45 protein-coding genes (1 of these 45 running past the window's edge) are annotated in these 57,671 nt (G+C 54.5%); 25 read left to right on the forward strand and 20 right to left on the reverse strand.

Annotation, left to right across the window (positions count from 1 at the left end; all coding sequences use genetic code 11):
• Window positions 1–142: 142 nt before the first annotated feature.
• The 3 genes from B2952_RS04940 to B2952_RS04950 all read right to left on the reverse strand — a co-directional run bounded on the left by B2952_RS04940 (window position 143) and on the right by B2952_RS04950 (window position 3,766).
• On the reverse strand, window positions 143–883 hold the full coding sequence (locus tag B2952_RS04940) for a hypothetical protein (protein ID WP_290722806.1): 741 nt from the start codon (window positions 881–883) through the stop codon (window positions 143–145).
• The gene (locus tag B2952_RS04945) at window positions 880–1,947 is read right to left on the reverse strand and encodes a hypothetical protein (RefSeq protein ID WP_290733947.1); all 1,068 of its coding nucleotides are present in this window, start codon (window positions 1,945–1,947) and stop codon (window positions 880–882) included. Before B2952_RS04945 ends, B2952_RS04940 begins: the two co-directional genes overlap by 4 nt.
• A gap of 139 nt (window positions 1,948–2,086) precedes the next feature.
• Window positions 2,087–3,766 carry an ABC-ATPase domain-containing protein gene (locus B2952_RS04950; RefSeq protein ID WP_290731171.1) on the reverse strand — a complete coding sequence of 560 codons (1,680 nt, stop codon included), beginning with the start codon at window positions 3,764–3,766 and terminating at the stop codon, window positions 2,087–2,089.
• A 117-nt stretch (window positions 3,767–3,883) separates the two neighbouring features.
• Between B2952_RS04950 and B2952_RS04955 the strand changes: the two genes are divergently transcribed.
• Window positions 3,884–4,420, forward strand: a complete 537-nt coding sequence (locus tag B2952_RS04955; RefSeq protein WP_173366008.1) for a PEGA domain-containing protein — start codon at window positions 3,884–3,886, stop codon at window positions 4,418–4,420.
• A gap of 160 nt (window positions 4,421–4,580) precedes the next feature.
• Here the strand turns inward: B2952_RS04955 and B2952_RS04960 are convergent, their stop codons facing one another.
• Window positions 4,581–5,795: a hypothetical protein gene (locus tag B2952_RS04960; protein WP_290731175.1), complete on the reverse strand. Its 1,215-nt coding sequence runs from the start codon at window positions 5,793–5,795 to the stop codon at window positions 4,581–4,583.
• A gap of 1 nt (window position 5,796) precedes the next feature.
• Complete coding sequence (locus B2952_RS04965) at window positions 5,797–6,789, reverse strand: DUF6175 family protein (RefSeq protein ID WP_173382092.1); 993 nt, start codon at window positions 6,787–6,789, stop codon at window positions 5,797–5,799.
• Window positions 6,790–7,065: 276 nt separating this feature from the next.
• Here B2952_RS04965 and B2952_RS04970 point away from each other — a divergent pair, with 276 nt between their 5' ends.
• The 7 genes from B2952_RS04970 (at window position 7,066) to B2952_RS05000 (ending at window position 14,334) form a co-directional block, all read left to right on the forward strand.
• Entirely contained in the window at window positions 7,066–8,010 is a 945-nt protein-coding gene (locus B2952_RS04970; RefSeq protein WP_290731178.1) for a hypothetical protein, read from the forward strand.
• A gap of 30 nt (window positions 8,011–8,040) precedes the next feature.
• Window positions 8,041–8,769, forward strand: coding sequence for a response regulator transcription factor (locus tag B2952_RS04975; RefSeq protein ID WP_290733949.1), 729 nt, complete (start codon window positions 8,041–8,043; stop codon window positions 8,767–8,769).
• Window positions 8,751–10,598: a sensor histidine kinase gene (locus B2952_RS04980; RefSeq protein WP_173366003.1), complete on the forward strand. Its 1,848-nt coding sequence runs from the start codon at window positions 8,751–8,753 to the stop codon at window positions 10,596–10,598. The genes B2952_RS04975 and B2952_RS04980 overlap by 19 nt, the downstream gene beginning before the upstream one ends.
• Window positions 10,599–10,664: 66 nt before the next feature.
• Window positions 10,665–12,002: an ATP-dependent 6-phosphofructokinase gene (locus B2952_RS04985; RefSeq protein WP_173366002.1), complete on the forward strand. Its 1,338-nt coding sequence runs from the start codon at window positions 10,665–10,667 to the stop codon at window positions 12,000–12,002.
• Window positions 12,003–12,026: 24 nt separating this feature from the next.
• Window positions 12,027–12,170, forward strand: a complete 144-nt coding sequence (locus tag B2952_RS04990) for a hypothetical protein (RefSeq protein ID WP_173366001.1) — start codon at window positions 12,027–12,029, stop codon at window positions 12,168–12,170.
• A 6-nt stretch (window positions 12,171–12,176) separates the two neighbouring features.
• A complete protein-coding gene (locus B2952_RS04995; protein ID WP_173366000.1) occupies window positions 12,177–12,938 on the forward strand; it encodes a hypothetical protein in 762 nt (253 codons plus the stop codon).
• Window positions 12,939–13,221: 283 nt separating this feature from the next.
• A complete protein-coding gene (locus B2952_RS05000; RefSeq protein WP_290733952.1) occupies window positions 13,222–14,334 on the forward strand; it encodes a hypothetical protein in 1,113 nt (370 codons plus the stop codon).
• Window positions 14,335–14,472: 138 nt separating this feature from the next.
• On the opposite strand, the gene pta is transcribed toward B2952_RS05000, so the two are convergent.
• Window positions 14,473–15,861: a phosphate acetyltransferase gene (pta, locus tag B2952_RS05005; RefSeq protein WP_290731185.1), complete on the reverse strand. Its 1,389-nt coding sequence runs from the start codon at window positions 15,859–15,861 to the stop codon at window positions 14,473–14,475.
• Between the two features lie 259 nt (window positions 15,862–16,120).
• On the opposite strand from pta, the gene B2952_RS05010 reads away from it, so the two are divergent.
• A complete protein-coding gene (locus B2952_RS05010) occupies window positions 16,121–19,816 on the forward strand; it encodes a fibro-slime domain-containing protein (protein ID WP_290731188.1) in 3,696 nt (1,231 codons plus the stop codon).
• 234 nt (window positions 19,817–20,050) lie between these two features.
• On the forward strand, window positions 20,051–23,728 hold the full coding sequence (locus B2952_RS05015; protein ID WP_290731191.1) for a fibro-slime domain-containing protein: 3,678 nt from the start codon (window positions 20,051–20,053) through the stop codon (window positions 23,726–23,728).
• Between the two features lie 72 nt (window positions 23,729–23,800).
• Here B2952_RS05015 and B2952_RS05020 read toward each other — a convergent pair whose 3' ends face one another.
• The 4 genes from B2952_RS05020 to B2952_RS05035 all read right to left on the reverse strand — a co-directional run bounded on the left by B2952_RS05020 (window position 23,801) and on the right by B2952_RS05035 (window position 27,671).
• Complete coding sequence (locus B2952_RS05020; protein ID WP_173366049.1) at window positions 23,801–25,336, reverse strand: Rne/Rng family ribonuclease; 1,536 nt, start codon at window positions 25,334–25,336, stop codon at window positions 23,801–23,803.
• A 215-nt stretch (window positions 25,337–25,551) separates the two neighbouring features.
• The gene (locus B2952_RS05025) at window positions 25,552–26,547 is read right to left on the reverse strand and encodes a haloacid dehalogenase-like hydrolase (RefSeq protein WP_173382087.1); all 996 of its coding nucleotides are present in this window, start codon (window positions 26,545–26,547) and stop codon (window positions 25,552–25,554) included.
• Between the two features lie 20 nt (window positions 26,548–26,567).
• Entirely contained in the window at window positions 26,568–27,401 is an 834-nt protein-coding gene (locus tag B2952_RS05030) for a M23 family metallopeptidase (protein ID WP_173366047.1), read from the reverse strand.
• A gap of 3 nt (window positions 27,402–27,404) precedes the next feature.
• The gene (locus B2952_RS05035; protein ID WP_173382086.1) at window positions 27,405–27,671 is read right to left on the reverse strand and encodes a hypothetical protein; all 267 of its coding nucleotides are present in this window, start codon (window positions 27,669–27,671) and stop codon (window positions 27,405–27,407) included.
• Between the two features lie 66 nt (window positions 27,672–27,737).
• On the opposite strand from B2952_RS05035, the gene B2952_RS05040 reads away from it, so the two are divergent.
• From B2952_RS05040 to B2952_RS05060, 5 genes are all read left to right on the forward strand, one after another.
• Entirely contained in the window at window positions 27,738–27,890 is a 153-nt protein-coding gene (locus tag B2952_RS05040) for a hypothetical protein (protein ID WP_173366045.1), read from the forward strand.
• Window positions 27,891–27,893: 3 nt separating this feature from the next.
• Complete coding sequence (gene dnaN, locus B2952_RS05045; RefSeq protein ID WP_290722839.1) at window positions 27,894–29,015, forward strand: DNA polymerase III subunit beta; 1,122 nt, start codon at window positions 27,894–27,896, stop codon at window positions 29,013–29,015.
• Window positions 29,016–29,196: 181 nt separating this feature from the next.
• The gene (locus B2952_RS05050) at window positions 29,197–30,000 is read left to right on the forward strand and encodes a hypothetical protein (protein ID WP_290733954.1); all 804 of its coding nucleotides are present in this window, start codon (window positions 29,197–29,199) and stop codon (window positions 29,998–30,000) included.
• A gap of 62 nt (window positions 30,001–30,062) precedes the next feature.
• A complete protein-coding gene (locus tag B2952_RS05055) occupies window positions 30,063–31,433 on the forward strand; it encodes an anaerobic C4-dicarboxylate transporter (protein WP_290733956.1) in 1,371 nt (456 codons plus the stop codon).
• A gap of 39 nt (window positions 31,434–31,472) precedes the next feature.
• Window positions 31,473–32,195: a tRNA 2-thiocytidine biosynthesis TtcA family protein gene (locus B2952_RS05060; RefSeq protein ID WP_173382083.1), complete on the forward strand. Its 723-nt coding sequence runs from the start codon at window positions 31,473–31,475 to the stop codon at window positions 32,193–32,195.
• A gap of 32 nt (window positions 32,196–32,227) precedes the next feature.
• On the opposite strand, the gene B2952_RS05065 is transcribed toward B2952_RS05060, so the two are convergent.
• Window positions 32,228–32,830 carry a fibrobacter succinogenes major paralogous domain-containing protein gene (locus B2952_RS05065; RefSeq protein ID WP_290733958.1) on the reverse strand — a complete coding sequence of 201 codons (603 nt, stop codon included), beginning with the start codon at window positions 32,828–32,830 and terminating at the stop codon, window positions 32,228–32,230.
• A gap of 122 nt (window positions 32,831–32,952) precedes the next feature.
• Here B2952_RS05065 and B2952_RS05070 point away from each other — a divergent pair, with 122 nt between their 5' ends.
• From B2952_RS05070 to B2952_RS05100, 7 genes are all read left to right on the forward strand, one after another.
• Window positions 32,953–34,701: a 1-deoxy-D-xylulose-5-phosphate synthase gene (locus B2952_RS05070; RefSeq protein ID WP_290733960.1), complete on the forward strand. Its 1,749-nt coding sequence runs from the start codon at window positions 32,953–32,955 to the stop codon at window positions 34,699–34,701.
• Window positions 34,702–35,063: 362 nt separating this feature from the next.
• Window positions 35,064–36,740, forward strand: coding sequence for an AAA family ATPase (locus B2952_RS05075; protein ID WP_290733962.1), 1,677 nt, complete (start codon window positions 35,064–35,066; stop codon window positions 36,738–36,740).
• Between the two features lie 6 nt (window positions 36,741–36,746).
• Window positions 36,747–38,564, forward strand: coding sequence for a DnaJ domain-containing protein (locus B2952_RS05080; RefSeq protein WP_290733964.1), 1,818 nt, complete (start codon window positions 36,747–36,749; stop codon window positions 38,562–38,564).
• A 219-nt stretch (window positions 38,565–38,783) separates the two neighbouring features.
• Window positions 38,784–40,208 carry an ATP-binding protein gene (locus tag B2952_RS05085; protein ID WP_290733966.1) on the forward strand — a complete coding sequence of 475 codons (1,425 nt, stop codon included), beginning with the start codon at window positions 38,784–38,786 and terminating at the stop codon, window positions 40,206–40,208.
• Between the two features lie 106 nt (window positions 40,209–40,314).
• The gene (locus tag B2952_RS05090; protein WP_290733968.1) at window positions 40,315–40,659 is read left to right on the forward strand and encodes a hypothetical protein; all 345 of its coding nucleotides are present in this window, start codon (window positions 40,315–40,317) and stop codon (window positions 40,657–40,659) included.
• 9 nt (window positions 40,660–40,668) lie between these two features.
• Complete coding sequence (locus tag B2952_RS05095; protein ID WP_290733970.1) at window positions 40,669–41,838, forward strand: DUF4434 domain-containing protein; 1,170 nt, start codon at window positions 40,669–40,671, stop codon at window positions 41,836–41,838.
• Between the two features lie 35 nt (window positions 41,839–41,873).
• Window positions 41,874–42,770, forward strand: a complete 897-nt coding sequence (locus B2952_RS05100; RefSeq protein WP_290733972.1) for a glycoside hydrolase family 11 protein — start codon at window positions 41,874–41,876, stop codon at window positions 42,768–42,770.
• A gap of 100 nt (window positions 42,771–42,870) precedes the next feature.
• On the opposite strand, the gene B2952_RS05105 is transcribed toward B2952_RS05100, so the two are convergent.
• Window positions 42,871–44,193, reverse strand: a complete 1,323-nt coding sequence (locus B2952_RS05105; protein ID WP_290733974.1) for an aspartate kinase — start codon at window positions 44,191–44,193, stop codon at window positions 42,871–42,873.
• A 263-nt stretch (window positions 44,194–44,456) separates the two neighbouring features.
• Between B2952_RS05105 and B2952_RS05110 the strand changes: the two genes are divergently transcribed.
• Window positions 44,457–45,374, forward strand: a complete 918-nt coding sequence (locus B2952_RS05110) for a sigma 54-interacting transcriptional regulator (protein WP_173366937.1) — start codon at window positions 44,457–44,459, stop codon at window positions 45,372–45,374.
• An 8-nt stretch (window positions 45,375–45,382) separates the two neighbouring features.
• Here the strand turns inward: B2952_RS05110 and B2952_RS05115 are convergent, their stop codons facing one another.
• Genes B2952_RS05115 through B2952_RS05145 form a run of 7 tightly spaced genes read right to left on the reverse strand, consistent with a single transcriptional unit; the run spans window position 45,383 to window position 55,237 of the window.
• Window positions 45,383–46,330 (reverse strand): PorV/PorQ family protein, encoded by a 948-nt coding sequence (locus tag B2952_RS05115; protein WP_290733977.1) that lies wholly within the window; start codon window positions 46,328–46,330, stop codon window positions 45,383–45,385.
• Between the two features lie 19 nt (window positions 46,331–46,349).
• The gene (locus tag B2952_RS05120; RefSeq protein WP_290733979.1) at window positions 46,350–47,882 is read right to left on the reverse strand and encodes a phosphomannomutase; all 1,533 of its coding nucleotides are present in this window, start codon (window positions 47,880–47,882) and stop codon (window positions 46,350–46,352) included.
• Window positions 47,883–47,921: 39 nt separating this feature from the next.
• Window positions 47,922–48,413, reverse strand: coding sequence for a DNA-deoxyinosine glycosylase (locus B2952_RS05125; protein WP_290727865.1), 492 nt, complete (start codon window positions 48,411–48,413; stop codon window positions 47,922–47,924).
• Between the two features lie 2 nt (window positions 48,414–48,415).
• Entirely contained in the window at window positions 48,416–49,027 is a 612-nt protein-coding gene (locus tag B2952_RS05130; RefSeq protein WP_290733981.1) for a hypothetical protein, read from the reverse strand.
• Entirely contained in the window at window positions 49,024–51,648 is a 2,625-nt protein-coding gene (locus B2952_RS05135; protein WP_290733983.1) for a hypothetical protein, read from the reverse strand. Before B2952_RS05135 ends, B2952_RS05130 begins: the two co-directional genes overlap by 4 nt.
• Entirely contained in the window at window positions 51,645–53,942 is a 2,298-nt protein-coding gene (locus tag B2952_RS05140; RefSeq protein WP_290733985.1) for a hypothetical protein, read from the reverse strand. Before B2952_RS05140 ends, B2952_RS05135 begins: the two co-directional genes overlap by 4 nt.
• On the reverse strand, window positions 53,939–55,237 hold the full coding sequence (locus tag B2952_RS05145) for a hypothetical protein (protein WP_290733987.1): 1,299 nt from the start codon (window positions 55,235–55,237) through the stop codon (window positions 53,939–53,941). Before B2952_RS05145 ends, B2952_RS05140 begins: the two co-directional genes overlap by 4 nt.
• Window positions 55,238–55,405: 168 nt before the next feature.
• On the opposite strand from B2952_RS05145, the gene B2952_RS05150 reads away from it, so the two are divergent.
• Both B2952_RS05150 and B2952_RS05155 read left to right on the forward strand, forming a co-directional pair.
• Window positions 55,406–56,488: a histidine phosphatase family protein gene (locus tag B2952_RS05150; RefSeq protein WP_290733989.1), complete on the forward strand. Its 1,083-nt coding sequence runs from the start codon at window positions 55,406–55,408 to the stop codon at window positions 56,486–56,488.
• Between the two features lie 94 nt (window positions 56,489–56,582).
• Entirely contained in the window at window positions 56,583–56,966 is a 384-nt protein-coding gene (locus tag B2952_RS05155) for a hypothetical protein (protein WP_290727854.1), read from the forward strand.
• On the opposite strand, the gene B2952_RS05160 is transcribed toward B2952_RS05155, so the two are convergent.
• Window positions 56,925–57,671, reverse strand: partial view of a hypothetical protein gene (locus B2952_RS05160; protein WP_290733991.1) — the 3' portion only. Its footprint extends 303 nt past the window's final position; only the last 747 of its 1,050 coding nucleotides appear in the window; its start codon lies beyond the right edge, outside the window — the gene reads right to left on this strand; its stop codon occupies window positions 56,925–56,927. The two genes, B2952_RS05155 and B2952_RS05160, sit on opposite strands and share 42 nt — an antisense overlap.

Here is a 57,671-nt window from a genome sequence, read left to right on the forward strand (position 1 = left end):
TTTTCACTTTTTTTGAAAAAACGGGTAAAAACCAGTTTAAAAACCCTCTATCAACAAATAATTCACAAAAATCTAGTGTACAAGACCGTTTCAAGGGAGTCGAAAGCGCAAAAAAACAACCGCACACCACGAAAAAAAGCCCCTACTCCTTCCAGACGCTCCTTTTTTGCGGCCTTTCGCCGTTGTTTTCCATGGGAGACAAACGAACTTGCTCCAACGGAGAACCTTTCACAACCAGATGCAGGAGTTTTTCAGACAAACTAACGTTCGCCGTACGTCCCATTTCACCCCGGACGTCCACCTTGCCGTACGCAAGAACCTTGCCGCGCTTGACATCGGTAATGGAATACTGGGCCTTCACCGTTTTTACACCCGTTGTATCAGCACGTTCGCTTGCAACAATGACGACTGGCGATATCACCACCGCGACTTCTTCCACGTCATCCCTGTATTTTTCGCGAAGCACCGGCACCTCGACCGAATCCGCATCTGCGCCATAGCGATGCCACTGGGCGCGCCGTTCCAGCGCAAACGCAGAATCATCGACGCTCATTACTTCCGCACGGACGCTAAGCGTCGCCGCGGCATAATCCATCTGCTGCTTGAACCAGCCGCTGAAATTGCCGCCGTATTCAGGCCACTCTTTTTTGAACGACGAATACCCGTCGAACATAGGCTCGGAATACAATACCGTAACACTGCGCGGGACTCCGTCCCATTCGGGATCCACCCAGCCGCCAGCCGGCACATGGTCCCTATAGTAGGAATCTTGCGTGTAGTTCATCCAGTCAACGGCGAGTTTCATTACCGTGGTACAGCCACTCAGCACACACGTCATTAAGAACAACATAATCACAAACAAAGGAGCAGTAAACTTTTTCATCGTCCACTCCTTTTGGGCGCACCGAAATGGACCCCGGCAGAAAGATTCAACACCTCGACCAGGCCGCCCTTGTTGCGACCGTCGATCTCGAAGGAGGAATAGCGCAAGGAGAACTGCGCCCGGATATCGATATCAAGGACATTCGTCACGGGAATGAAGCCATCGACCTGCACGCCAACGAGCATAGTTTTTGACGACGGGATATCGTCTACATCTTTCATTTTCAAATCTTCACCGACCATCCCGAATATCACATCCGCCGAGAAATATTTCCATTCCATGAAGGCAAAACCGCCAGACAGCGCCATGGAAAAATGACTGAAGTCGTCACCGGAAATAGAACCAACCTGGAGCAGGAACAGGATGCGCGACATCTGCCATTCGGCCATGATGTTGAACCCGGTCGAAGGCTCCAGTATTTTTTCCAATCCTCCTGAATACATCGCATAGGAATACCCGCCAAGCAGCGTCCAGTGCATCCACTTGGGAGCCACGGACAGATGCTGATCCTCGGCAGCCTTCGCCGTCTCGGGGCTTGCTGGAGGCACCCAACCAAGGTAAGGGCTACCGGGATAGCGTTTGCGAAATTCATTCCACTCCGCAATAGAATTGCTATAGTCCATCGGTTCGCCACCGCCATAGTTCAGCGCGAGGCGTTCCAGGTATATGCCGTAAAATTCGCGCGTCTCGCGCGGGACATCCCTCACCGCCATGGCAAACCGTAAATCGCGATGGTTCACGTTGATGGCCAGATGACGCTTTTCGAGCAGACATTCCCCACCAACAACCTGCAGTTTTTCGCGGACCGCCACAATGGAATCGTGTTTCGCGAGCAGAAAATCTATATGCTCCCAATACTTCGGCTTGTCTATGGCATCGGCATCCTGGATCGCCCTGCTGTACAGGAGGAATTCCTCTTCATAAGAAAGGAGAACAAAACCGGCAGGCGGCGCGAGGCGTTCCAGTTCCTCGACAGCCCTTTCCGAGGAATACCCGTAAATGGCATCGCGCTTGGCCTTTTCCAAACTTGAATCGGCAGCATAAGCCACCTGTGCAAGCAGCACAAGGCTAAATAGAACTAAACAAAGCTTTTCTCCTCTGGACATGATCACACCTTACCGAAAAACTAATAGGAGGCCCCGAAAACAACTCGAAGACTCTATTAGAATATATATCAACGTTGCAGATTATGAATGTAATTCGTCAGCGTTTTGCAGCGGTCAGTCGGAACGCCACGCAGGCGATATCGACGGCACGGGACAGGCTCATCTCGCGGCTCATGCCTTGCGGCAAGTTGCGAAACCCGACATTGCAAATCGTGTCGCAAAGTTTCTGCGCCGCACCTGCGACAGAATCGACAGGCGAGTCTCCCTCGGCATTGCTCGCGGCATTCTGGAGCATGTTCAAAAGCATGAAACCGGCACCGAAACGTTGCTGTTTATCTACCAGCGTCACAAGTCTCGATGTGTCGGCCACAAGGAAGCCTATCTGCAAAAGCGTATCGCCCACAAGCTTCACCTTCACCTGGCGTTCCACGGCAGAGGCCGGACGTACAAATTTCTGAAGGGGCTGCATGTAGGCAACAAAGGGGCGCTTCACCGGCATCCCGGCGGGCACCAGAGCAGCCGCGGCTTCATTGAACCTGGCGCACTCCGCCCTGTAATTTGCCATTACAATTATGTTGTCTGCAAGGTCAAGATAGTCACCGCAGGCGCCCGCGACAAGAATAAAGTTCATGCCCGCAGAAGCGAGCTCGCGAATGCGGTCGGTCAGCGGGATAAGCGGCTCGCGCTCGTCGCCCAGCAGTTTGCGTACGCGCATGTCGCGAATCAAGAAGTTCACCGCAGAGGAATCCTCGTCGATGAAGAATGTTCTTGCACCCGCCTCCATGGCTTCGAGAAGGTTCGCCGCCTCGCTCGTGGAACCCGAGGCCGACAGCGTATTGAAATCCTTCGTGCTGATGCCACCCGGCAAGTCGCGGACAAACATCGAGAGGTCCGTACCGCGAACGCTGCGCCCGTCTTCCACACCCACACGGAGCGCAGTCTCGTCAACCACGATTCCCTCGCGACCGTCACCCGGCACATGCGGGTACACCGCCCGCGTCAAGGCCTGCAACAACGTGGATTTCCCGTGGAACGCGCCGCCGGTAATAACCGAAATTCCCTTGGGGATTCCCATGCCGCGAATTTTGCGTCCGCAAACATCCAGAGTCACAGCCATCTCCGCAGGCGAGGCAAACGGCACGGCTCCCTCTAGAGGCATTTCGCTCAGGCCCGAAGCCCTCGGAAGAACCGCCCCGTCGGGCACGAACGCGCAAAGCCCGCGAGTATCGAGCTGCTCCAGAATTTCCTTGCGTTCGGCAAGCACACGGTAGTGTTCCAGCATCTGGGGTTCGTCCGCCTTGCTGAAATACAGCCCCGCCGACACAAGGTCAGGCAGGACCATCGTCAAGATTTCCGCCGCAGGTTCCGCCTGAATCTTGCGGCCCTCGCCCGGGAGCCTCACCTGCAAGCACACACGAATTTCGCCATTGTCTATCCAAAGGCTATTCCGCACCAACATCTCGGGTCCGGCAGAATCGAACAGGACCGCGGCATCTTTCCCGGGGAACCTTTCCTGCACCAGGCGTCCCAGTTTACGGTATAGAAAATCGCTCAGCGCGAGCCTGCGTTCAAAGCTACCGCCCCATTCCGACGCATACCCGAGCGTCGAAAGAGCCGCTTTGAGAATAACCCTCGAAGGCGGCGCATACGGATCTCCCTGCACATGGATAAATTCCAGCACAAAGTCGCCAAAATCCCATGGTTTTTCAGCGAGGCTCTTGTACAGGCCGTAGTTCTTGCCGCTCAGAATGCGGATTTTCTGGTATAGGGCTTTCATAAAAATTGGCTTTTGGGTGTCTCTTAAAAGAATTTTACCTACAAAATATTATAAAACTCTTCCCACTTCAAGGAAAACTTTATATTTTAGGGGTAAACGTAAATAGGAGTAACACTAATGAAGAAACTTTACATCCTCGCCCTTTTGGTGGCATTCCTTGTCTCGGCCGCTGTCGCAGACGACGACCCGCCTCCCCGCGGAAAGCCCGCAACCGTTACCATCATCACGAACCCGCCCAACAGCGAAGTGTACCTGGGTAACGAACTCCTCGGCAAGAGCCCCATCGAGAACATGCAGGTGCAGTCCGGTCGCCAGACCCTCATCGTCATCGACCAGGGCTACGAACTGGTGAACCAGCGCGTGAACGTGTGGCCGGGCAAGGACAAGCGCAACACCTTCGACTACGGCACCAAGATCCCGAAGGGCCACATCGAAGTGACGACCATTCCGGGCAAGTGCCTTATCTATGTCGACGGCGAAAACTCCGACAAGACCGACGGCGCAGCTCTCACCATCCACAACCTCGACGCAGGCGACCACCTCGTGCGCGCAGAATGCTCCAACCGCAAGTCCGCCGAAATGCTCGTGACCGTGAAGGGTGAAGAAACCGTCAAGATTACGCTCGACGCTAGCGGCAAGAAGAAAAAGAAGTAATCGTCAAAGCACCGCGGGTGCACACGAAGAAACTGCAAAGGACGCCGGATGGCGTCCTTTATTGTATATACGAGGCAAGCTCTTGCATGCCAAAATTTTTTTTCATCGCTTACGCATGTGTATGCGCGAGGCAAGCTCACGCTTGCCGAAGTTTCTCGTTTTACTTTCCGCAGGTAGCCTTGACCTGCTGTTCCAGTTCCTTGAACTTGAGTTTGCCGATAGCCTTGGAAACGGCTTCGCTTTCCGTCTTCCCGACACCCTTGGAACTCTTCGAGAAGCTGACCCTGTCACCGGAAACGGAGATGGCGACATCAAATGACAGGAGCTGGTTCAGGGAACTCTTGGGAGTCGACTTTACCTCCGCGGCGAGGAGCGGGTAGCGGGAATCGTTTCCGACGAAGATGGATTGCTTGGCCATCTGGTCGGTAAGCGCCTTGCATCCGTCTGCATTGCCCTTGCAGTCAAGGCGCACATTGCATGCCGGCAGCTTAACCTCGTACTGGACCACAAAGCCCTGGGCCATCCCGGCCGCCTTCAAGATATCTTTCGGGAAGTTGGGAACCAGGGTCAAGGTATGTTGGCCAGCACCGAATTCCACATTCTGGATCGTGAACACGGCAACGCCCTGATCCTGGGTGCGACGTTCGGCGAGCGTCTTGCCATTTTGCACGGCCTTCAGCGGGAAATCCGTCACGATTCCATTCGCATCCGTAACCGTCACGTTCAAGTCGGTGATGATATCCTTGTCGATAACCAGGCGCGCCGGTACGGATTGCACGCTGATGTTCGCGAGGCGCGATGCGATAGCGGCCTTGAGACCGGGAAGATTGTGCTTCAGGTTGAACGATTCATTCAGGGTAAAGACCTTGGCAAGTTCAGCCTTCAACTGCGCATACGGCTGCAGGAGAGCCTCTGCCGCGGCGAGGTTGCGCGCAGCCTCGTCATAGCGGGAAGCGTCCAGGGCGGCGCGGCCGGCAGCTTCAAACTTCTCGAGCTTTTCTTTTGCCGTCGCCATCTGCAGGCGGATGTTGTTCGTCATCTCGTCGATATCGAGCGTGGCCGTCGCGCGGAAGCGCTTGCCTTCCTTCGGGAGCGGAGTCACCTTGATCCACTTGAGGTCGACATCGGTCTTCACGTTCTTGTTGGACGTATAGGTCTGCGAAATCTTCTCCTTGCCTCCAGCGGACACATCCTCCGTATAGAGCTTGTCATCGGTCTTGACCGTCGATGAAACCTGCTTTGCGACACCGGCCATCGCAGTATTATTCGCTTCTTCCTGCGATACGGCAGAAGATGCCGTATAGGTAATGACCTTGCCAGCAAAAGCAGCAACAGAGAACGACAACAGCAAAATCGCAATTTTCTTGATGTTCATCTTACTTCAACTCGATAAGAATAAGTTTCTTGGTGATGTTGATTTTCTTGACTGTCACCGAACCCTTCATGCCGCGACGGACGTAGCTGTAGACTTCCTGCGAATCGGCGAACTTGTTCATGTCCGCGAATACGGTCAGGTCGATAGTCTTCGATGTCATCACGTTCACGCTAACACGCTTGAAAGCCTTCTTCAGGAGCTGATCTACGTCATCCTGGATATCCTCGACACGCTGTTCATCGAACTCTCCCTGGAGTTTCATGATGACCTTGTACTGCACGCCGTTCTTACGGTCCACTTCCCAGTAACCCTTGATTTTCTTCTCGAGGCCAGGCATGGCGCGTGTAGCGGCGGCAAAGACTGCGTCAGCAATTTCGCCACGGGAATTTCCCGAAACCATGGCCTGGCTCGTCTGGCTTCCCAGAAGGCGCGCGGTCGCGGCCTCGTAGGCGCTCAGCTCAATCAGCACGACTCCCTTTTCGATGGATGCCGCAAACTTGACGTAGATATCGGCACCGAGAGCAAGACTTGCAAGATAGGAGAGGTCCTCGTCCGTCTCGGCGATATCCTGCTGCATCTGGATGACCTCGTTCAATGTCTCCTGGCCCTGCAGGGACTTGACTTCGTACTGGCGCTGTGTCAAATAGCTGTTGATGGCTTCGGTCGCCATGCGGTTGTTGGGGTTGCTCTGGAAAGCCTGCAAATCACTCATGCCCTTTGCCTTCTGGGCCGGGACGACGAGAATTGTAGGCATGTGGAAGTCCCCCGCATAGGAGGAATTCGACTGCGAAACCGGCCTCTGGGCCGATGCCGGAGCCACCGCCTGCTGCTGGGTCCTCTGTGCGGGAGCCGTCTTCGGGGCGGGCCTTTCCACCCCATCCAATTCGTCATACGCACGGGAAGCGTCGCGCTTGGTCTCCGTTCGCGATGGAGCCCCGAACGAGAGGCCGACCAGGCAACCGAGGAGAATTATGTATTTTGCGATATTTCGCATATCACACCTTCTTTCAAACATCTTGCGATACACCGGCTACCCCTGCCAAACCGCATCAGGGGTCACCCTAGCATCTTAATAGATAGTAATATATACTTTTTTTCACATTGTCAGAGAAAAATGATACGAAAAGTGTGATAAATATCCTATTTATCCGATAAAAGGACTCGGAAAGAAGGCTTCTGGCCCATTTTCTTGTTTTTTCGGACATTCGAGTGTCCGTTTTTTGATTTTTTTTTCTAGTTTCAAGTTTGAAAGTCAATCCAAGGAGTCTATATGAACTTCAAAGCAGTCCTTGCGGCAGGCGCCCTGCTTGCAACACAGTCTTTTGCCATCATCGGCATCGGTGCTCACTACACCCCCAATTTCGGGACGAAGATGACCGGTTTCTCGGCCACCCCAGACAGGTTCGGCAACAGCGTCGACGTTTCCGATGCGGGCGAAGTCAAGCTGTGGCACGGTGGTTTCAACGAGATGATGCACGGTTTCGGCTTCAAGGTGTGGGTGGACATCCTCCCCATCATCGACGTGGAAGCGACATTCAACATCCAGTTCGGCTCCTACGACGCATCGCTGTTCATGCTCGACCCGAGCCTCGCCCTCAAGAGCGCCATGGGCATGGGCTCCGGCGAAGAATACAAGCTGGAAGACTACAAGCAGATTGACCTCGAAATCGAACTTGGCGGGACCCCGTTCGGCAAGGCGAACCCGAAGTTCGTGCAGATGAACGGCGACATCTCCATTACCTACCCCATCACGTTCATCCCCATCATCCGCCCCTACATCGGCGGCGGTCTCACCTACTACATGAACACGTTCATCCTGAACCAGAAGTTCACGAAGCGCGTCGTCGGTGACACCTACAAGACCCTCATCGACACCTTCAAGGACGAAGCGGAAAAGAAGGTTAACGACATCATGAGCGACCCGACCAAGCTGCTCGACCCATCCGCAGACCCGACTTCCATGGCGATGCCCGACCAGGCCGACATCATGAAGACTGTCTCTGACGCCATGGTCGAGAACCTGCAGGATGCCGCCCTCGAAGAAGGTCTCAAGACTAGCATCGGCGGACATATCCTCGTTGGCGTGCGTGCCAAGCTCCCCATCATCCCGATCGCCGCATATGCAAACTTCAAGTACTACTTTGGCGGAGACTTCCCCGAAGAAGTCGAACCGGGCAGGATGGCCGCTGAAGTCGGCGTCGGCTTTGCACTTTAATTTTAAGGAAGGAATACAAAGGAATCAAAGATGGCTCTCAATCCAAGCAGCACAAGCATCCTCATTGTTGAAGACGAAATTGCAATTGCCGAAGGTCTCGTGGATCTCTGCGAACTCAACGGCTACAACGTAAAGCACGTGACCGATGGCGAAAGCGGCCTTTCCGAAGCCCTCTCCGGGCAATACGGGCTAGTCCTCCTCGACGTGATGCTCCCTGGAATGAACGGTTTCGAAGTCTGTGACAAGATTCGCGAAAAAGACAGAAGCCTCCCCATTATCATCCTCTCGGCAAAGAACACCGACGAGGACATCATCAACGGCCTCAAGTTCGGCGCCGACGACTACATCCCGAAGCCGTTCTCCGTCCCCATGCTGCTCGCCCGCATCGAAGCGGTACTCCGCAGGAGCAGGCAGTCGCTGGAAAACGAAGGCAAGCTCGCCGCCGGCAACCTCCGCGTGAACTTCCGCGAATACGCAGGAACGCGCGGCAAGGAAGAACTCGCATTCACCCGCAAGGAAATCGAAATCCTCGAATACCTCTGGAACAACCGCGACCACGCAGTGCCCCGCTCGGAGCTGCTCCGTGAAGTCTGGGGCTACGAGAATGCCGAATCCGTGGATACGCGCACCGTGGATATCCACATCACCAAGTTGCGCAAAAAGATCGAGGACGACCCCTCGCACCCGAAGCTCCTGGTCACGTTCCGCGGCGAAGGTTACCAGATGCGGTCGACGCCTGAATGCACAAAAACCGCTTAATTGCAATATTCGTTGCCATCTTCGTTGTCATAGCGGTGCCCATCGCGGGGCTCCTCTATGACTCGTACCTGCACATGCAGGACGACACCAAGGCCGAGTGGGCCATGCACGCGAACCAGGTGCTGAAGATGGCGAACAACCGCATCAAGGACGACCTCTCCATCGAAAACAAGCGGTCGTTCATGGAATACCGCTTCATCAAGGTCGCAAAGACCATCTCGGCGGGCGAACAGCCGACCTATTCCGACCTAGCCCTGAACTACCCCGTAGTTTCGTGCGACAACGACTCCACAAAGAACGACTACTGTAGCCAGTACACAGGATTGATCGGGCATTTCCAGATAGACCCGGACGGCGTTTTCAGCACGCCCTATCTGCCGGCAGGTGTGCTCGGCCAAGTGCAGCTCGAAAACCGCGAAGTACGCGAGTCCCTCCAGAACAAGCTCAAGTTCATTGTCCGCGACATGGGTATCAAGAACAAAAAGGCGACCGCGCAGGATTCACTCAAGAACTCGAGCGCGCTCGACCAGCTCGCAAACGAAGTGGACCTCTCCAAGCGCAAGAAGGGACGGAAGACGCGCGTGGAAAGGACGTCCGAGCAGGAGCAGTTCGCATTCAACGTTGAATCGGCCAAGAGGGATACATCCGGTCTCTACCGCATATTCCCCTATGTCGGCACGATGGACATCTCCATCGAATCGTTCCAGGTCGAACTGGACAGCCGCCACATCGTTTTCTACAGGAACGTGCTGCGCGGCGAAGAAAACTTCGTACAAGGTTTCGTCGTCGACATCCGCGAATACCTGAAGAGCATCGTAAGCCTCGAAATCAGCGAGTACGAGAACAGCGACAACCACCTCTCGCTCCGGTTCTTCAAGAAGGGTGAACAGGTCATCTCGTTTGGCGACAGGAACAACAAGACCCTCAAGGTGTTCGAGGAACCGCTTGCCGAACCGCTTGACGGCATCACCCTCGCCATGTATATCGACCAGGACGCCGAGAAATCCAGCGACCACGGCCAGGTCATATCGAACGGGAACTTGCTCATCCTCATCGGCGGCATCATGTTCCTGTTGCTCGGGGGCGGCCTCGTCTCGATTTACCGGCTCACCCAGAGCCAGCTCAACCTCGCCCAGAAGAGGCAGGACTTTATCTCGGCGGTGAGCCACGAGCTCAAGACTCCGCTAACCTCGATAAAGATGTACGCAGAGCTGCTGCAGAATTCGTGGGTGGCGAACGAGGAAAAGCGGCACAAGTACTACAACCTCATCGCAAGCGAAGCGGAACGACTCACGAGGCTCATCCAGAACGTGCTTAACTTGTCCAAACTCGACGGAAACCGCTGGACCGTACAGCTGCGGCAAGACAGGCCCAAGGCCGTCCTCGACGATTTCGTCGCCACCTACACGCGCAACGTGGAGAAGAACGGGTTCTCGCTTACGGTCACCTGCGATACAAGCGCAAGCGAAGTCTCGCTCATGATGGACCGCGATGCCGTAATGCAGATTCTCATGAACCTGGTGGACAACTCGCTCAAGTTCTCGAAGAATGCCGACTACAAGATGATCGTCATCGAACTCAAGAAGGAAGGGAACCACGTGTACCTCGCCGTGCGCGATTACGGCCCCGGCATTCCGCCTTCCGAAATGAAAAAGGTGTTCCAGGAATTCTACCGCGTCGAAAACGAGATGACGCGCGAAACCAAGGGCACGGGCATCGGGCTTTCCATGGTGAAAAAACTCTGCGCACTTTCGGGAATGACCATCGAACTCGAGAACGCGGGGCCCGGATTGAGGACGAAAATACACTTCCCGCCCGCATCCGTCTAGGCCCTTTTTTTGTATTTTAAGGTAGGTTCCGCTAAAGGAACCTCAGAACGCAACAAGGATTAGGCAATGACACAGGAAGACATTCTCCAGAACCCGGACCAGTACGACCTCTCCATCGAGACCGTCGGCAAGGGGACACTTCGGTCGCCCATGAAGGGCATACAGTTCGTTTCGGAAGAAGACCGCATTAGCCTCACCACGGATGTAAAGCGCATCCATGAATTTTACGAGAAAGGCATCGCCATTCCCTCGCTCGAAGCGGCCGGCCCGCGCGAGACCATTTTCCATGACCCCGCCTGGACACGCGCGGGAATCGTCACCTGCGGAGGCCTCTGCCCCGGCCTCAACAATGTCATCAAGGGCCTGGTACAGGTGCTGTGGTTCGACTACGGCGTCCGCAACATCTTCGGCATTCCCTACGGCTACCGCGGACTCAACCCCGCCTACGGATACTCGCCCATCGTCCTGAACCCGGATGTCGTGGACTCCATCCAGGAAGACGGCGGCACCATCCTCGGAAGTTCCCGCGGCACGCAGGAACCCGCCATCATGGTAGACACCCTGATGCGACTCAACATCAACGTTCTGTTCTGCATCGGCGGCGACGGAACACTTCGCGGGGCGCATGCCATTGCCGAAGAAGTAAAGAAGCGCAGGCAGCCCATCTCGGTTATCGGCATCCCGAAAACCATCGACAACGACCTGAATCTCATCGACCGCACGTTCGGTTTCGAAACGGCCGTGCTCTCCGCGACCGACGTGATAACGAGCGCTCACAACGAGGCGAACGGGGCGTTCAACGGGCTCGGTCTCGTGAAGCTCATGGGCCGCGACTCGGGCTTTATCGCCGCCTATGCCGCCCTTGCAACGACCGTCGTGAACTTCTGCCTCATTCCCGAAGTACCCTTCACGCTGGAAGGCCTCTTCAAGGCTCTCGAGAGCCGCTACGCAAGCGGCAAGACGCACGCCGTCATCGCTGTCGCCGAGGGCGCCGGACAGGAACTATTCAAGGACCAGGAAGAACGCCGCGACGCCAGCGGGAACATCCTCAAGAACGACATCGGCGAGTTCCTCACGCGCAAAATCAACGAACACTTCAAGAAGGTCGGCAAGGAAGTGAACATCAAGTATTTCGACCCGAGCTACATGGTGAGAAGCATCCCCGCGAAAGGAACCGACGCCATTTTCTGCTTCCAACTTGCTGAAAGCGCCGTGCACGCAGGCATGGCCGGCAAGACCGACATGGTGGTGGGCAGCATGAACGAACAGTTCAGCCACGTGCCTATCGAATACGCCGTAAACGAAAGGAAGAAAATTGACCCGAACGGAACACTATGGCACGCCGTTCTCGGCGCCACACGCCAGCAGGACTATTTCTCCGGCAAGGGCAAAGGCAACAAGTAAACGTATTTTTATTAACTTTACCGCATGCTGAAAAAAGAAGAAAGACTCCTCATCCGCACCTCGCTCATGGAATACCGCAATATTTTGTTCAAGACATACCACGGTACAGACGAAGAGAAGGGGCGGATAGCGCAGGTCAACAAGCTCCTGCAAACCTGGAAAGTATAGGACCCCATGGGAATCGGCTTCAAGACTTTATTCGTATTCGCATTGGCAGCCAGTGCCGCGTTCGCAAACGAGGATCTCCGTTTTGCGGACTCGTGCTATGCGGCCAGGGCGGAACGAGCCAAGGGCGACAAGGCCGACGCGCATAACGCGAAACTCATGATCGACGCCTATCACAAGGCCACCAGCGACGCCTCGGTCGAAGAAGCCGCCACCGAAGGCTACGTGAAAAGTCTTTTCTTCTCGTTCCGGTTCGTGCCCTTCGACAAGAGCAAGCGCGCGAGAAAGCTCGATTCGCTCAAGACTGCCAGCGAGGATGCCTACGGCAAGTTCCCGAAAAACAAGGAAATCGCACACATCTATGCATCCGCTCTTTCCATGTGGGGTGCCGACAAGAATCCGCTGCAGGCCGTAAAGGACGGCGTCGCCGCCAAGGTCCGCGATGTCGCGACCGCTGCCGAGGACTACCAGGTGCTCGGACGCGCGCATTTCGTACTGCCCTACATTCCGCTAGTCCTTTCATGGCCCGACAAGAACCTCGCCGACAAATACCTGACCATGGCGCTGGAAAAGGACCCAAAAGACTTGTACAACTACTTCTTCCTTGCAGAGCTTCGCTTTGACCAGAAACGCTATGCCGACGCGCTCGACCTTATCGAACGCGGTCTTTCCCGCGGTATCCGGACAAACTATTTCATGGAAGACAAGCGCGGCCGCTGGCAGCTGAAAGAGCTCAAGAAGAAGATTAACGCCAAGCTCGACAAGAAATAGGGCAAAGCGTCAATTAAACTGGCCATCCCAGCCAGGAGTCCGGTCGCTATCCCCCAACAGGTTTGCATGTTGACGAAGTTCAACGACCTTCATCTCCGGAGACCGATAATCTCTTTTTTGAACAATACAAGTGTAACAAGACTGCTTGCAGACCTGTTTCCGAGCCGCAGCCACGGACGCTGAACGCGTCAAATAACTGAAAACATAAGTATTCATTGCGGTAGAATTAAATTATATTTATTATACAGCAGAAATTCCAACTTTTCCCCAGGAGACTCATATTATGGAAGGAAACGCTATCAACCAAAAAGCCATGGAACTACTCCATGAGGCCGCCTTCACCTCTTCCCTTATCAAGGCCAAGGAACGCGAAAGCGGCATTGTAACAGAAGAAAATATGTACCCGGTCAACAAGAAAGAGACCGACCGCATGGCAGAACTTCTGGGACAAGCCGAAGCTGCTGCCGACAACGCCCAAGACCCGGCATTCGTCGAAAAATTCGACCAGCTAAACGATATCGTACAGTGGTCCTACGCCCGTCATCGCACATGGAAGTTTAGCCTTATTTGTGGCGTCATCCTTTTGGCCCTTCTTTTCCTATGGGCACGCAGCAGCAGTCAGGACTCGGTCCAAACAGCAAAAGACACTATCGCAAAAGTCGAAGCCTGGACCGAAAACGACACCACCATCTCTTGGGAAAAGAGCGGAACGCACTTCAAATACACTGAACTCTTCGTCTCTGCAAACAAATGGAAAGCGAACAAGCTGGCCTCGTATAAAAACAACTACCTCGAGTGCGAAAAGAACCTGAAGACCCTCAATAAGTCTCTTGAAACGGCCACCACCGACTCCAGCAAGAATGCAATCCAAAAGCAAATTGAATACAACACAAAAGACATGAACCAGAGCCGTGCCATTTTCGACAGCATTGCCGCGATGAACTTCCAGCAAATCAAAGCCAGTGTCATCGCGGATGAAAATCGATACATCAAGAGTTCAGAATCCAGCGCCACAACCTACCTGGTTTTCATCATCCTCCTTGCCGTTCTCATCGGCCTCTACATCTGGACCGGTTACCCCTATGGTTACGAAATGACGCGCAGCCGCACCCGCAACAAGATCCTCGAATGGGTGCGCAAAGTCGGTTTTTCATTGGCAAGCACGTTCTTCGGCGCTGGACTTGCAGCCAAGCTCTTTGCCGATGACTATATCGTAAAGACCACATTCATGGACGGTCACACCGAAACCCGCAGGGAATCGGACATTGCCGGCACCTTCTTCAACATTATCATAAAATTCGGCCTCATGGCAGTCGGTGCCTTCATCTTCATATTCATCTCCATATTCATCATCTTTATCGAAACCGCAGCCGGCCTGATAAACAAGATCCGCTAGACGATCGCCAAAGCCATTTACCCAACAGAAAAGCCGGTAGCAAACGTGATGAAAACCCCGAAAGTTGTATCCAACTTTCGGGGTTTTCATCAAAGCGGTGCTTTTAAGCTTTGCACTAGGATGAGCGGTCGCTAGCTCTTAACCAGCCTGCACGGCGGTGAGGGCGATGGTGTAGACAATGTCTTCCACGAGGGCGCCACGGCTGAGGTCGTTCACCGGCTTCGCGAGCCCCTGGAGCATGGGGCCGATGGCGATGGTGCCCTGGGCGCTACGCTGCACGGCCTTGTAGCCGATGTTACCCGCAGAGAGGCTCGGGAACACGAACACGGTCGCGTGACCGGCGACGGTGCTGCCCGGGGCCTTGAGAGACCCAACGCTCGGCACAGTCGCCGCATCGTACTGGAGCGGGCCATCCACGAGCATCTCGGGGCGGGCTTCCTTCACAATCTTGGTCGCTTCGCGCACGAGGTCCGCATCCGGGCCCTTGCCGCTGTTCATGGTGCTGTAGCTGAGCATCGCGACACGGCTGGGAAGGCCGAAGGCCTTAGCGGTGTCGTCGCACTGCATGGCGATTCCCGCGAGTTCCTCGGCGGTGGGGTTCAGGTTGATGGCACAGTCGCCGTAGATGTAAGTCTTGCCAGGCATGCACATGAAGAACACGGAGCTCACGGACTTGACGCCCGGGGCGCACTTGATAACCTGCAGGGCAGGGCGCAGTGTATCGGCGGTAGAGTGGATGGCACCGGAAACGAGGCCGTCGACTTCACCCATCTTGAGCATCATGGTGCCGAGCATTACGTTATCTGCAAGAGCCGCGCGGGCCTGGTCTTCGGTCATGCCCTTCGACTTGCGGAGTTCCACGAGCGTCGGAACGTACTTTTCGGCGAGTTCCGCACTCGGTTCAATAATTTCGATGTCAGCCGGGAGCTGCACGCCCTGTTCCTTCGCGACCTTCAGGATTTCTTCCTTCTTGCCCACGAGCACGGGAACCGCGATACCACGGTCGATTACGAGCTTCGCTGCCTGCACGGTACGCGGTTCGCTACCTTCGGGGAGCACAATGCGCTTCTTCGCCTTGGACGCCTTGAGGAGCAGGCCCGCACGGAACATCGCCTGGCTCGTCTTGCGTTCGGCAGGTTCAGCGGCGAGGTCCTTCGCAAGGCACTTGGGGCAATGCAGCAGGCGGCACGGGCAGAACAGGTCGGCATCCTCGCTATCGGAATAGATCTTCGCGTCGAGCGCGGTCGCGAGGGTGTCGTTGAACTTCTGGGCCATCACGTCGCTCATGCCAACAGCGCCTTCCACCACGACTGCATCCACGGAATCGAAATCCTGCTTAAGGAAGTCGGCGGCAATCTTTTCCATGAGCACGGCGGAGTTGTGCTCCTTGAGTTCGGCAACTGCCTCGGCGCCGTTCACGCAGGGCTTGTAGGTGGCGGACTTGAGGCCGGCGGCGGCAACGGCGTCGACGACTTCCTTGACTTTGGCTTCCATATTTGCGGAAGCAACCAGGTAGACTCGATTCATAGAATATCTCCGGAATAAAACTGATTGTTGAACGTGTAAAAAGTAGGTTTTAACCGCGGAAAAAATTGGGGACCTGTCCCAAAAACGGCACCCTTCGCCCCGCAGTAAACTTTTATTTACATGAATAGGCTGTTTATGCACGTTTTTTGCACGCTTATTTTAAATTGGAACCCTGCCTCCTGTTGCATTTTTACCCAAAATAAGCGATATTTATAGTATCGCCCCACTTGATTGGGATGTGTAATAAGGAGCGATTATTGTGTGGTATAAGGTTATCACTCGTGTGATTTTGTCGACGCTTGTCATGGCAATGTGCGCCATGTCACAGCCCGGGAAGAACAAGAGTTCTTCCTCGGCCGACGTTGCGTCGTCATCGTCTGTCGCCGGACCCGGCGCAGGCGGTTCTACTGTCGTTATCCGGTTCATGCCGAACTGGACCAACACCAACGCCATCTTGAACTACAAGGGCACGGAGACCCCCATGACCGCAGTCAACAACTACTGCGGCTGGTTCCAGGCGACCGTCAAGAACGCCCCCGCAAGCGGTTTCGAGGTCTTGTTCAAGCAGACCATCGGAAACACTTACGTGACCGCGGAAGGCCCGGAGAAGGTGGCGCGCGACCTGCAGCCCGTCGGGACTCCCATCAACCTCGACAGCGTCGCCGCGCTGAACGACACGCTATGGATTATCGGGAATCCCTCGGGACCCCCTGACCTGTTCTCGAAATACCCGAACCGCCTGGGCGACTGCCCGGTCAAGACGCTCTCGGTGATGATGTTCGACTGGTACGACGGCTCGAACAGGGGCGGACGAAACGGCTACGAGGCACGCGGCGTCCCCCAATACGGCGAAGGCACAAACGAAGACTTCGGCAACAGCGGATGCGGTCTCACGAAGGGAATGGTGGAGCCTACGCTCGGCAGCAACGGCGTCCCGGTCCGCGCAAGGGACTTCCCCTCCAGCTGCACGAACGCGACCCACCTCGACTACTGGTTTTTGCCCGAAGTCATCAACACCGGTGCAGACGGCAAGAAATACACGAACGCCACATGCCGCGACCTGGAACTCGAACTGACCGACGACGGATTCTGGCTCGGCCAGCGTGACGACGGCAGCAAGGAAGGCGGGTTATTCTTCCTCGACGACTTCCGCTGGCTCGACGAGGCCGGCACGGTCGAGAACGTGCATTACGATTCCATCAACGGTAACAAGGGCTTCCACAACTTCGGCTTCACCATGAAAATCCAGGCGAAGTTCGAATACGTGCCCGGCCAGTACTTCGAATTCAACGGTGACGACGACGTATGGGTGTTCATCAACAACCGTCTGGTGGTCGACATCGGCGGACAGCACACCAAGGCTTCGGGCTCGGTAGACCTCGACACGCTCGGGCTTGTCGAAGGCAAGACCTACCCGTTCCACATCTTCTACGCCGAACGCAAGCAGACGCAGTCGAACTTCATGATGCGCACCTCCATCGACCTGCGCACCGAGGCAAGCATATTCCTCACCGACACGCGCTCCACGCGGGATATCAAGAACTACGACGTATGGCAAATCGTAAAGAAGGACGCCCTCAGTTGCGACTTCTCCGCGAACGAGCTTGCAGACGTCGACACCGTGGAAGGCCCGTCCAACTACCGCCTTACCGGCGGCAACCTCGGTGAAGCGGGCGTGATGCTCGATACCGCGGGAATGTGGTTCGAGGGCATCTACATCGAAAACAACTGGTACCAGTTCAGCATCGATTCCGCACGCATCGTAGAGAACAACGGGCTTGCGCCGGGCCACTACTACCTCGAGGTCTCGCTCAAGAACAACCCCGAACAGAAGACCGGCGTGTGGATTACCATCCCGCCGTACAAGGTACCCACGCTCGTGTTCGCTACCGAGGAATGGAAGAACCTTTCATCGGAGATTTCGGGCGACACGCTACAGATCGGCCAGTGGGCATACGAGATGTACAAGGTGCAGGTGATGTTCGAGGAAGACTGGGCGCAGGTATCCATCTACAACCAGAACATCAACCTTTCTTCTAGCGACCCAAACATGAAGACGGTAGACGAGAACGGCAAGCCCATAAGCAAGGTCGTGCTCGACTCCATGGGCCGTGCCACGTTCTACGTCATCGCGAATGCACCCGTTACGGGAGCGACGCTACAGGCGAAGGGGGCGGCATCTTCTGCGGCAACATGGACCGACCTCGTGTTCAAGGAACCTCCCATACCGCGGATCTCCAGCGCGATATTCATTGACCGCAACGGCGACGGGCGCGGCGACAGCCTGCACATCAAGTTCAACAAGGAGCTCGGCGGCAAGAACAACCTCGACTCGCTCAAGTTCGCATTCGGCGAAGGCTTCCCGGTACAGACAAAAGAAAACTGGAAGGTCTCCAGCAACAATACCGAGCTTTCCATCGTATCGAGCAACAACTGCGAACCCTACAAGCTCTGCGGATTCAGTTCCCTCATCTTTACCGGCGGCAAGGAAGATATCTACACCGGAAGCATCGACACCTGGTTTACCTACACCGAAGGCGGCAAGGGCTACCACTTCCACATCGCGGCAGACCCGCTCGAAGACGGCGTGAACCCCATCGTCACGCAAGCCGTCAAGAACATCACGAAGAACGGCCACGTGCTGAGCCTCACCTTCAGCGAGGCGATCACCGAAGAGACAAGGCAATACTTCAAGGACATGTTCCGATACGTCTGCGTGCGTGGCGGCGAACAGGTCAATCCCGAAAAGCCCATGGGCATAGACAACGGGACTTCCCGCAGCACGATGGACCTGCTCTTTACCGTGACCACCTACGATGCGGTGATTCCCTCCGTAGGAGACTCTGTCGGCTTTGTCCCCGGCGTAGGAGGCTCCACCACGAATGTCGCCGAAGACATGAGCGGGGTAAAACCGCACAAGTACACCCCGATGGTGCGCATCTCGGGACAGCAGGACATGCAGATTACCGGAACCGACGTGCTCCCGCTCTCGCCGGACAACCCCATCGTGCAGGATCCGACAACCACGCAGCCTAAGCTCATCACCAACAAGGATGCCGACGCGAAACAGGTTTCCGATTCTCTCGGCGTGCAGGGGCACCTGGTCGGTTTCGACGTGGCCGAACTCATCTCGACCCAGACCGCCGAAGAAATCGCGAGCCTCGACAACCTCATCTCAACGCTGCTGAACGGAGGCAAGGACGACACCACGTACACTGTGCTCGAGATTACCAAGGAAGAATCCATCGCCCAGCTCATCGAGGCCATCCAGGCAAGCACCATCAGCGGCTTTAGCGACAAGGCCATCACCGGGTTCATGGATTCCACGATCAACGCCAGCAACTACAAGAAGAAACTGACAGGCGATGACCTCCAGCTGTTCGAAGAATACGTGCAGCGCGGAATCGAAGCGAGCCGAGACACCATCGTGAACATCACGACCGCGGCCGACATGGATGTCAGTTCGCTGTTCCAGGACATTATCGACGGGACCATTTCCGCGAAAGAACTGAAGAAGAACGGCGTGAGCGAAGAGGTAATCGAGGCCATCAAGAACGGGACGATTACCGCAAGCAACATCGACCGCTACCGCGACGGGACGCTCTCGCTCGTCACGCCCGACGACGTGAAGCTTGTTTACGAGACCAAGTACTACTCGCACCTCGGCAACTACGTGGGCGGATCCTCGGGATCCATCCTCTGCTCCGACAAGGAAATCTATGGCGACGCGGGATGCCTCGCGAACCCGGGCAACCTGTTCCTCGCATGGAACATGCGCGCCGACGACGGACGGCTCGTCGGAACGGGCGCCTACATTGCGCGCCTGCACCTGAAAGTCGTCGTCGGGAAGAAGACCGCAACGAACATCACGCGCGACCTCCTGTGGGGCGTGCGCCGCGGAGGAAACAACGGCATCAACCTGGGAGATATCCTGAACGAAAAGAAGAAAAAGTAGCATTACGGAACCTTTTTTCCCTACTGTAAATTTCTGTTAACCAAAGATACACGAAAAATGGCCATTTTTCGTGTATCTCCTTGTGTTGTAAACAATTATATGGTTGCATTTTCGTTTACAATAAGGCATATTTAAGGTATAGTCTATTAATGGGATGTTAAAGGAGTAACAACCGTGTGGTACAAGTCTATCACTAGAGTTTTATTGTTGACGCTTTTTGCGGTAGTGTGCGCTATGTCACAGCCAGAGGGTGGCCGCAGCTCAACAACGGTAATCCGGTTCATGCCGAACTGGTCCAATACCAATGCTATCCTAATCTACAACGGAACAGAAACCATCATGACCGCAGTCAAGAACTACTGCGGCTGGTTCGAGACCAAGGTGAAGGACACGCCCGCCTCCGGGTTCGAGGTGACCTTCAAGCAGACCATCGGCAACACCTACGTGACTGCCGACGGACCCGAGATCGTCCCGTCCGGATCGCTCCCCGTCGGGGCCCCGATTTCGCTCGACACGCTCAAGGCCAAAGGCGACACGCTGTGGATTATCGCAAACCCCGTGGACGCACCCGAACTCTACGCGGCATATCCGAACCGCCTGGGCGAGTGCCCCGTGAGGATCCTCTCGGTGATGATGTTCGACTGGCTGCACGGTGAAGGATGCGACGGAATAGAATGCAAGGACAGCAAGCCCTACGCGAACGGCGCGAAGGACGTTTATTTCAACGACCCCATCTACGCCATCAGCAACGACTTCGGTAGCGGCGGCTGCAGCGGATCGTACAACAACTACCAGAACAACGCGAAGGACCAGCACAACACAAGCTACATGTCGGGCATGGTAGAACAGCAGCTGGGCGCAAACGGCGCACCGGTTCGCGCACACGACTTCCCCGAGCACTGTCTCCTCACCGAGCACCTCGACTACTGGTTCCAGCCCCTCGTCATCGGCAAGGACGCCGCCGGCAAGCAGTACACGAACGCCACCTGCCGCGACGTGGAACTCAAGTTGACCGACAAGGGATTCTGGGAAGGCAAGAAGGACGGCAGCAGCAAGGAAGGCGGGTTCTTCCTGCTCGACGACTTTGAATTTCTTGACGATGCGAAGACCGTAAAGAACATCTTCTTCGACACGGGGACCAAGGCCAAGGACGGCAAGAACCACAACTTCGGCTTCACCATGAAGGTGCAGGCGAAGTTCGAATACGTGAAGGGCCAGGAATTCGAGTTCTTCGGCGACGACGACGTGTGGGTGTTCATCAACAGGCGCCTGGTGGTCGACCTCGGCGGACAGCACAGCCAGGTGCGCGGCTCCGTGAACCTCGATACGCTCGGGCTCGTCGAGGGCCAGGAATACCCGTTCCACATCTTCTACGTGGAACGCCACACCGGTTCTTCCAACTTCATGATGCGCACGTCCATGGACCTGCACACCGACGCAAGCATATTCCTCACCGACACGCGCTCGACGCCACTGCTCAAGAACTACGACGTGTGGCAGATCGTGAAGAAGGACGCTCTCTCCTGCAACTTCGACATGAACGAAGGCGCACAGGTCGATACCGTGGAAGGCCCCTCCAACTACCGTCTCACCGGCGGCAACCTCGGCGAAGCGGGCGTGCTGCTCGACAAGACCGGCGAGTGGTGGTTCGAAGGCATCTACATCGAGGACACCTGGGACAAGTTCAGCATCGACTCCGCACGCATCGTGGAGAACAACGCGCTCGCCCCCGGCCACTACTATCTCGAAGTTTCACTCAAGAGCAATCCCGAACAGAAGGCCGGAGTCTGGATTACCATTCCGCCCTACAAGGTTCCCACGCTCGTGTTCGCGACAGAAAACTGGAAAGAGCTCGGCTCCCAGGTTCTCGGCGACACGCTACAGATTGGCGAATGGGCCTACGAGACCTACAAGGTGCAGGTGATGTTCGAGGAAGAGTGGGCGACAGTCACCCTCTACAACCAGAACATCAGCCTCTCCTCCTCCGACCCGCAGATGAGCATCCTCAACGAAGAAGGCAAGCCCATCAGCAAGGTCGTTCTCGATTCTACAGGAAGGGCGACCTTCTACGTCCGCGCAAACACTCCCATTACGGGTGCGACCTTGCAGGCCAAAGGAACGGCGGCATCGGCGGCGACATGGAGCAACCTAATATTCAAGGAACCGCCCATCCCGAGGATTACCTCTGCCAAGATATTCGACCGCAACGGCGACGGACGGGGCGACAGCGTGTGCATCAAGTTCAACAAGGAACTCGGCGGCAAGAGCAGCCTCGACTCGCTCAAGTTCGCGTTCGGCGAAGGATTCCCGGTGCAGAAGAAAGGCGCCTGGAAGACCCACAACAACAATACGGAAATCACCATCGTCTCCAGCGAGACCTGTGAGCCCTACAAGTCATGCGGCTTCAGTTCGCTCGTGTTCACCGGCGGCAAGGACGACGTCTACACGGGTGCCGTCGACACCTGGTTCACCTACACCGAAGGCGGCAAGGAATACAACTTCCACATCAACGCGGACCCGCTCGAAGACGGCGTGAACCCGATTGTCACGCAGGCAGTCAAGAGCATCACGAAGAACGGCCACGTGCTGAGCCTCACCTTCAGCGAGGCCATCACCGACGAGACCAAGGATTACTACAAGGAGATGTTCAACTACGTGTGCGTCCGCGCCGGCGAAGTTGTAGATCCGGACAAGCCTATCGGATACGACAACGGCAGCAACCGGAGCAAGATGGACCTCCTGTTCTCCATGGCCACCTACGACGCTATTGTCCCCTCCGTGGGAGACTCCGTCGGATTTGTGCCCGGCGTGGGTGGCTCCACCGTCAATGTCGCCGAAGACATGAGCCAGAACAAGCCGCACAAGTACACCCCGAAGGTAAGAATCTCGGGCGACCAGGAAATGGAAATCACGGGTCCCGATGTCCGCGGAATCAATCCCGACAACCCGATTATCAAGGATACGACCACGACGCAAACATTCCTCGTCACGAACAAGGATGTCGACGCCAAGTATGTTTCCGACTCTCTCGGCGTCCATGGGCACCTCATCGGTTTCGATGTCGCGGAACTCATCTCCTCGCAGACGGCCGAAGAGATTGCGGCACTCGACGCCCTCATCACGGAACTCCTGAACGGGGGCAAGGACGACACCACCATCACGGTCACGGAGATATCGCGCGAGGAAGCCACCACGCAGCTGATTGAGCTTATCAAGGAAAGCCAGGTGACCGGATTCAGCGACGAAGTGTTCAACGGGATTCTCGAAGGGACCATCACCGCCGACAACTACAAGACCAAGCTCAAAGGCGATGACCTCGCGCTCTTCAACGAATACGTGGAAAGCGGCATCGAGGCGAGCCGCGACACGGTCTACGACATCAAGTCCGCCGCCGACAAGAACATCGGGAGCCTCTTCCAGGATATCATCGACGGGACCATCACCGAAAAGGAACTCAAGAAAAACGGCGTGAGCGACGAAGTAATCGAGGCCATCAAGAACGGCACCATCACGGCAAGCAATATCGACCAGTACCGCGACGGCACCCTGAACCTCGTCTCACCCGACGACGTAAAGCTCCAGTACGAGACAAAGTACTTCACGCACCTCGGCCACTACGTGGGCGGGTCCTCCGGCGTCATCATGTGCTCCGACAAGTCCGTCTACGGCGAAGAAGGATGCCTCGTGAACAACGGCAACCTCTTCCTCTCCTGGAACATGCGTTCGGACAACGGCCGCCTCGCGGGAACGGGCGTCTACATCGCGCGCCTGCACATGAAGATTATCGTCGGCAAGAAGACCGCATCGAACATCACGCGCGACCTGCTCTGGGGCGTGCGCCGCGGCGGCAAGAACGAAATCGACCTCGGCTCGATGCTTCCGAAATCTTCCAAGAAATCCCGCAAGAAATAATATTCTCTCTCATTGAAAATTAAGGGCTTGCGGTCTTGCCGCAAGCCCTTAATTTATCACCCGGGGATTATCCTATACAAAGTTGTACAGGTCGGTGATATCCTCGTTGTTCTTGTCGTACACCCAGAACTGGTTCGTATGCGCATGATCGTCTTCCACGAGGTTGATCTTCATGCCGTGCTTGTATTCCAGGTAGTGGAACATGCGGCCGAGGTCCTTGCAGAACACATCGACAAGCGGCGTGCTCACCACGAGGGTCACTTCGCGAAGCTTGCCCTTCGCACGGGCGCGGGCGAGCCAGCGGTCAATCATGCCGAGCGTAGATTCGAGAGTCGGGATACGGCCACCGCCATGGCAGACAGGGCAGAGTTCCGTCTTCTCGGTCATCAGGTTCACGCGGACGCGCTTGCGGGTCACTTCCATGAGGCCGAACTGGCTGATGGGAGCCGGGCTGATGGGAGCCTTGTCGCGGCGGATAGCCTTGCGGAATTCCTGGTACACCGCCTCGCGGTCGGCATCGGTCTCCATGTCGATGAAGTCGATGATGATGAGGCCGCCCACATCGCGGAGGCGCAGCTGCTTCGCAATCTCGTGGCAGGCGTCGATGTTTGTTTCGAGGATGATCTTACTCTGGTCCTTGCCGTGCACCTTCGGTCCGGTGTTCACGTCGATGGAAACTAGCGCCTCGGTCTGTTCAATGACGAGGTTGCCACCGCGCGGAAGCGGGACCTGGCGCTGCAGGGAGCGCGCATAGTCGTTCTCGATCTTGAAGTATTCGAACAGGCTCTCGCTAGAGCTCCAGAGCTTCACCTTGTCGAGCTTGTCCGGAGAAAGCACCTTGAGGTAATCACGGAGGGCAAAGTATTCGTCGCGGTTGTCGATATACACGTAGTCCGTGTTCTCGCCGAAGTATTCGCGAACAGTCTGCTCGATGGAATCGGATTCCTCGTAGATGCACGTTTCGGCAGGCATGGTCTCGAAGTTGTACTTCGTCTGTTCCCACTTGCTCTCGAGTTCGCGCATCTGCTTGCTGATTTCGAATTCGGATTCGTTCAGGCCGTTGGTACGCACGATGTAGCCCACGTCGCGGCCCTTGAGGCGGCGGACCACCTTCTTGAACTCGCGGCGCTTGGACGGGTCGCGCAGCTGCTTGGTCACGCCGATGAAGTTCGTCCCCGGCATGCACACCAGGAAGCGGCCCGCAAAGCTCAGGTGCGTCGTCAGACGGGCGCCCTTGGTGCTAATCGGTTCCTTCACGACCTGGACCATGATTTCCTGGCCTTCCTTCAAGATCTCGTCGATGGAGACCTCCTTGGAAGAACCGCCCTCGTCGTCATCGTCGCCATATTCGCGGCGAAGCGACTCGTTCCTGTCCATGGCGTCGTCCTGATGGAGGAACCCGGCCTTCTCGAGGCCGATATCGATGAACGCGGCCTTCAGGGCGGGGAGCACCTTCTGGACGACTCCCTTGTAAATATTGCCCAGGACTCGAGTAGACGAGACGCTCTCCACGACAAGTTCCGCAAGGTCGCCGTCTTCCATGATAGCGATGCGCTTCTCGTAAGGTGTCTTGCTAATCAAAATCCCACGCTTACACTTATTTGCCATAAAACTCCTAGAAGTAAATGCAAAACCAATAAAACTTATAAATCCCTAAAAAGCCCTCCAAAAGTATGGAGCGCTTCCGAGTCCCGGGGGATTCCTTGCGGAAAGTACCGAAATTCCACCCCACGGAACCTAGAGAGCCAAAATATAACAAGACAGGAAGCTTTAGGTAGGATTGGGCCGCCCTTTACAAGGACAAAACGCCCTCTTTCGAGGCGCTAACCGCCCAAATGGGTCGGCGGATTGCTCGCGCTGCTCCTGATGGCGGCCTTCTTCTTTTCGACAATCGCATCCGCAATGGAGCGAGCCTTCTCGACAAGCCACAGCCACGACTGGGAGCCTTCCGAATAATCAGCCTCGCCGAACATCTGCACACGGTTGTCCCTGCGAAGGGCGTCGACCTGCTTGAACGCGCGGACGTTGCCCTTGGGATAGACGGCGAAGGTGGCGCCGCCATTGTAGTTCAGGATGCTGAACGCAGGCACGTCGGAAGGGCCGTCGGCGATATAGACCATGTTCTCGAAGGGAACGCGGCGGCTCTCGCGAGCGATGGACGAGTTCACGTCGATCGTATCGGGATACTTGTTGCTTCCCTTGTTGATTTCGAAGAGGTAGCGCGTCTTGGAGGTGTTGTCGAGAGCGCAGGCGACCTGGGTAATCTCACGGTCCGGAACCAGGCCGAGTTCCGCGGCAGACGCACTCGATTTCAGGTCCCCGGCCGCATCCAGGAACCCGGGTTGCAAAGCATCCTCGATGAACTCGCAGCCGTAGATGCCGTCGACATAGGGCGCAATGGCACTCCCGCGAATCGTCTCCGCGAAGCCGGTACTAACAACATAATGTTCCAGACGGATATCGAACGCCTTGTATTTCGGGTCTTCGGCGATAAGCTTCTTCATGTCGCCGAAAAACTGCGGGAGGCCCGGATAAAACACGAGCTCCTTGCCGAACTCGCGAAGCCGGGCGTTGTTGAGTCCCTTGAACAGGCCCGCCTTCACATAGGTGAGGATGTGGTTCAGGTAGCTCGTATCAGCATTGACGGATATGCCCTGCGCGGCATAGCGTTCCCTGAGGGCGTTCGCCTCGTCCCAAAAAATTTTTCCGTCCACGCCGTAATAGCGGAAGAGCGGTTCTTGCATGTAAGAACTGATGAGCGTCTTGTCGCAGTCCCAGACCATCGCGATTACATTCTGTTCAAACGGAGCCTGTTTCATTCCCGCACCTCGCCTTGACGTTACTTTGTTATAAAATAGTCTTCCGGATTTACGGGCACGCCATTCACGCGAATCTCGTAATGAAGCCCGACTCCGGATTCGCGACCGCTCTCGTTCACAATGGCAATCGGGGAACCGCGATGGACACGTTCGCCTTGCTGTACCAGCGACTGGCCCAAGTGCGCATAAAAAGTCTTGACCCCGGGCGTATGTTCGATTTTGACCGAGAGGCCAAACCCGCGATGAGAACGCACCTCGGCCACCACTCCCGCACCGGTCGCGTAGACCGTATCCCCCACATCGGCGACAAAATCTATTCCGCGGTGTGGCAGGTCTATTTCGGTAAACGGGTCATGGATCATCTCGAAGCGGTTCCTGACAGCATGGCCGTTCTTGAGCGGATGCAACACCGGAATCGATGCGGCAAGAGCAGGATTCTTCTCGACTCCATTAAGCAGGTTCTTGAAGGTCGTCTCGATTTCACGGATACTTTTCCGTGGGTACAGGCCATTCGCACCGTCGTCGGCCAAGGCATCATCGAGCGTGAACCCGAGCCCGCTGAGCTTGACGGTACTGTCGCGCAGGAGCTTGGTTTCTTCTGCACGGAGAATCGTCTCGTCCACCGATTCGCGAACCTTCTTTATCTCGCGGGAGATACCCCTATTCTGGCGATACACGGATACGGCGTCGCCATCGGCGACACTGTCCACAATCTTCACGGGAGAAAAAAGCACGAACCCCACGACGGCAAGCACGAAGCATATCCCCATGACAACAAGCCGCATCGGGCTCACGCGGAAGCTCTTGCTGCCGGACGTCCTTTCGGAGAAGGTATGTATCTCAATCTTTCGCACAGGCTACGGACGCTCCCCGGCAATCTTCTTTTCGAGATCCTCGATACGCCGCTTGCCCTCCTCGATTTCGCCCAGGAGTTCCACAACGGCCGGATCGTCCTTGATTGTCCCGAGCAGGTCCCCGCGGACCGCCTGGTACAGCTTCTGGCCCAGGGACTGGAACCTGGTTTTCAGGCGGCTTTCTTCCGTCGCCAGTTCAACCCTCGCCAAAGCGGAGCCCGCAAGGTCCTTCGCCTTGGTTTTGAGCTTATTTATTGCCGTTTCGTTCATGTTCCTTTCCTCTTTCGCCTCTAAAAAATAGTAGTTTTTCACTGTTAAAATCAACGGAGACACAACATGAGTCGAAGCGAACGCAGACGCGCAAAGCAGAATGCAAAGAATTTCGTGCCAAAGAAAAGCAATTCCATGAACAAGTGGGTGATCGTGGCTTTGGCCGTTATCGCAGTCGTATTCTTTGTCGGTACGACTATTATCCAAAGAGGTGCCTAAAAAATGAAGTTCGTTATTGAAAAAACCGTTTTCCAGGATGTACTGCAGGCAGCCATCAACGCCGTCCCCAACAAGTCCACCATCCAAATTCTCAACAACTTCGCGCTGCGCCTCGAAGGCAACTTCCTCGAAGTGAGCGCGACCGACTTGAACCTCGGTATCAGGGTCAAGGTCGAAGTCCAGGGCGAACGCGACGGTTCCGTGGTCATCAACGCACGCAAGCTTCTCGAACTCATCAAGAGCCTCGTCGACCCGAGCATCACGACCGTATCCGTCGACGTGCAGGACTTCCTCGCCACCATCCAGTGGAGCGAACGCGGCAAGGCCTCCATCACCGGTTTTGACGCAAGCGACTTTCCGCCGTTCCCCGAAGTTGCCGAGGGCGAATCCCTGAGCTTCGCCGCTAGCGAACTTGCATTCCTCGCCGAGAAGACGACCTTCGCCTGCTCGACCGATGCCATCCGCCTCAACCTGAACGGCGTATTCCTCGAAGCGAAGGACGGCACCGTCTCTATGATTGCGACCGACGGTCACCGTCTGGGCCGTGCCTCCATCGACCAGGAAGGCGCGAACCTCACGAACGGCGCCATCATCCCGAAGAAGGCACTCCAGCTTATCCTCAATATGGCGAAGTCCGACGCGACCATCGAAATCCGCACGTCGGCCACGCACATTCTCTTCAACACCGGATCCACGCAGGTCATCTCGAAGCTCTTCGAAGGCCCGTACCCGAACTACCGTGCCGTGATCCCGCAGAACTTCGAACGCACCGTGCAGATGAACACGACCGAGTTCCTGAACAAGATGAGGAGCGTGCTCTCGATGGCGAACGCCCGCACCCACAAGGTGCGCCTGCAGATCGACGGCAACACCATGGAACTTTCCGCAAGCGACCCGGATGTCGGCGGCGATTCCCGCGAAGCCATCGCGGTGACGCACAACGGCGAAGGCAACTTCAGCATCGGGTTCGATGGTCGCTACCTCACCGAAATCTTCGGCATGTGCAAGAGCGAAGAAGCCATCATGAAGATGAACAACCCGATTGGCGCCTGCATCATCGAACCGGTGGGCGACAACCTCGGGTTCAGCTTCCTCCTGATGCCGACGCATCTGAACGACGACTAATCCACAGTCGTTATAGACAAATTAAAGGACTCCGCCCGGCGGGGTCTTTTTTTTTGCACGTAATCTCTTTGCTATAACCATCACCCATTTTTTTTCAACTTGTCCCTAAATTTTTGCAATCTATCGGCAGCATGAGCCAAGCCTATTGACTATTCCCTATGCGCATTCCTATTTTATGGGCATGAGTTTTAGGAATACAATCGCATACGCGCTGTGCATTGCGGCAGCCCTCGTCAACACGGGCTGCATTACCACGCAGCTCCACAAGTTCCGTATGACGGCATCCGAGGCGCCGGAAGTCCACGGTGCGAACACAAACCAGAAGCAGAACTCCAGCGTCTGGCGGTTTACCGGCAAGGTCAATTACAATTACGAAGAAAAAGTCGACATCTCCGAAGACATCTACTGGAATAAGAGCCTAGAGGAACTCTTCGATGGAGATAATCTTGAATCCAGCGACGCAGCCTACAAGATGGGAGGTCTCGATTTCGCCGGAAAAATCGAATTCCTATACAAGGCGAATTATTCTGTATTCGGATTAGGCGCAGGCATCAAGGATGGATTGTTCAACCACATCTTACTCGGGTTGAATTTCTCGCACTTCGAGTTCGGGGTGTTCGCCGGCATTTACAACCAATACAGCGACCTGGAATATTCTGGCAAAGTCGTCTCTGACAGCGATGACGGTGATGACTACAAAACAATCCGCGAAAACGATTCACAAATCAACACTAGCTTCTTTGCAGGAGCCTATGCAGGCATCTACCTCGAAAAACTCTTCTTCAACTACAGCGTCAGTTTCTATACGCCCAATCCCGAAATCAACGGCAAGGACCTGAGCGTCCCCACTATCACGAGCCACTACTTCACCGTAGGCTACAGGCTCACCGACCTGATAGAAATTTCCGCAGGGGGAATATTCACCGACATAGATACCGACGGAGGAACCGGCGGCTACACTGCCGGCGTAAGCTTCTATCTATAATTTCATGAAGAATTATCATAAATGTCAAACCCTTTTGTGGGAAAAAAGATTATTTTAAAACTATGACATTGATGATTATCCAGCTCTTGATTGTGCTCCTCGCCCTCTACGTGGGCTCGCGTTACGGGAGCCTCGCCCTCGGCGCGATTTCGGGAATCGGTCTTGCGATTCTCGTGCTCGGCTTCGGCCTGCAGCCCGGCAAACCGCCTACCGATGTCATTTACATCATTATCGCGGCAGTGACCTGCGCAGGCATTTTGCAGGCATCGGGCGGCATGGATTGGCTGATCCAGATTGCGGAGCGCCTGTTGCGCAAGCATCCGAACCACATCACGATTTTGGCTCCGCTCTGCACGTTCTTCCTCACAGTTCTCGTAGGCACCGGCCACGTGGTTTACACCCTCATGCCGATTATCTGCGATATCTCGCTCAAGAAGGGAATCCGCCCGGAACGCCCCTGCGGTGTGGCCTCCGTCGCATCGCAGGTCGGTATCACCTGCTCGCCCATTGCAGCAGCCGTCGCCTCGTTCGTGATTATCTCAAACGCAAACGGGTTCAACATCAACAACCTGCAGGTCATCGCGATTACGATTCCAGCGTGCCTTTGCGGGATCATGGCCGCAGCGCTCGTCTCGTACAAGCGCGGGCTCGACCTCGACAAGGACCCTGCATTCCAGGCCCGCCTCAAGGACCCGCAGATGAAGGAATACATGTACGGGAATACCGCTTCCGTGCTCGACAAGGAAGTCTCCAAGGAAGCGAAGCGCGCCGTGTTCATTTTCCTCGGTGCTCTCGCCGTCATCGTGTTCTTCTCCATTATGCAGATTGCGGGCCACGACATTCGCCCCAAGTTCCCTACAGGTAAAGTAATTGACGGCGTGGCGCAAATGAAGCCGCTCGCCATGAACATCATCATCCAGATTGTAATGATAACGGCCGCGGCGTTCATGGTTATCTGCTGCAAGGCGAGTCCCAAGAAGGCCGTGGCGGGCGCCGTGTGGCAAAGCGGCATGGTCGCCGTCGTCGCCATTTACGGAATCGCATGGCTCGCCGACACCTACTTCGCGAACTACATGGACGTGATGCAGGGCGCTCTCAAAGACATCGTGCAGCATTACCCGTGGGCCATCGCGTTTGCGTTCTTCGCAGTGAGTGTGCTCATCAACTCGCAGGGCGCGGTGGTGGTTGCCATGCTCCCGCTCGCCTACAGCCTCGGCATCGAGGGCCCTGTGCTCCTGGGCGTACTCCCGAGCGTATACGGCTACTTCTTTATTCCGAATTATCCCTCGGACATTGCGACCGTGAACTTCGACCGCTCGGGCACAACCGTCATCGGCAAGTACCTGCTGAACCATAGCTTTATGCGGCCGGGCCTCGTGAGCGTCATCGTCTCGACAATCGTGGGTACACTGCTCGTGAAGCTGTTCTACTAGAATGCGCCTTACCACCTATAATTTTATATTATAGATGTAATGGCAAACGCAATCCGCAAACGAATCAGCAAGAAGATTACCAAGGCGCTGCACGATTTCAATCTGATTGAAGACGGCGACAAGGTGCTCGTCGCCGTAAGTGGCGGCAAGGATTCGAGCGTGCTGCTGATGGAACTCGCAAACCGCATGGGCAAGTTTTTGCCGAACTGCGAAATCGGTGCGATACATATCCAGAGCGACTTTGCGGACAAGGCCCCGCGCGAATTTTTGCAACGGATGGCGGAACAGTACCCGCAGATTCCGTTTTACTTCAAGGATGTGGCGGTAGAAGGCCGCCTCAAGGAAGGGCGCAGCCTCAACTGCTACTGGTGCAGCACGCAGCGCCGCACCGAGCTCATCAAGTTCGCCCGCGAAAACGACTACAACAAGATTGCGCTGGGCCACCACATGGACGACATCGTGGAAACGCTCCTGATGAACATGCTGTACAAGGGCGAGTTCAGCGGCATGCCCCCGATGGTACCCTACGAAAAGTACCCGTGCAGCATTATACGCCCGCTTTGCTACTGCGAAGAGAGCGAGATTATCGAATATGCAGAGGACGCGGACATCCGCAAGTTCACCTGCACCTGCGAGTTCTCAAAGGCGAGCCACCGCAAGACAATACGCGAAGAAATCAAGAGCCTCACCAAGGGCAATTCCACCCTCAAGGCTAATTTATTCGAAAGCATGCGGAATATCCGCATGGACTACTTGCTATAGGCGCTCGCGGAGTTTATTCAACTGCAAGACATTTACTGCGCTGCTTGCGCGGCCTTGATACAGCGCACCGAGCGGAAGTCCCCCTTGGGGAAGGCGTTCATGCTTGCGGCCTTGCTGCTGAAATCGAGGAACAGGTAATACGCAAGATCGTCGGGCGTGGCAGTTGCGCTCCAGAAGTAGGCGTAGCCGCCGATGCCATCGTATTTCTCACCGCGATAGCCCGCGGGGAGCGCGTTAAAGCCGAGCACATCGGAACCATTCCCCTTCTTGAACCACCCGCCGGTGGACTTGAGTTTTTCACCCGCGACTGCCATGCCGTTAGCAAAGTCCGAACCGCCCGCCTCCGTAATAAGCGATGCAAAGTCCGCACTGTCCGGGAGGCTCCAGCCTTCGGGGCATGCTGCGCGCGCATCGTCCCAAGTGTAGAGCCGCCCATACTTATCGCAGTTGCGGCTGTCGCCCTCAGGGCACACGCTCCCCTCGGTCATAAAATTCAGGTTCTCCGCAAACCAGGTGAGGCCACCAATCTTCACTACGGCGTAGCTCTGGCCATCGCGCGGGTCGGTGAACGACTCGGAGCAGGCGATAAACAGCACCGATACAAGAAGGCAAGGCAGGTATAAAACGCGACGCATAGGAGAAAAATAATAAACGATATCGCCTGTTTCCTGTAAGAACCAGAAAAAGTGTTTTCGGGAAGAATAAAAAGCGCAGCAGGTTGTATATTTACTTTAGAACAACTTTAAGACGGTACCCTATGTTAATTGAAAAGATTACATCCCCTGCAGATGTGAAGAAGATGGACACGGAAAGCCTCAAGGCGCTCGCGGCAGAAATACGCACGGCGCTTTTGAACAAGATTTCAAAATGCGGCGGGCACTTGGCGCCGAACCTCGGATTCGTGGAGCCGACCATCGCACTGCATTACGTTTTTGAATCGCCCAAGGACAAGATTGTCTACGATGTAAGTCACCAGAGCTACACCCACAAGATTTTGACAGGCCGCGCCGAAGCGTTCCTGAATCCGGAAAAATACTGGAGCGTTACGGGCTACACCGAGCCTTGCGAAAGCGAACACGACCAGTTCATGATTGGTCACACCTCGACTTCCGTGAGCCTTGCGCTCGGGCTTGCAACCGCCCGCGATATCAAAAGCGAAAAGGGCAACGTGATTGCCGTAATCGGTGACGGTTCCCTGAGCGGCGGCGAAGCGTTCGAAGGCCTCGACAACGCAGGCGAATACGCGACGAACTTTATCGTGGTCGTGAACGATAACGAAATGTCCATCGCCGAAAATCACGGCGGACTTTACGGGAGCCTCGCGGAACTCCGAGCCACGCAGGGCAAGAGCGAAAACAACTATTTCAAGAGCCTCGGCTTTGACTACCTGTATGTGGAACAAGGTAACGACATCGAATCGCTCATCGCCGCATTCAAGCAGGTGAAGGATTCCACGAAGCCCGTGGTAGTGCACATCCACACGCTCAAGGGCAAGGGCTACAGTTTCGCCGAAAACGCGAAGGAAGGTTTCCACTGGGCCGCACCGTTTGACATTCCGACCGGTGTCGTGAACTGGGGTAGCGGCGAATCTTACGGCGCAATCCTCGGCGACTACCTGATGAAAAAAATCAAGGCCGACCCGAAGGTGGTCGTAATCCATTCCGCAGTACCCGCAGGTATCGGCTTCTTTGCCGAGCAGCGTAAGGCGGCAGGCAAGCAGTTCATTGACGTGGGCATCGCCGAAGAACACGCGGTCGCACTCGCATCTGGCCTTGCGAAGGGCGGTGCAAAGCCCGTGTACAGCACGCACAGCACGTTTATCCAGCGCACCTACGACCAGCTTTCGCAGGACCTGTGCGCGAACAACAACCCGGCCACATTGCTCATTACCATGTCTGGCGCCGACGGCATGAATGACACGACGCACCTCTGCATTTTCGACATCCCGATGATGAGCAACATCCCGAACCTGGTTTACCTCTGCCCCACCTGCGTGGAAGAAGCCATCGCCATGATGGATTATGCGATTGACCAGACGGAACACCCGATCGCCATCCGCATCCCGAACGGAGTCACGCACCGCAGCGTGAAATTCGATACCGACTACTCCAAGATGAATACGTACAAAGTAGACAAGCGCGGAAGCAAGGTAGCGCTGATCGGTCTCGGCAGCTACTACGCCCTCGCCGAAGAAGCCGCAGCAGAACTCGCCAAGCAGGGAATCGACGCCACCATCATCAACCCGCGATTCGCAACAGGCATCGACGCCGAAGTGCTCACGGGATTGTGCGCCGACCATCAGGTTGTCGTGACGCTCGAAAACGGCGTGGTCGACGGCGGCTTCGGCGAGAAGGTCGCGCGCTTCTACGGCAACACCGACATGCGCGTGCTCGTGAAGGGACTCAAGAAGGAATTCTACGACAAGGTTCCCTACGGCGAACTCATGGAAAGGAACCGCCTCACGCCCAAGCAGATTGCGGAAGACGTGATGGCGGTGCTGAAATAGCGTGGACTAATTGGATTGTAAGACTCCCCGAGCGCGAGGCCGGGGAGCGGGTTACTTGGTCGTCAAAGACTATTTGCCCTTAGGCGGGTTGCCGCCGCGACCACCACCAGACTTGCCTCCTGTAGTAGAAGGCCAACCAGCGCCTTTCGGATTGATGGGTGGTTGCCCCTTATGCTTTGACATACGCTTTACCTCCTTTGCGCAAAATGAGGAACCATACCTCCAATATATACTTTTTTCAGCACATCATATAGCCACATATCACATTTAAGAAAAAAAATCTCCGTTTCTATTTCTTTCTAGTTATATTAATAAAAGGATATTTATGTAATCAACAAACAAATGGTTATAAAAGGACTGCTATGACACCAATCGTACTCAAAAAAGAACAGATTTCTCAATTGATTCAAGAAATCTCTGTAGGCCTGCAAGAACGTGACGAGATAGTGGCGCTAGCCTTGCTTGCGATATTGTCCGGGCAATCTGTATTTTTATACGGCCCTCCTGGAACTGCTAAGAGTTTAATCGCCCGACGCTTGAGCCTTGCATTTAAGGAGTCTAAATATTTTGAATATCTAATGAACCGTTTTAGTACTCCTGAAGAAGTTTTTGGGCCAGTAAGCATCAAGGAACTTAAAGAAGACCGCTATATTCGCAAAACCACGGGTTACCTTCCCGAAGCCGACATCGCATTTCTAGACGAAATCTGGAAGAGCAGTCCTGCCATTCTAAACACCCTATTGACCATCATCAACGAACGAAAGTTCCGTAACGGAGACAAGGTGATAGATGTCCCGCTAAAAGGTATTGTGGCTGCCAGTAACGAAATTCCTGCAGAGAATCAAGGGCTAGAAGCTTTGTACGACCGATTTATCATGCGATTGGTCGTTAACCCCATGGTATGGCGTCGTAACTTTGAAGCAGTACTAAATGATATTCCTACGGAAGCGGTAGTTCCTGTTGATGAAACCTTGACTTTTGATACTCAGAAGTGGAATGAAGCCCTAACAAATCTCAACAATGTTACAATATCCAAGGAAACCCTAAACATAATCCATGCGATTCGCCAAAAGATTGATGAGTACAACAAAAAAGAAGCAAACAAATCTAGTCCTATTTATATCTCTGACCGACGCTGGCAGAAAATGGCTAGAATTCTAAAGATGGCCGCATACCTTTGCGATAGGAGCGAAGTCAAGCCGGTTGATGCGCTCATCTTAAAAGATTGCCTATGGACAAAAGTGGATAACAAGGACGCCCTCTCAAAGATGGTGCGTGATTCCGTGCGTGAATTCTGCCTTTTCAATTCTGAAAAATTTGAAAAATGGGCGGATGACTACAAAACACTTAAGCAGGAAATCGACGACACCTTTTTCCATAATAGTGATGTTTATGATGACACTACAGAGTATAAAGGCGTAAAATATTTTAAATCTGAATTGAGCATTCCATATTTGACAAGAAAAACGACGAAAGATAGATATGGTTGGGATAAAAATGAAGATGTAATTGTTCATTGTAAAAAACAAGTTTATCTTCCCTTTGATTGTTTTAAAACGAAAAAAGAATTTTTCCCGTTGGATGGTGCTTTTAATGAGCTTTCTATATACAGGGATCCAAATCATAATTACAGTTACGCAAAGACTACGATTCAATGCAATTTTAATGGTTCGGCTACATGTAGCATTGAATATACTTATAAGGAAAGTGATTCTTATTATGCGAGTTCTAAAACCGAAAAGGAAAAAATTGTTATAAAACCATCGTATAAAGTTGGAGACTGCAAAAAGGTAGCTCCAAAAATCAAGAAAATGTATCGGGAAAATGTTGATGAACTGATGAAAAAGTATGACGATATCGAAAAAGAAATAAATGATTTTTACTCAAATCTTGCCCAGGAAAACGATACGCCATTTGTCTCTAAGAAAGACCAAACTATCGTAACAGCCGTTGTTGCCGATTTCCAAAAACAAATGCGTGTTGAACGAATGAATGCCGAACAGCTTACAATAAAGTTGAATCAACATATAGACCCGTAGCACGATATGTCCAAATTCTCGGGATCGCCATATTCGTTATACGCAACTCTTCAGGTTTCTGAAAAGGCTTCTGTGGATGAAATCAAAAAATCCTATCAAGCCTTAGCGAAGCAATTCCACCCCGATAAAAACGGTGGCGATGATACGCATTTCAAGGAAATCCAGGAAGCATATGAGATTCTTTCGAATACGGAGCAAAAACGTCTGTACGACGACTATTGCGAAAGGGAAATCAACAGGATTGCCGAAGAAGAGATCCTTCGACAAAAAAAGGAAAAGCGTTCCGCAATCTATAAAACAAAAAATTCAACAAATATTAGGGAAAAGCTTTCAGAATGGCTTCGCAAAAACTTAACCGAGAAATTTTCAGATGTATGGTCCAAGTCTTTTGACGATTCATTATCGAAAGATCTTGACAAAACCGTAGATGAACTTGGTCAAAAATTTGCGAATACCCCCTTTGATAGAATCAGACAAAAGCTGTCGAAAATGGAAAGGCTTTCTTCAATTGAAAAAGCGAGCAAAAAAAGTATAAACGACCTTCTTAAGGAATTTGCCAAATCCATTCCTGGTGTTGATACGTCATTTTGGGAAAATAAAGTTAACGCATTGATTCCGGCAAAGAAATCTTCCAGAAAAGACTCCAACTCAAAAGACTTGATGGAGCAAGATTCCGCCAATGCTGATAAAATGCAAGCCGAACTGGATGCCATTTACCAGCATATATTGGAATCATGGCGCGAGGCCTACGAGAAAATGGTTGTGCAATGGATGATTTCTGAAATGGAATCGGCCAAGCAAGCCATGTACGCCAAGTACCAAGAGATATTGAACAACCTCCGCCAAATCAAGAGAACGCTTGGTTCTATTCCAAATTTAGGATGGGATCTTGGATTGGGAAACCTTTCCGCACACGATATCCAGATTGTTCTGCAATGGGGTAAATTCTTTCAGGATAATCCAAAGATTCAAGAATTGTGTGAAGCTCTTGGACATTTAAACAAAGAGGCGTCAAGAATAGAGAAGGAAACCATTCAAGCCACCCGCAGTTATGACACCATTACCATTGATTGCAATTCTAGGGAAGAAATTACAGGTGTAACCTTTGGCAAGAGTATTGAGGACGCCCTCCCCCAGGAATTGGCTCTGCTTGGCGATGAGGATACATCTCTGCTTTTCGATATGAAATACATCGAAAGCAGGCTCATGTGCTTTGAAAAACAAGGTTATATTGCGCATCATAATGAAGAAACCTACGAAGAAGAGCGTGACGTCGAGAAAAAAGAGAAGAAAGGTCCCATTATAGTTTGCGTTGACACGAGCGGTTCCATGGCCGGCACTCCTGAAAGTATAGCCAAAGCGATAACACTCCACATGGCCTCCATTGCCCATAAGCAGGATAGGGATTGCTATTTGATAAATTTCAGTACGAGCATTACCACTTTTGATTTTAAGCCTCCCAAAGGCATTGAAGACCTGATTAAGTTTTTAGAGAGTAGTTTTCATGGGGGAACGGATGTAATGCCCGCTCTAAATGAAGGCATCCGAATGATGCAGGAGGGCGGCTACGACAAGGCAGACCTGCTTGTAATCTCGGACTTCATCTTTCCGACAGGTGATTCTAGAATGTTAGAGAAAATTCAGAAACAGCGAGAAAAGGACAATTACTTTTACGCTCTGTCAATCATGGATTCCGGATATGGTTTTAGTTACTACCAAGATTCTAAACAAAAAATGTTTGATGAAGCCTGGATCTATTCTCCTTATGGTAAAGACCTTAGGATGCTATATTCCCGTCTCTCAAAGATAGGAGAAAATCGGTAACTATGGACACGGAAAAGAAAATAGCCCTGATTATCGACTGCGACAACGCCAAGGCAGACGCCATCTACGGCATCATGGAAGAACTCTCCAAGTTCGGGCATTGCTAAAACGGCCACTTTTTACATCATTTTAGCAATAAAATGAATAAAAAGTGCTAAACTGACATAATTTTTAATCGTTTTAGCACTTTTTTAACGAAAAAAATGCTATTTTAGAGGTATGGAAAAGATTGTCGGAAGAATAGAAGAGCAAAAATTACTCCTTTCGCTAAAGGACAGCCCTAAAGCTGAATTCGTCGCCCTTTATGGTCGCCGGCGCGTCGGGAAGACGTTTTTAATAAACCAGCTCTTCGGAAGCGACTTTGCATTCAAGATGACAGGAGTCCTTGACGGATCCCTAAAGGATCAACTAGCTGCATTTTCCGACTCCATGGACGATTTCGGTTACGACATGGAAGAAAAGCCCAAGGACTGGATGGAAGCTTTCAAGTTGCTAAAAAGAGCCTTGAAGCCCCGCGTCGAAAGTGGGGCTCCATGCGTCATCTTTTTGGACGAACTCCCTGCAATGGACGCGAAAAAATCCGGCATCGCCAAGGCCGTCGGTTATTTCTGGAACAGCTGGGCATCTCTGTTCAGTAACATCACCTTGATTGTCTGCGGCAGTGCTACAAGCTGGATGATTACAAATATTGTCGATAGCAAGGGCGGCCTTCACGACCGTATCACGCAAGAGATTCACGTTCATCCGTTCTGCCTGAAAGAAACCGAAGAGTACTTTAATGAAAACGGATTCCAATGGAATCGCGATATCGTATTGCAGGCCTACATGGCGTTTGGCGGCATCCCCTACTATCTGAGCCTTCTTTCGCCTAGGGAGAGCTTTGCGCAAAATATTGACAGACTTTTCTTCGGTCCCGATGAAAAAATGCGCCGCGAGTTCAAGCGCCTTTTTGCAACACTTTACAATCGTCCAGAAGGCTACATTGAAATAGTCAAGAAACTTTGCGAAAGCAAGCACGGCGTAACTCGTAAGGAACTCGCCGAATCACTTAAGGTTTCGAACAACGCATTCCTCGGTAAAAAGCTAGACGACCTTGTGCATTGTGACCTGCTGCGCAAGATTCCCGTCCGCGAAAAGAAAATCAAGAAAAATGATTTCGTTTTTCAACTGGCGGATTTCTTTTGCATTTTCTGGTTGACATTTATCCAAAAGGCCGAACTGGAAAACAATTATTGGCAGCACCATATCAACACGCCCGAAATCAATACCTGGATGGGCCTGTCGTTTGAACGTATCTGCATGTCGCACATTCAGCAAATCAAAAAGGCTTTGCGAATCGACGGCATTTCAACAATCAGCTACGCTTGGCGCAGTAAAAACTCTACACCAGGAGCACAAATTGACTTGGTGATTGAACGAGCGGACAAAATCGTCAACCTTTGCGAAATCAAATACAGCCAGACACCTTATTCTATTGACAAGGACGAATACCAAAAGTTGCTGAATCGCAGGGAGGCGTTTTCCAAGGAAACAGGACTTCGCCATTCACCTTGGATTACAATGATTGTAAGCGAAGGCCTTTCGCAAGGAATGTATTCCAACATTGCACAAGGCATCGTTACGAAAGAAGATCTGTTTGCGTGAAATCCTGTGAAGCAAATCACTCCCGCTCGGGGCAACTAAAAAAATTGCTCCCGCGCGGGTTTCATGGTATATATTACTTGTGTCTAAAATTCCAAGGAGTATTACGATGAAAAAAATGTTCCTTGCGGCCGTTATCGGCGCAAGCGTTCTCTTCACCGCATGTGGCGACGATTCCTCTTCGGCTTCCAATTCCCCGACCTGCACCATTAACAAGGGCAGCAAGGTGACCATAACCATGACCAAGGACGGCCAGACGGAAGAAATCGTGTACGCCCTTGATGGCGACAACCTCGTGATGACCAAGGACGGCGAGGTCGAAACTACTCCGGCAGGCGGCATGACGCTCGACGACATTGGCGACATGGCCGATCAAATGTGCTACGACTTCATGACGGGCACAATGGACAGCAAGGACGACACCCCCGCCAAGGACGATACGCAAGAAGATTAAAACAGCAATGTGCGAAGGGTAGTAATTACATCGCTCCTGTGCGGAGCGTTTTCGCTTGTGGCGGGGCCGCTTGCCGGTACCGCCCATGCCGTGGGGCTCGTGGGTGTTTTCGACGCGGGCTGGTCCACCGCCTACTACCCGCAGGATTCCATCACGCACATGCACCAGCGCCTGCACGCGCTCGGGATGGACGAGGTCGTGTTGCAGTACGCCGCGGTCGAGGCGACGCACTTGTACTACCCCTCGCAACTAGACTTTTTGCAGAACACGCAGTACAAGAACAACGAACTTTTCCCCAAGAGCATCGAGGCGGCGAAGGCCACCGGGACCAGGGTCTGGCTCGGGCTTTACTACAATGGCGAAAACTGGTACACGCCACCGACCGCCGAGCAGCTTGATACTTTGTCTGCACGCAACCTGAAAGTGCTTGAAGAAATTTACGCGCTGTACGGGAGCGAGACCGTAGTCGCGGGCGTGTACATCCCGCAAGAGATCGCGCGCTACTACTGGGACGGCCTGCGCAGCGATGCGACTCCGGAAATGCTCACGGAACATTTCTTGAAGCCCGTTACCGAAGCCGCGCAGGCGAAGGGCTGGAAGGTGATGGCAGCACCCTTCTACAACCAGAATCTAGAATCGCCCGCAAAGCTGCAATCGTTTTTCGAGAAACTTTTTGCCACAGGATTCAAGCCCGACGTAATCGCCGTGCAGGATGGCGTAGGCGCGAGCGACGCAGGCAAGCACCATGCTGAAACCGCGACCGTAGGCAACTACGAGCGGGCGGTTGCAAGCGCCTGCAAGCAATACGGGATTGAATTCTGGGTAGACCTGGAACTGTTCCGCACCGACGACTCGCACGCACTCGCAGACAGTGCAAGAATTTCGGAACAGCTCGACACCGCATACGCCGCGGGGGCTTTGAAGGTCATCGGCTATGACTTGGCCGTGCTCGGGAATGCGGGTCTCGATTCCCTCGAAAAGTGGAAACTGGAATCGAGCGTGGAGCCGCCGACCCGCATCTACGAAGCACCCCGCGAAAATCGCCACGCATCCCATGCCCGCGACGAAAAATCGCAAAAACGCGAATTGTTCCTGAACGGGCGTTTACAGAACAGCCGTTCCCTGAACGAGAATTCGCAGTATTTCAAGGCGAACGGCGCGAAGGTTAAGCAGAATTAACGCCCACCGGGCCGCAAAAAGTATATATTAGTAGCATGAAGAATCTAGTGGGTTTAGGAATCGCCCTCACCATGGGCTTGGCTACGACTATCTATGCGGAAAGGTGTCCTAACGCATGGCCCGCGGAGGGCGAAAACTACGCCTCCGGCACGATAGACGGTACAAACTACAGTTACGAAGTCTGGCGCGATGGCTACAATGCTTATTTGGAGTGCTACGATGATGGCGGCTACTTAGTTTACTCCAAGGTCGCGGACGCTATCGTGCGCTTTGGTCCCAAGTTCGACGAGCCAAAGACCTTCGACCAGCATGGCAACTTTGCGGCGGACTACAAGTTTCGCACAAAAGGCGGCGGCTTCGGCACCCCCTATTTTCTGGTTGGCATCCAAGGCAATACCACCGAGCCGAAAACCGAATTCTATATCATAGACTACTGGATAATCAAAGATACAGCCGACACATCCACTTTCGGAACCAGGCTCGGCGAATTCACCGTCGATGGCGACACCTACGACATCTGGCAGAACACCGCCAACAGTCACATGGGCGTCCAGGGCGACTCCTCGTTCAAGCAGTATTTCAGCATCCGACGCACCAAGCGCGATAGCGGGCACGTCGACATTGCCGCCCACTTCAAGAAGTGGGAAGAGCTCGGCCTGAAGGTGGGCAAGATAACCGATGTCATGGCGCTTGTGGAAGGGTATAAGGGGCAGAGTTCCATCAACTATTTTCAAATTGACTACTTCAACATCACCGAATCGGCAGACACTACCGGCACAGCATCAGACAGCACCGGCACGACAGCGATTTCAAGGCGCGCAAGCCTACCGCTCCTAAAGGGTAATACCCGTGTGTTCGACATGCAAGGCCGATACCTCGGCACAAGCGAACAGAAAATCAGTCCCGCCGTCAAGACAGTGAGGAAGAGATAAAATCAGATTTTTGATAAATTAAAAACGGCCCGGATTTTATTCCGGGTCGTCTTTTAATATTGATTAAGATCCCCGCCTGCGCGGGGATGACAATTGCGAGTTACTTCACAAACGCGCCGTAGATGGCCTTGATGGCCTTCTCGGTATCGGCTTCGTCAACACCGGTGATGATGTTGATCTGCGAAGAACCCTGGTCGATGATGCGGACGTTCACCTTGTTCTCGGCGAGAGCGGTAAACAGCTTCGCGGCAACACCGATCTTGTTCGTCATGCCATGACCCACGGTAGCGATGAGCGCGATACCCGGGAACACCTTGATACGGTCGGGGCGCATCTGCTGCGTGATGTCTTCGAGGACCACGTCCTGCACGGCGTCGAGAGCCTTGCTATCCACCACGATGCTCATGGAGTCGATGGCGCTCGGGCACAGTTCGTAAGAAAGGCCTTCGCTTTCGAGCACGGCGAGCACGCGGCGACCGAAACCGACTTCCTTGTTCATCATGGACTTCTCGATGTAGATCATCGAGAAGCCCTTACGGCCGGCAACGCCCGTAATCGGGAGCTTTGCTTCTTCCGGAGTGGGGCCGATAATGGTGCCCGCGTCTTCGGGGCGGTTCGTGTTGCGGATGTTGATAGGAATCTTCTTCGCGCGGCACGGAGCGATAGATTCGTCGTGGAGCACAGAAGCGCCGGAGTAAGCGAGTTCGCGGATTTCGCGGTAGCTCACGTATTCGATGGGCAGCGGATTTTCGACGATGCGCGGGTCAGCCATGAGCATGCCCGAAACGTCGGTCCAGTTTTCGTACTTGGCGGCATCGATGCCGTTAGCGAGGATGGCGCCCGTGATGTCGGAGCCGCCACGGCTGAAGGTCTTGACTTCGCCACGGAGGTTTGCGCCGTAGAAGCCCGGCAGCACGTAAAGCTGGTTCTCGTCAGACAAGGTCTTCGCGATGTCTTCGTAGGTCTTCGGGACAATGCGGTACTTGTCGTCGAAGGTGATCAGCGGGAACGTGTCGACGAAGTTTGCGCCCAGGTACTTGGCCATGAGGCGTGCACACAGGAATTCGCCACGGCTCACGAGGAAGTCGGTGCTGACGGATTCGGGGTGGTTCTTCAGCTTGTCTTCGAGGCTGTCGAGGTCTTCGGTCAGCTTGTCTTCGAGACCGAGGTCCTTGCAGATTTCGTCATAGCGCTGACGGATCAGGTTCCACGGGGTCGAAAAGTCGAGGCCCTTCGAGGCGAGGTCGTAGGTGCTATAGAGGAGGTCGGTAAGCTTTGTTTCCTTAGGATTGCGCTTGCCGGGGGCGGAAACGACGATGACCTTGCGGTTCTTGTCGGATTCAACGATGGCCTTGATCTTCTTGAACTGGCCGGCATCGGCGACAGAGCTGCCGCCGAACTTGCATACGATTCTTTGACTCATTTTTTCCTTTCGGGCCACCAAACCTCTCGGCTTCGAGCGCAGTCACTTTCCTCGCGACCGTCGTGCCCAAGCCTACCCATCTGGCCAGCCACTTGGTTTTTGTGTCTATGTCTGCGACGGCATTTTACCGCCGCGCGGGCGACAAGATAGAAAAATGGGGAGTGCGCGGCAAGGTTTTGTAAAAATTGCGCCGTAAATGTAAAAAAACGGCATCGGCAGGGAACAAAATGGCGTTTCAATCGTTTTTAGGGTAGGAGACACCCATGAAACAACCGAACGAACTGCTGAACATCGCCGCAAAATCTTCCGTCCCCGTCCTCATCCAGGGAGAATCGGGCGCCGGGAAAGAAGTCGCCGCACGCTACATCCACGAACACGGCCACCGCAAGCACGGTCCCTTCATCGCCGTCAACTGCGCGGCACTTTCGCAGAACCTTATCGAGAGCACGCTGGAAGGTTCGATAAAGGGCGCATACACCGGCTCCGAAAGCGACCAGAAGGGAATCGTGCGAGCCGCGAACGGAGGGACCCTTTTCCTCGACGAAATCGGGGAGCTGCCCCTGGAGGCGCAAAGCAAGCTGCTGCGGATACTGCAGGAACGCACGGTAATGCCCATCGGAAGCACCCGGAGCATCCCCGTCGATTTCAGGCTCGTCTGCGCCACCAACAGGAACCTCAAGGAGGAAATCTCCGCAAAGCGATTCCGCGAAGACCTCTTTTTCAGGTTGAACGTATTCCCGGTGCAGATCCTTCCCCTGCGCGAACGCGACGATTTCGACGACATCGCCACGTCAATATGGAACGGTATTCTCGATAACGTAAGCACGGCCACCCTCGAAGAGATTCCAAACAAGCTCACCGCCTACAACCTCGCGGCGCTACAGCGGTTCAGCTGGCCCGGCAACGTGCGGCAGCTGAAAAACGTATTGCAGCGGTTCGCCCTCCTCTGTCCGCACGGAATCAAGCTCGAAGAAATCCTCGAAGAAGAATTCGCCACGCCGGCGGTATTCGATTCCAAAAAGAACATCATGCGCATCTGGACAAGGCGACGCAAAAACGCCCCCGACTGGGACATCATCAAGGACGCCCTGGATTCATGCGACTGGAACAAGTGCAAGGCTTCAAGGAAACTCGGCATCAGCAGGGGCTGCCTCTGCTACCAGATACAGAAGCACGGATAGCGAGAAGGCTAGAATCTGTAGCTCACTCCGAGGTAATGGTTGCCCGAAGCGAGAGCCGGACGCGGCGAATAACCGTAATCGAACACGCAGGAACCGAAGGCAATGCCGATACCCGCACTCAGACCGTCCTCGGTTTCGGGGCGCAACGCATAGCCGGCGCGAAGCGAAACGAATTCCTGATACGAAATTTCGCCACCGAAGCGCCATTCAAAATCTTCCATGTCGGCACGCCTGTAGATATCGGCGGAGAGGTGCACGTCCCACATGCTTTCCAGGTGCAGGAGGCTACCTACAGGAATGGAACCCATGATTCCCGCCTGCAAGGCCATCGGGGCGGCTTCATGTTCGCCGCTGTATTCGCTTTCGGTCACGTAGCCGAAATTCGTAACCGCCGCACCGAACGCGACAAAGCGGTTCACACGGTAGGATGCGCCCGCATCGGCCAAAATGCCTAGCGTCGATTCATCGTCGATCGCCTGGTAGGCAAAACGCGTCTGCAACGACCATGCGAACGGGCGGCCGTGATTGCCGATTCCCGCCTGGGCCGCCCAAGCATAGGCCGAATAGTCCGACGTGACGAATCCTTCCTCGTCGCGGCCCTCGATATCGCCATAGCCCAGGAACTCGAGCCCCATCGAAAGCACGAACAGGTCATTGAGTGGAAGCCCGTAGTAAATGGAGACAAAGTTGTCTGCACCCGCATCGCCAAAGACAATCTGGCTGAACCCTATCTCCGCCTGCGAGACGGTCGTGGCGGCCAGCGGGTTGCGCGTCAGTTCGGAGAGGCGCACAGGCGAGGCGACACCCGCACCGGAGAGGGCTGCACTTCGAGGCGAAGCCTGCATCGAGAGGAACTTCATCGTCGTGCCCCCGAGCCCCGTATTCCAGTAGCGGCCGCTCGCGGCAAACGCGGCGACGCTTAGCAGAAGCAGGGGCAGGAGGATTTTCTTGGACATATGGGACAAGATACAAAAATTAGCCGCGCCAGCCTTCCATGATCTTCATGCAGCCGGCAAGGAGCTCGGCGGAACGTTCCTTGTCGCCCGTTTCCACGTAGCAACGGAACTCAGGAGCGTTGCCGCTCGGGCGCAGGTGCACAATATCGCCGGAATCGAACTCCATGCGGTAGCCGTCGGTCTCGTCGATGGAGACGATGTCGCCGTGGAAGGGTGCGGGCATCTTGCCGTCGGCACCGGGCTTCGCGAAACGGCTCGGCTTCGCGGTCAGCGCGCCGAAAAGCTTTTCGCCGAGTTTCTGCTCGCGGATTTCGGCAAGCTTCGCCTTCGATGTCGCGGTCGGGAATTCCTTGAGGCGGTCGCTGAGCGTAAAGCGCTTCGGGAGTTTCTTCAGGAGGTCGACGACGCAGAGGCGTTCTTCGCGCACGCGCACCATCACGGCAAGCATCGGGAGCAGCGCGTCGCGAGTCGGGAGAGCCGGGAGCGTTCGCGTGCCATCCTCGAATTTGCGCGTGAGGTCCGTCTGCAGCAAAAAGCCGCCGTTCGCCTCGTAGCCAGCGACAGAGACGTTTGCATCCACCAGGCTTTCCATGCCGGCAATCACGTACGGGCTACCGATGCGGGTGCGGCAAATTTTCTCGAAGCTGCCGCATTTTTCGAGCGACGTGTTGCAACTCACCGGAGTTGCAATGCGCTTGATGCCAAGCGCCTGGGCAGCGAGGATGCCCAGCACGTCGCCACGCAGCCACATGCCGGTATCGTCTGCCAAAAGCGGGCGGTCAGAGTCGCCGTCGGTGCTGAAAATCGCATCGACAAAATCCTTGTGTGCGAAATCGCGGGCAAGGTCTTCGTCTTCCTTGCGGATAGCTTCCGTATCGACCGGGATAAACGTCTCGCTGCGGGCGAAGGGCTTCACCGTGGCGCCCAAGCTTTCGAGCACCTTCACCACGATGTCGCGGCCCACGGCGGAATGCTGGTACACGCCGATGGTGAGGCCCAAGAGAGCCCTGCTGCCGAAGAACGCAGGGTAGCGCTTCAGGTAGTTCTCTTCCGCTTCCATCTCCACGGCGGGGAGTTCCGGGGCATTCTTCAGCATGCCGCTTGCATCGAAAATCGCCTCGTCAAAGTCGACGGACTGCGAAACGATTCCCTGTTCGTCCTTCTTGGAAATCTCGCCCTGCGGGTGGTTGAACTTGATGCCGTTACGGTCTGCGGGGATGTGGCTGCCCGTGACCATGATGGTCGGGAGCGCCTTGTCGATGCCGTACAGCGCAATCGCCGGACTCGGGATGCGGCCGCAGTACACGACCTTCCACGCGCTGTCCTCGCCCGCCTTCACGAGCGCCTTCAAAATGCGTTCCGTACTCGGGCGCAGGTCGCCCGCAATCGCAATCGTGCGTTCGCACTTGTAGCTCGCCTCACAGTACTTGATAAAGCAGCGCGCGTAAACATAGCACACGCGGTCCGTCATCGCCGTCACCAGACCGCGCGCACCGCTCGTACCGAATGCCACGCCGGACTCTTTCATCACATCTTGCATCGAAATGCTCATAAAAAACCTCTCGGGAACAAAAATACAAATTTGCGGTCGCTACAGAATCGCCCGATAAGCCTCGACAAGCTTTTCCATCGAGACGGCGCAGTTCGCGGGCGATGTCGAGGGCAGCTTCACGGCATCGATTCCCACTTCGGCAGCGCAGTATTTTTGGTACAGCCTGTAAGCCGTGGCGCCCGTGCAAAAGATGCGCGAAACCTTCGAGGCCTTCACGAGACCGCTTATTTTGTTCGGAACCACGTCCTCGATGCTCGTATCGCTCGCGCCTACGATAGTGCAGCTTTCCAGCACATCCCAGAGCGCAACATGGTGCTTTTTGAGCATGACTTTTTTCTGTGGAATGGTCGCAGGGGCATCTTCGCCCAGGACGGCGGCAAGCACTTTCCAGAACCGGTTCTGCGGATGCCCGTAATAGAACCCCACCTCGCGCGACTTGGGCGAGGGAATCGACCCCAGCAGAAGCACACGCGATTCCCGGTCGTAAACCGCCGGAAACTCGTGCGACACCCTTTCCCGTTCAAGCGCCATCGTTACGGTTTCCCGCCATAGATAATGTAGTCGCCGTTCGCGTCGGTAAACTTGATTGCCCCTCCCGTATGTTCAAAACGGTAGGCGGGCCTTTGTCTGGGGAACCGGTCATCCTGTACAAGATAAAAGCCGTTGTCTATCCTGACATAGCTCCCGACGAACCTTGCCGAATCGGAACTGCACCGTTCCAGTTCCAGGGTATCGAGGTCATTGCCCTTCCTGTCGCTCAGTATCGCCCCGCAGGTCGAGGAGTACTTGTCGAGATCTTCGTAGCGAATGGTATAGTCGTCCGTTTCGGCCTTCTGGGGTAAAGTGTCCTGCACGGAACTGTTTCCCTTTCCACGCCAGTACGAATTCATCCTTACCGGATAGTAGCTTGCATCCTTCGTCCAGTGGAAATCGTCGTCCCATCCCATCAGGTGATGGTCGTGTTCCTCCCCCCATTGCTCGAGCGCTACGCTCACGAGGGCCGTAGAATCGTCGACGAGTCCCACGAATCTCCAGGTATGGCCTTCCTTTTCAATCTCGTAATCCGTCATGGAACAGCCGGCCAGTAGCATTGCACACAGGAGGGCGGGAACTGCCAGGAACTTCACGAAGCGAGCATTTCTCATTCTTCCCTCCTGTCGCTAACGCAAATCGCCTGCACCATCGGGTAGAGGTCCTTGGGGCATTCGACAATCCCGCTCATAATGCCCTTCTCTCCATACCAGCCGTTGTCCGCCTTGGCATATTCAAAGCAGTACTGCGTCTCCGAATCCTTTTCCGTGCTGGTCCACACGAAGCTGTACTCTACATCGAAAGTCCCGTAATCGCCGGAATCCTTCTTCTGCCTTACCCGCAGCGCGCGATCCTTCGCGATACTGAACCAATCCGCATAATTCTGGTACAGCCATTCATCCGCGCTCGGGATGTGCGACCCCTCGGGGCAGAAGTCCTTCGCCTGTTCCCAGGTCGTGTAGGAATTCTCGTTGTAATGGTTGAATACCACGTCGACCGTAGACGTACCCCAGTCCGAAACGCAGCTGATTCCGGTGATAGTCGCATCCGGGCAACCGGTCGATTCCACCACCTGCTGCTTCCAGTCCGTAAAGTAGGCATCGAACGATGCGCTTTTCCCATCAACCGCGTCAAGCGCCACGGCACTGTCGCCGATCGCGGCACGAATCACCATCTCCCCCCTAAGATCGTTCAATGTCATGCCACCCGTGATTTCGAACGGCACACCTGTTTCCGGAACGACCGACTGGAGGACCAATAACCCGTATTTGTCTCCGCTGCTGCTCAGACCGCTAATGTAGAACGAGTATTTCCATCCATTCCTGGTTATGATATAGTCACCATTCTCGTATATGCCGCCGGCCACGTCTCTCGGATCATGGATATCCGCAAAGGCTGCATACTTCATTTCGTAGCGCACCTGTCCCCATCCGTAGTTCGCCTCCGTGAACTTTTCGACGCAGCCGTAAAGCGCAGTGTCAGCTTCGTCCCAGAAGATGGATGTCCGGTCCGTGCCATTGAAGCAAAGGTCCGGCTTGTACTTGTTGCGCACTATCGCCCTGTGCACCTTGAGCTCATAATCGGTGGCCTTCTCCCATACCGGGAAGCCGCACTTGTAGCCCACGCCGCCATATTCGACAACCTCGCCCTCGTTCGCCATCTCGCAAAGGTTGCCGTTCCTTACAGGTTCCGCAATGTCCGTATAAGACGGGACTTCCCAGTGGGAACCCGAGAATCCGGCCCTGGCCCTGCAGATATACAGGGTTCCATCGTACTTCTTCACATAGCCGGCAAGTTCCGGCTTGCATTCGTCTCCGTAGTAGTCTGGTATCAGGACCTCTTCCCATTTCGAGCCAGACCTGGGCCATTCATCCGGCCTGCATATAAAGTAGCCGACTGAATCATGGTGGGCCTTCTTGCCTCTCCCCAGGCTGTCGCATTCGCCCAGGAAATAGGTATTCCTGTCGCTTTCCTTCCACACCGAATCCTTGCACAGGTAATACTTGCCTTCGATCAGGGCCATTTCGCCAGAGCGCCCGCCATTGCACAGGCCCTCGTGCTTACGGACAAAGATGTTCACCGGATCGCTCCATTGGTCATCCAAGGGCACCTTCCATTCCCAGATGACCCTGGAAAGCCAATCCTCGTGGCTGGCACAGACGTAGTAAACCGAATCGTAAAGGACGCTGTCGCCTTCGACTTCGCCCTTGCATTCGCCGTAAAGGTAGAGGAGCCCCTGCTTTTCGGGCATCTTCCTCCATTCCGTCTTTGCCGAGTCACATATGTACACCACGTGCCCGGAGCTGGCCGTATCACGCAGGGCGGGAGTGCACACGCCAATATCCATCTCGAAATCCGTCATCAGGCGCCACTTGTACTTGTTCTCGTATTCAGGATTGTCGCATACAAATACCTTCCCGTAATGGGCGCTCTCCTTGTTCGTCACGCTCGCGGTATCCTTGAAATTCGAGCTATCGCATGACGGAAGCCCGAACGACTTTATCCAGAAATCCTCCCACCTGTTGCGGTTGAAGAGGGTGTCCCCAATCTCGGTTTCCGAAAAGAAGTCTCGCCAAGTCTTGTCTTCGCCCATGGCATCGCGCAGTTTCATGTAATTGGCATAGAAGGCGGTATCGGGCTTTTCGATAATGCATATCTGGTTGATATAGACCGTCATGGATAAATCGCCCTGGGTGTCGTAATCGAGCAGTGAACGGATTTCGCGGTTCGCTTTCCGCCTTGCGCCCTCGAGATCGAACCCGTCTTCCTGTACCAGGAATTCGATACGCTTGCTTTGCAGCGCTTCCGACAGGGAAAGCACCGTCACGCTGTCCTTGTCAATATCGACATACTGCACAAAGTCCATCTTGAGTCCGCTGGAAGAATCCGCGTAGACGCAGGTAAACTTTATGCGCAATAGCGACGAAGCGAGATCCAACGAGTCGGAGGCAAAGGAAGTCGCACCGTTACGGTGGCGCACGAGTTTCACGTCGACCTTCCCGATGGAATCGAGACGCTCGTCAAGCAGCGTCACCTCGACAGCGACAGGGACAAGGCGCACGTGCAGGTAAAATCCTCCCTGCAAGGCGGTCCAGCGGCTTTCGGGATAGATGTTCCCCTCGATATGCCTGCCGCCCGAAACCGAATCGCCGCCCTCCCCGCCGCAAGCGACAAGGAATACGGACACCGAAAGCGCGGCCATCAGCAAAAGCATTTTCACGAAGTTCCGCATCATTCCTCCTCCCCGTCCTTGAAGCACAACGTCTGCACGCCCGGATAGAGATCGTTCGGACATTCGACGGTGCGGCCCAGCGGACCGGTATTGCCCTCGTAGCGTACCTCATAGCAGTAATGCGTTTCCGAATCCTTCGAAGCCGAAGTCCAGTAGATATCGTAGAGGTAGGTCGTCCCATCGTAGCGGACCTTCAGCGGACTGTCCTGGCTATAGCGCTCTTCCACCGGGAAGCTCTTCAGCAGATCTTCCGTCCACTCGGTCGTATCGGGCAGGTGGAAACCATCCGGGCAGAAGCCCGCCGCCTTCTCGAAATCCATGAACGAATCTTCGCCAACGCGCGTGAACCGCACGCCGAAAGCGGGGAGCACGCCATCCGAATGCATATACTGCGCGACAAAGCTATCGAAACTTGCGCTCTTTCCGGGGAAGGACTCGACTGCTATGGAATCGGTCCCCTTCTTGCCGGAAAGGTACGGAACCTTGTTCCTGAAAATCGCCCCGTATTCCTTGCCGCCGATATCCGCCTCGACATTGACGACACCGAAGAGCTTGTACCAGGGACGCATCCTCTTGACGGTATACGTAAAATCCCCATGCCGGGCGACGATGGTGGAAGAATCCACGAATACTCCCCCGTCAAGAATGCCTATCCCGTAATTATTCCGTTCATCGAGCTCCATGTAGTCCCATTCAGGCGCCTCATCGCTGCATGCAGAGTAGGCGTTCGACGAATAGTAATTGCTTATCGCCTCGTTCCAGTAAATGGTCGTTCCTACAGGGCCATTCTTGCATTCGTCCTTGTGTTCCCGGCTGAACGCGTAAACGATGGACTTGGTGAAAGTCATTTCCCTCCACGCATAGCGCGCACCGTCATGGACACAGGTCCAGTAGCGGCCGTTGACTTCTTCCTTGCGCCCGCTTGTAGAATCGACGCAGAACAAGCCGTTCCTCTGGACAGCGGGAATGGTGTCCGCGGCCAGTTCGTACCAGAACGTGCCGACATATTCGCCGTCGCGATAATACCCGTGGCACCTGTAAACCTTGTCACCGTATTGCGCTATGTTTCCCAGAACGCACCGCTGCAAATCCTTGACCGGAGGAACGACGAACTCGTCCGGAATGCGGATCCACATAAATCCACCGTCACATCTAAAATATTCCCCGTCGCGGATCATGATATCGCCCTCTTCCCCGTAGTCTTCGTAATAGGCGGGCGACATGATGGGAACCCATTCCTTGCCCTTGCACATGTAGTACTTTCCCGTATCGAGCATCACCTTCTGCTGTTCGCGGTTGATGGTACACTCCCCGAACTTTTCGGCGGCGGTCACTTCGTGCAAGGAATCCTTCGCCGTTGTATCGGGAACATCGACGGTATCGCGCGGGGCCACCGTATCCGCCGTGCAAGTCATGGTATCGCCTACAATATGTCGCGCCATGTCATAGCGAAGCAGTGTCCAGTCGATATCCTTCTTCAGTTCGTTGCGGACGGTCGTGTCGCACTGCGATTGCCCGAGCCTGTAATGCTCAATTAGCTTGTCCGAAATCTTCTTCCGGGAAAGGACCTCGTCCCATTTTTTCTCGCCGCCGACCGCCTTGGAGAGCTTCTTGAAATTCTTGTAGAAAGTCGTGTCCTTCATAAAGAACAGGCTGTAGAGATATGCGAAGGTTTCGAGCGTGTCGTATCCGTAGGGAGCGTTCCCGATACCGTATTTGAATTCCGTCTCCGGGTCGAGCAAATCGTGAATCGCCTGGTGCGTATGCTTCTGCGCAAGGTCAAACGACTCGCCCTCCTTCTGTATGAGGTTTTTCAGGTATTCGCTTTCGAGAAGTCGGTACAGGTTGATGTTTCTCGCGCTTTTGTCAGAAAGCTTCGCGATGGAGCGGAACTGCATCTCGGTCGTGTCCTTCGAATCGCGGAATCTGCAGGTGAGGTCGAATTCCACATACGGTTCCGTGAAGAACATCTCCTTTACCTTGTAGGTAAAGGAAATCCTGTTCCGCTCGATTCGTGCCGTGACCGATTCCTGTTTTTCCAGGTCCTTGTCCAGGGAGCCGATTTCGAGCTTTACCGGTTCCAGGAAGGATGCCAGGTTGAATCCCCCCTCGATCGAGCGGAGGGTATCGACAGCGACTTTTTCGACTGCGCCGGAATCTGCTTCCTTGAGGCCGAATTCCCTGTCGCAATTCCTGTAATCGTCCGCATAGTACGTGTCGGTAGTGCATGCGGCCATCATGGCCATGCATATAAGCAACAGGATCGCTATGGAATATGGAGCCCGGAACATCTTCATGGTTCCTCGCTGTATTCGACCTTGACAATCGTATCCGGAATACCTTCAGGATAGTATTTGTTTATGGCCGCGGTATCGTTCATCCAGGCGTATCCTGTCTTTTCTTCCGTGTAGCCCATGCTGGCGTATGTCGAATCGATATACAGGTAGGAACTGCAGATGTAGGGCGTGCCCCTGAATTCGCAGATGCTTTGCTGGTCCCACCTGTAGCATTCCTTGTATATGGACTTGAGCACGGTGTTCATGTCATTGACTTCTTGCCAGCCGTTCCCGCTGCAAAGGTAGAATGTCGAATCCTTTTCGATGAGGGTTTCCTTGCCGTTAATGCAGTACCCGTATTTTCGTTCGTCGGGGGTGATGCGCCGCCAGTAGGGAATCTTGGGGTTCATGATATTGTTGCCTGTATAGTCGCATACGAGCACGCTGTCATAGAATTCGCTCCGGCGGTTCGCAACGGCAATCGTGTCCCCGCTCCGTTCGATGGAGCAGGATTCAATTCCGAGTGCGTTTTCGCGGAAATTTATTATAGGGGAATTGTAACCGTTGGTTAGAAGCTCCATGCCACGGGCGTCAATCCATCCGCCCTTGTCGTAGTAGCGCATCAAGGCGTCGGCGGCGCGCACGCGGAAAAGCGTATCGCCCCATTCCCCCCTGTCGATGGCGTCTTCGAGCTCGTGGAAATCGCTGTAGAATATGGAATCCGAAATGAAGTAGCGGCAGTAGACATAGGGCAGCAAATACTCGGGGCTGTTTGTGAAATACCCGCTTTCGAAGTTGTAATTCTCGATACCGAAAAAATCGTCGATACCTGCGTAGGCGAGCGCAGTCGCGGAATCGAGAGACAGGGAATCCGACAGCATCAGGCGCCTTATGGGTTTCGCGGCCAGCGCCGTATAAATATTGAGCGCCGGCGCATATTCGTCGACCGACGCAAACCGCGAGAACAACAGTTTCGCCTTTTTGCCGTGGATGGAAGCGGAGGTATGCAAGGTTATCTTGACATAGGGAACCGGAGTCGTCTTCGGCAGCCTCAGCGGCTCCGTTTGGTACGATTCGTAATACAGCATGGTGCTGGGAATCATCGGGTATGTCCGGATTTCGGTCAAGGACGAATCCAGCAGGGTCAAGGTTACCGAATCATGATGGATTTGCTTATCGAAGGATACCATGGCACTGAACGTCAGCCATTTATTTTGCGTTCCCTCGCTATCCGGGTCGATAGAACTGATATCGTCCGAACAGGCGACAGACAGCGCAAGGGCGAGGCACCCGATTATGCATCCTAACCATTTCATTTACTCAAAATATAGATTCAGGGGACATTTTCCGCAATAACGTTCCTCAGCAGTTTTTGCACTTTATCGGTTTTTGGAGGGTAAAATGGGCAAAAAAATACCCCTCCTTTATTTTTTTATGTATTTTTCAAAGTAAATACAAGTAGAGATTTACCCGAGAGGTTCCATATGAAACTGTCCTACCTTGCAGCAACCGCATGTCTCGCGCTTTCCCTGTCGGCCTGCGGCGACGATTCGCCGAGCGCCCCGACCACAAGTTCCGACAGCAACCAGCCCCAGAGTTCCACCGCCGCGGAAACATCCTCCACCAGCCCGGATAGCCAGATCGGCTCTTCCGACTCCGCGACGCAGAGCCCGACGGAGAGCAGTTCGTCGGTCGCACTGCAGCCCGAATCCTCCGCAGCTACCCCCGTCGATCCCTATGCCGTAGGGACGGACGTCGATGAACCTTCTTACAAGACGACCTGCACCGTGAAGCCCCTCGAAGACGGCAAGGGCGACGCCGTCTACTGCGACACAACCTACGCGGGCCCCATCTTCTACGATACCGACGAGAGCGCCTACGACCCGACCGCCGCCGATTTCGGTTCCACCTTCGTCAGCATCAACAAAGTTTTCGCCTCCCTGAAAGCCGACGACAAGGTCGTGTTCGTGTTGCGCCATGCCGACAGGCAAGCAAGTTCCGGACGCACCTCCCACCTGACCGACGTAGGCATTTACCAGGCCCGTAGCGTAGGCGAAAAGATTGCATCCGCCGAAGGCGCCTACTACGCCCACTCCGAATACGTCCGCACGCGCGAAACCCTCGAGAACATCGCCGTCGGCCGCGGAGAAACCGAATTTGTCCACGACGCCTACCCCATCCTCAACGGCAGCTGGTACATCAAGGACAACGCGAAGTACGACGAATACAAGTCCCAGGGCACCGACATGAACTACATGGTGACCACGGGCTGGGCATACAACGGCGAATATGCCGACGCCTTCTACGACCTGGACGAACGTACCAAGCAGTTTGTCGACGACTTCCTGGTGGGCGTCATCTCGAAGAAAAGCCGCATCAGCGTCGTGTGCTCGCATGACCAGTTCCTCGTCCCGCTCGTGATCTCCATCTCCAACAGGAAAATCGGGCTCCGCTATTTCGAAGACCGCCATTGGATCAACTACCTCGCCGGCATCGCCGTGGTCATCGGCGCCGACGGCAAGCAGACCCTCGTGCCCGTCAAGGGACTCAATAGCGGCACCAACTAAGTCTCCATGAAATTTTTCCGGGCCATATCCGCGTTAGCGGCGCTCCTGCTGGCCGGATGCGCCACCATCGGGAACCAGACCTGGATGGTCGACAATGCGGATTCCCCTACGGAAGGTAAACTGGGACGGAGCCCAGAAGGCATGCCCGGAAGGGTTCCACCTGCCATCGCTCAAGGAATGGGCGGAACTCGAGGAGGGCCGCAAAACCAACACCAGGGATTACCAGCACCTGTGCGTCGGCAAAAACTATAGCGGAGGCTTCTGCTACGCCCCGGCAAGTTCCGAATTCCTAAAAAGCGCAAAAAACATGCGGGAAATCACACTTCCGCACCCCGAAAATTATTCATTGCTTACGGAGTTGGCCTTTTGGAGGTCAACTTTGTATTTTATGCCCATGAATTCCCACGAGCTTCACATCGTAAGGCAGATTGTGCTGTTAACCGCCGTGGCCGTCACCCTCGGCTTCCTCTACGGCTAATTCCATAGAGCCGCCCGCGCGACTCAGGTAATCCAGGAAGAGCCTCTGGGCCGGCTGGTCGTACATGACCACGTCGTAGATTTCACCATTGTATGCCGTCCTCGATTCCACGAGGAGCCCCGCCACGGAGCCCTTCTCGGTCGGGAGGAACGCGGGTTTCCCATCGCCGTTGTTCTTGAATTCAAGGTAGCCTTCCGACACATACCAGTCACGGATCGTCTTGTAGTATATCTTCGCGATGTCCCCTTCCGGTTCCAGGAGCGCATTGAGGCGCCGCGCAATCTCGCTCACGGGAACGGCGGTCTCGTCGGCGGGATATTTCGCGAGCTGTTCACCATCCAGATGGAACTTCTGCTTTTCCCTGCGGGCGGGGCGTTCCTTCACGGGAGCATCCCCCGTACGGGCGATGCGTTCGTTCGCGATAGCGACACACTTCTGGATATTGTCGAGGATAAACTGCTGCGCGCGCTGCCAGCACTGCGTGTAGATGTTGTGGTGTCCGCGGAGTTCGGATTCACCCTTCTCGAAGCCGTAGCTTTCGCCGAGGGCCGTCGGCAGGTTCGCTTCCTTGCCGTTTTCCGTCTCCTGGCGCGAAAGGATTCCCTCGTGCACCAGGAAGTTCGCCACGTCGGCATAGGCAAGCGTATTCATGCCCTTCGGCAGCAGTTCGTTCACGTTACGCACCACGCGCGAGATAGAAACAGG

The organism is Fibrobacter sp. UBA7003 (genome assembly GCA_002449765.1).
Taxonomy (GTDB): domain Bacteria; phylum Fibrobacterota; class Fibrobacteria; order Fibrobacterales; family Fibrobacteraceae; genus Fibrobacter.

Coding starts and splice junctions, on each gene's coding strand:
- B2952_RS04940 (WP_290722806.1), bottom strand. CDS start 883: ATGAAAAAGTTTACTGCTCCTTTGTTTGTGATTATGTTGTTCTTAATG.
- B2952_RS04950 (WP_290731171.1), bottom strand. CDS start 3,766: ATGAAAGCCCTATACCAGAAAATCCGCATTCTGAGCGGCAAGAACTAC.
- B2952_RS04955 (WP_173366008.1), top strand. CDS start 3,884: ATGAAGAAACTTTACATCCTCGCCCTTTTGGTGGCATTCCTTGTCTCG.
- B2952_RS04960 (WP_290731175.1), bottom strand. CDS start 5,795: ATGAACATCAAGAAAATTGCGATTTTGCTGTTGTCGTTCTCTGTTGCT.
- B2952_RS04965 (WP_173382092.1), bottom strand. CDS start 6,789: ATGCGAAATATCGCAAAATACATAATTCTCCTCGGTTGCCTGGTCGGC.
- B2952_RS04970 (WP_290731178.1), top strand. CDS start 7,066: ATGAACTTCAAAGCAGTCCTTGCGGCAGGCGCCCTGCTTGCAACACAG.
- B2952_RS04975 (WP_290733949.1), top strand. CDS start 8,041: ATGGCTCTCAATCCAAGCAGCACAAGCATCCTCATTGTTGAAGACGAA.
- B2952_RS04980 (WP_173366003.1), top strand. CDS start 8,751: ATGCACAAAAACCGCTTAATTGCAATATTCGTTGCCATCTTCGTTGTC.
- B2952_RS04985 (WP_173366002.1), top strand. CDS start 10,665: ATGACACAGGAAGACATTCTCCAGAACCCGGACCAGTACGACCTCTCC.
- B2952_RS04990 (WP_173366001.1), top strand. CDS start 12,027: ATGCTGAAAAAAGAAGAAAGACTCCTCATCCGCACCTCGCTCATGGAA.
- B2952_RS04995 (WP_173366000.1), top strand. CDS start 12,177: ATGGGAATCGGCTTCAAGACTTTATTCGTATTCGCATTGGCAGCCAGT.
- B2952_RS05000 (WP_290733952.1), top strand. CDS start 13,222: ATGGAAGGAAACGCTATCAACCAAAAAGCCATGGAACTACTCCATGAG.
- pta (WP_290731185.1), bottom strand. CDS start 15,861: ATGAATCGAGTCTACCTGGTTGCTTCCGCAAATATGGAAGCCAAAGTC.
- B2952_RS05015 (WP_290731191.1), top strand. CDS start 20,051: ATGTCACAGCCAGAGGGTGGCCGCAGCTCAACAACGGTAATCCGGTTC.
- B2952_RS05020 (WP_173366049.1), bottom strand. CDS start 25,336: ATGGCAAATAAGTGTAAGCGTGGGATTTTGATTAGCAAGACACCTTAC.
- B2952_RS05025 (WP_173382087.1), bottom strand. CDS start 26,547: ATGAAACAGGCTCCGTTTGAACAGAATGTAATCGCGATGGTCTGGGAC.
- B2952_RS05035 (WP_173382086.1), bottom strand. CDS start 27,671: ATGAACGAAACGGCAATAAATAAGCTCAAAACCAAGGCGAAGGACCTT.
- B2952_RS05040 (WP_173366045.1), top strand. CDS start 27,738: ATGAGTCGAAGCGAACGCAGACGCGCAAAGCAGAATGCAAAGAATTTC.
- dnaN (WP_290722839.1), top strand. CDS start 27,894: ATGAAGTTCGTTATTGAAAAAACCGTTTTCCAGGATGTACTGCAGGCA.
- B2952_RS05050 (WP_290733954.1), top strand. CDS start 29,197: ATGAGTTTTAGGAATACAATCGCATACGCGCTGTGCATTGCGGCAGCC.
- B2952_RS05055 (WP_290733956.1), top strand. CDS start 30,063: ATGACATTGATGATTATCCAGCTCTTGATTGTGCTCCTCGCCCTCTAC.
- B2952_RS05060 (WP_173382083.1), top strand. CDS start 31,473: ATGGCAAACGCAATCCGCAAACGAATCAGCAAGAAGATTACCAAGGCG.
- B2952_RS05065 (WP_290733958.1), bottom strand. CDS start 32,830: ATGCGTCGCGTTTTATACCTGCCTTGCCTTCTTGTATCGGTGCTGTTT.
- B2952_RS05070 (WP_290733960.1), top strand. CDS start 32,953: ATGTTAATTGAAAAGATTACATCCCCTGCAGATGTGAAGAAGATGGAC.
- B2952_RS05075 (WP_290733962.1), top strand. CDS start 35,064: ATGACACCAATCGTACTCAAAAAAGAACAGATTTCTCAATTGATTCAA.
- B2952_RS05080 (WP_290733964.1), top strand. CDS start 36,747: ATGTCCAAATTCTCGGGATCGCCATATTCGTTATACGCAACTCTTCAG.
- B2952_RS05085 (WP_290733966.1), top strand. CDS start 38,784: ATGGAAAAGATTGTCGGAAGAATAGAAGAGCAAAAATTACTCCTTTCG.
- B2952_RS05090 (WP_290733968.1), top strand. CDS start 40,315: ATGAAAAAAATGTTCCTTGCGGCCGTTATCGGCGCAAGCGTTCTCTTC.
- B2952_RS05100 (WP_290733972.1), top strand. CDS start 41,874: ATGAAGAATCTAGTGGGTTTAGGAATCGCCCTCACCATGGGCTTGGCT.
- B2952_RS05105 (WP_290733974.1), bottom strand. CDS start 44,193: ATGAGTCAAAGAATCGTATGCAAGTTCGGCGGCAGCTCTGTCGCCGAT.
- B2952_RS05110 (WP_173366937.1), top strand. CDS start 44,457: ATGAAACAACCGAACGAACTGCTGAACATCGCCGCAAAATCTTCCGTC.
- B2952_RS05115 (WP_290733977.1), bottom strand. CDS start 46,330: ATGTCCAAGAAAATCCTCCTGCCCCTGCTTCTGCTAAGCGTCGCCGCG.
- B2952_RS05120 (WP_290733979.1), bottom strand. CDS start 47,882: ATGAGCATTTCGATGCAAGATGTGATGAAAGAGTCCGGCGTGGCATTC.
- B2952_RS05125 (WP_290727865.1), bottom strand. CDS start 48,413: ATGGCGCTTGAACGGGAAAGGGTGTCGCACGAGTTTCCGGCGGTTTAC.
- B2952_RS05130 (WP_290733981.1), bottom strand. CDS start 49,027: ATGAGAAATGCTCGCTTCGTGAAGTTCCTGGCAGTTCCCGCCCTCCTG.
- B2952_RS05135 (WP_290733983.1), bottom strand. CDS start 51,648: ATGATGCGGAACTTCGTGAAAATGCTTTTGCTGATGGCCGCGCTTTCG.
- B2952_RS05140 (WP_290733985.1), bottom strand. CDS start 53,942: ATGAAGATGTTCCGGGCTCCATATTCCATAGCGATCCTGTTGCTTATA.
- B2952_RS05145 (WP_290733987.1), bottom strand. CDS start 55,237: ATGAAATGGTTAGGATGCATAATCGGGTGCCTCGCCCTTGCGCTGTCT.
- B2952_RS05150 (WP_290733989.1), top strand. CDS start 55,406: ATGAAACTGTCCTACCTTGCAGCAACCGCATGTCTCGCGCTTTCCCTG.
- B2952_RS05155 (WP_290727854.1), top strand. CDS start 56,583: ATGCGGATTCCCCTACGGAAGGTAAACTGGGACGGAGCCCAGAAGGCA.